The sequence below is a fragment of the Saccharopolyspora sp. NPDC003752 genome (genome assembly GCF_053605825.1).
In genome coordinates this window covers 288,358-346,028 of record NZ_JBSGJZ010000004.1, presented here as the reverse complement: position 1 = coordinate 346,028, position 57,671 = coordinate 288,358, and the positions used below count along the sequence as shown (strand labels likewise).

The following is a 57,671-nucleotide window of genomic DNA, read 5'->3' as shown; positions in this document are numbered from 1 at the left end:
CGGGCACGGGAGGATCCTCCTGCGCACGCTGCTGCCGAACTGCCTGGGCCCGCTGATCGTCCAGGCCACCCTCAGCCTCGCCGCGGCGATCCTGGACATCGCCGCGCTGTCCTTCCTCGGCCTCGGCGCGCAGGCGCCGACACCGGAATGGGGTGCCATGCTCTCCGACGCCTTCCGCGCCGGCTTCCACGTGTTCCTCACCAGCCAGTTCGCGATCGTCTTCCCCGGGTTGATGATCGCCGTCGCGGTGCTGTGCGTGAACTTCATCGGCGACGGCTTCCGCGACGTCTTCGACCCGAAGGCGGTGCGGTGATCATGCCCCTGCTGGAAGTCGAGGACCTGCAAGCGCACTTCCGCACAGCCGACGGCGTGGTGCGCGCGGTGGACGGCGTCTCCTTCACCGTCGACGAGGGCGAAACGCTCGGCATCGTCGGCGAGTCCGGTTCCGGGAAGAGCGTGACCGCGATGTCCATCATGCGGCTCAACCCGTCGCCGCCCTGCCACTACGCCGGCGGCCGGATCCGGTTCCGGGGCCGCGACCTGCTCGGCGCCTCCGAGCGCGAGCTGCGGTCGATCCGCGGCAACGAGATCTCGATGATCTTCCAGGACCCGACCACGTGCCTGAACCCGGTGCTCACCATCGGCGACCAGATCGCCGAGGCGATCCGCACCCACGAGCGGGTCTCCCGCAGGGAGGCGAGGCGCCGGGCGGTGCGGACGCTGGACGAGGTCGGCATGCCCAGCGCCGAGCGCCGCGCCCGGGACTACCCGCACCAGCTCTCCGGCGGCATGCGGCAGCGGGCCATGATCGCCGTCGCGCTGGCCCGGCGGCCGAAGATCCTCATCGCGGACGAGCCGACCACCGCGCTGGACGTCACCATCCAGGCGCAGATCCTGGAGCTGCTCGGCCAGCTGAAGTCGGCGTACGGCATGTCCATCATCATGATCACGCACGACCTCGGGGTGGTCTCCCAGATCGCCGACCGCGTGCTGGTGATGTACGGCGGGAAGGCGGTGGAGTCCGGCACGCCGAAGCAGCTCTTCCAGGATCCGCTGATGCCCTACACCTGGTCCCTGCTGCGCGCGGTGCCCCGGCTGGACTCCGAGGTCGCACCGGAACCGATCGGCGGCCATCCCCCGTCGCTCGCCGGCGAACCGCGCGGTTGCCGGTTCGCGCCCCGGTGCCGGTTCGCCGACGACCGGTGCACCCGGACCGAACCGGCGCTGGACCGCAAGGCCGAGGGCCGGCTGGCCGCCTGCGTGCACACCGCGGACGCGTTCCGGGAACTGGCCGGCGCGCTGGACGATGCGGAGGCGGGCCGATGAACGACTACCTGGTGGAGACCCGGGATCTCGCCTTGCACTACCCGGTGCGGGGCGGGCTGTTCCGCCGGGCGGGAGGCTTGGTCAAGGCCGTCGACGGGGTGAACCTCGGCGTGCGGGAAGGCGAGACGCTGGGCCTGGTCGGCGAGTCCGGCTGCGGCAAGAGCACCCTCGCCCGGCTGCTGCTGCGGCTGGCCACCCCGACCAGCGGCGAAGTGCGGTTCGCGGGCGAGGACATCTTCGCGCGGCGCGGCGCCGAACTGGCCCGGCTGCGCCGAGACATCCAGATGATCTTCCAGAACCCGTCGTCCTCGGTGAACCCCCGGCTCAGCGTCGGCGAGATCATCGCCGAGCCGCTACGCATCCACCGGCGGCCGGACGTGCGGCGGCGCGTGCTCGAACTGATGGAGATGGTCGGGCTGCACCCGGACCACTACGACCGGTACCCGCACGAGTTCTCCGGCGGGCAGCGGCAGCGGATGGGCATCGCCCGGGCCATCGCGCTGCGCCCCAGGGTGGTGGTCTGCGACGAGCCGGTGTCCGCGCTGGACGTGTCGATCCAGGCGCAGATCCTCAAGCTGCTCAAGGAACTCCAGCGGGAGCTCGGCCTCACCTACGTGTTCATCACGCACGACCTGTCGGTGGTCAAGCACCTGTGCGACCGGGTGGCGGTGATGTACCTGGGCAAGGTGGTGGAGGTCGCCGACCGGGCGGAGTTCTTCGCGAGCGCGGCCCACCCGTACACCGCTTCCCTGCTGTCGGCCATCCCGCTGCCCGATCCGGACGCCGAAGCGCGGCGGCAGCGGGTGGTGCTCGCCGGGGACGTGCCGTCGGCGCTGAACCCGCCGACCGGCTGCGCCTTCCACCCGCGCTGTCCCCAGGCCCAGGCTCGGTGCGCGCGGGAGGCACCCGCCCTGATCGCCGACGAGTCCGGTCGCCGGACGGTTTCCTGCTTCTTCCCGGTTCGCCCCGGCGAGGAACTCCAACGGCCCGCAGAGGACGGTGCGAACGCATGACCGACATTGCCGGACTGCTGACCGGGATGATCCCGCCGCTGATGCGGCGCTGGGCGGTGCCCGGCGTCGGCGTCGGCGTGCTCACCCCGGACGGCAGCCACCGCCTCGGCTTCGGCGTGACCAATGTGGACCATCCGCTGCCGGTCGACGAGCACACCCTGTTCCAGATCGGCTCGGTGTCCAAGACGTTCGTCGGCACGATGCTGGCCGCGCAGGCCGAAGCCGGGCGGCTGGGCCTGGACGACCTGGTGGCCGACCACCTGCCGGGCGCGGGGCTGGACCGCCGGATCACCATCCGGCACCTGCTCACCCACTCCTCCGGCCTCTTCGGCGATCACCTGATCCTCAACGGGCCGCGGCTGCTCGCCGGCGGCGCGGACGACTCGATCGCCACCGGCGTCGCGCACATCTCCGGGCTGCCGCTGGTGTTCGCCCCCGGCACGAACTACTCCTACAGCAACGCCGGGCTGATCGTCGCCGCACGACTGCTGGAGGTGGTCACCGCCCGGCGGTACGCGGAGCTGGTCCGCACCGAAGTGCTGGAACCGGCCGGGATGCGGCACACCTGCACCACCGCGGACGAGGCGATCACCCACCGGGTGGCCGCCCCGCACCGCAGCGACGCCGGGCCCGAGGTGGCCCGGACCGCGGGCTGGCAGCGCGGCTGGCAGCTGCCGGGCTGGGACGTGCCCGGCGGTGGGCTGGTGTCGTGCGTGAGCGACATGCTCGACTACGCCCGCTACCACCTCGCCGGGAAGACCCCGGCGGAGCCGTTCGTCCCGCAACGCGAGCGCAGCGGCGCGACCGAGCGGATCGGGCTGATCTGGCGGCTGGACGACGTCGACGGCGTTCGGCTGGCCTACCACGGCGGGCTGACCATCGGGTACTGCACCCAGCTGTGCCTGGTCCCGGATCGGGGAATCGGCTTCGTGCTGCTGACCAACGGCACGTCGGGCGAGCAGGTGAACCAGGAGGTGCGTGCCGCGCTGCTGCGGGAACTGGTCGGCATCGCCGCCGAGACGCCGCCCACCGAACCCGGCGACGCCCCTGCCGACGCCGCCGGATTGGCGGGCAGTTTCGACGCGTCCTTCTACCGCCTCGAACTCAGCCCGCGCCCCGACGGGCGGGCCGCGGTGCGCATCCACCGCCCGACGCCCCGGCCGGGCAGCTACTACCTGGAGCCGCCGTCGATCGAGCAGGTCGCCTGGTGCGGGCGGGACCGGCTGGTGATCACCGAGCCGGCGAGCGAACGCGGCACCACCATCGACGTCTGCCGGGACGACTCCGGCGCGATCAGCGGACTGCGCCTGCGCGACCGGCTGGCGCCCCGGGTCGACGGCTGACTCGGCGAAGAACGGGGCGGAACGCTCTTCGAGCGCCCAGTTCACAGTTTCAATTGAGCGTTTTTCATCCTGGTCGGCCCGCAGCCGCGGCCCGCGAAGCCGTACGTCGATGAGGTGTCGCATGCGCCGCAGGCGCATAGCCCACCTACGCAGCTCGCACCGCCGCGGGTTCTCAGAGGCTTCCTGGCGAGGACGGCCCTGACGCCGTGTATTGGACATACATAAGTCAGGGCACCCACAGACCAGGGAGCCTCTGAGGTTCCGCCACCCGCACCGCCACGCAGAACGAGGTTGGAAAAACCTCATTGAAACTGCGGGGTCTTTCCGCAACGACTCACCGGTCGATCTCAGGTGCAGGTCACCAGATGATCCGGGTCAGATCCGCGCAGGACAGTTCGAGCGTCTCGAACGGCGCGCCGGGCCCGCGACCGGTCCACTGCACGGGCATGACTCCCGCCAGCGACCAGCAGGCCAGCGGCGCGCGTTCCGGACCGAGCATCGTGATCTCGCCGATCGACCTCTCCGGGCGGCTGCGCAGCCAGTCCGACATCGCCGCGGCGCGGCCGGCCTGCGGGCGGCTGAGGACGACGACGCCGGTTCCGGCCTCCAGGCCCGCGCAGCTGGTGAACACGCCGAGGTCGCGATCACCGATGCGCACCTCGAAGAGGCCGTCGAGCCCGTCCGATCCCGTCATTCCGCGACCTGCGTCCGGTACGCCCAGCGGAACACCGGGAGGTTCGAGTCGCCGACCGCGCGGTAGTTCTCGGTCCGCTCGAAGTGGTCGTACCCGTTCAACCGCCGGATCTTGATCCGCTCGGCCAGATCCACCTCCGCGGCCGTCACCTGGGTCGGGATCCCGACCGGGCCGCCTTCCAGGATGACTTCCCCATCACCAGACACGTCGGTCTCCTCCTGCCGAACCGAGCAGATAACCGGTGCAAACTGACTCAGATATGTTGTCCCACAACGAAGTCTGTCCACCGTGACGCATTTTCTCAATTATTGAGCGGAATTTTCACACCTGCGTGCGCGATCCGGCCGGGGCCGGTGCAAGGGGTTCACACGGAATCGGGCACCTTCAGCCGCTCGTCGAGCACCGCGAGCACCCCCGCCTGGTGCTCGACGAGGTAGAAGTGCCCACCGGGGAAGACCCGCAGGTCCACTTCGGCGTCGGTGTGCTCCCGCCAGGCTTCGGCTTCCGCCAGGGTGACCTTCGGGTCGTCGTCGCCGAGCAGCACCGTGATCGGGCAGGCCACCTTCGCCCCGGGCTCGCCCCGGTAGGTCTCGGCCGCGCGGTAGTCGCTGCGAACCGCGGGCAGGATCATGCGCAGCAGCTCCTCGTCGCCGAGCACGTCCGCAGCGGTCCCGCTCAGCTTCCGCAGGTCCGTGACGAGCCCGTCGTCGTCGTGCAGGTGCACCCACTCGTCGCGGTGCGTCGACGGTGCGCGGCGGCCGGACGCGATCAGCCGGATCGGCGCGACCTCCAGGCGGCGCGCCACCTCGAAGCCCACCGCCGCGCCCATGCTGTGGCCGAAGAGCGCCAGCGGACGGTCCGCCCACGGCCGCAGCTCGGCGGCGAGCCGGTCCGCGAGCTCACCGATGTCGTCGATGCAGCGCTCCGCCAACCGGTCCTGGCGCCCGGGATACTGCACCGACAGCACCTCGACCCGCGGCGCGAGCGCGCGGGACAGCGGGAAGTAGAAGCTGGCCGAGCCGCCCGCGTGCGGCAGCGCGACCAGGCGGACCCCGGCGTCGGGTGCAGGGTGGAAGCGGCGGATCCACAACTGGCCGCCGCGTGCTGGAACAGTCACCGTTCTTCCTCCGGTCAAAGCGGGATGTTGCCGTGGTGGCCGCGGCCGGCGGCGGCCTCGGCGAGCGCCGCGGCGACCCGGCGCCGGGTGTCCGCGGGATCGATCACCTCGTCCACCACGCCGATGTCAAGCGCGCGGCCGACGCCGCCGGCGAGGCGCTCGTGCTCGTCGACGAGCTCGGCCCGCAGCGCCATCCGCAGGTCTTCATCGTCCACTGCGGACAATTTCTTGCGGTGCAGGATCCCCACCGCCGCCTCGGTCCCCATCACCGCCACTTCGGCCTCCGGCCAGGCGAACACCGCGCTCGCGCCCAGCGCGCGGGAATTCATCGCGATGTAGGCGCCGCCATATGCCTTCCGGGTCACCAGCGTCACCCGCGGCACCACTGATTCGGCGAAGGCGTAGAGCAACTTGGCGCCGCGGCGCACCACGCCGGCCCATTCCTGGTCCACGCCGGGCAGATAGCCGGGCACGTCGACGATGACCAGCAGCTGCACGCCGAACGAGTCGCACATCCGCACGAACCTCGCCGCCTTCTCCGCCGACGACGAATCAAGGCAGCCGCCCTTGCGCAACGGGTTGTTCGCGACGACGCCCACGGTGCGCCCGCCGAGCCGGCCCAGGCCGGTGACCACGTTGGGCGCCCACTTCTGCTGCAACTCGTCGAAGCCGCTGGCGGCATCGAGGATCTCGCGCACCAGCGGGTGCACGTCGTAGGCGCGGTTGGCGGCAGCCGGCAGCAACGACCGCAGATCCTTGCGCTCCGCCACGGCACGCAGGTCGAAAGCGCCCTGCTGGGCGAGGAGGCCGGTGATCCGGCGAGCTCTGGTGCAGGCGTCCACCTCCGAGTCGGCCAGCACGTGCGCGACGCCCGACTTCTGCCCGTGCGCCGCGGGACCGCCGAGCCCGGCCATGTCGACCTGCTCACCGGTGACGCTGCGCACCACGTCCGGCCCGGTGACGAACAGCCGCCCGTCGGCCGCCATGATCACCACATCGGTCAGCGCCGGCCCGTACGCCGCGGCACCGGCCGCCGGCCCGAGCACGACCGAGATCTGCGGCACCCGGCCGGAAGCGCGGATCATCGCGGCGAACATCTGGCCTACGCCGTCCATCGATTCCACACCCTCGGCGAGCTTCGCACCGCCGGAATGCCACAGCCCGATCACCGGACACCGGTCCCGGACGGCGCGGTCGATGGCATCGACGATGCGCCGCGCCCCGTCCGCACCCAGCGCGCCGCCCATCCTGGTGGCGTCCGTGCAGTACGCGATCACCCGGGCACCGTCGATCCGCCCCGTCACCGCGGCCACCCCGCTGTCGTCCGGCGGGTGCAGCGGGGTGGCGGAATCGCGGTCGAGCAGCAGCGCCAGCCGCGCGACCGGTAGGCGGGGATCCGGGGCTCGTTCGGCGATCAGCCGCGGTGCGGCGGTGGCAGTCAACTTCAACCTCCCGGCTTCGGCGAATCGTTGACCCGATCGGTCCTGCCGCCGGGGATTCCGGCGAGGCACGAGCAGAACCCGCGGTTTCAACCGGAACCGCACCGGACTTCGCGGGGTGATCGGCGCCCGCCCCATCTTCGGGCATCGGGCACCGCCTCGCCGTGCGAATGCGGGCAAGCCCGCGAGCGGCGGTGAAAGGAAAAACCTCTTCACCGCAACAGGAAATCCCGTCGCGAGATCGTCTGCGGCGGCTCACGTCCGGAATCCCGGCTACCGCGAGACGCCGGAACTCGTTCGCGCCACCGGGAAATCGGTCCACCACCACCGATGGGGTCGGCACCCGCACGATGGTGGGCAGCGGTGTCACGGTTCCAGCACGAGCTTGCCGCGCGTCCGCCGACCGAGCATGTCCTCGTGCGCGCGCCGCGCCTCGCCGAGCGGGTACACGCCGCCGATCGCCGGACGCAGCCGGCCGGCGGCGGTGAGGGCGAACAGCTCCGCCAGCGGCTCCCGGAACCTCCCAGGCAACGAGATCACCTGCGGCAGCCAGAACCCACCGACCGCAACGGTGCGCTCGATGACCTGCGCCGTCGCGATCGGGGCGGGCAGCACGTGGGACGCCACGCCGTAGGTGACGATCCGCCCGAGCGGGGCGAGCGCGTCCAGCGCCGCGTCGAAGACCGCCCCGCCGGTGGCGTCGAAGATGATGTCCACCGGCCGCCCGGCGTTGGCCTCGACGACCCGGTCGCGATAGCCCTCGGCCGCGCCGTCCACGGCGACGTCGGCGCCGACGGCCATCGCGAAAGCCCGCTTGTCGGGGCTCGACGCCGCGGCCACCACGCGGCCCGCCCCGAACAGCTTCGCCAGCTGGACCAGCAGCGATCCCACCCCGCCCGCGGCCGCGTTCACCACCACCGACTCGCCGGGGACGATCCGCGCGCAGGTGCGCAGCAGGTGCCAGGCCGACAGGCCCTGGACGCCGAGCGCGACGGCCTGGTGGTCGTCGACGCCGTCCGGGACCTCGGCGACGAACGGGGAGGACGTGACGACCAGCTCGGCGTACCCGCCGCCGTCCATCATGGCGAGGACGCGCCGCCCGTCGGCGGTGCGGCCGACCACCTCACCGCCCGGGACGTAGGGCAGCTCGACCGGCTTGAGGTAGGAATTCGCCGTGCACATGGTGTCCATGTAGTTGACGCCGGCGGCGCTGACCCGGATGGCCACCGCACCGCTGCCGGATGCCGGATCCGGCACTTGTTCCTCTACGAGCACTTCCGGCCCGCCGTACCGGGAAATCTGGATGGCGCGCACCGCATCTCCAAGCGCTGTGCTGCGATCACGGACCACCCAGGACTACCACACGGCCCCCCGCTGGGCGCACCAGAACGGATCACCTCATCGAAAGGCTGAAAACCATTGCACCGCAACAATATATGAAGCGATCTCGGCATCATCATTGCGAACCGTAACCGCCCTTCCGGGCAGGACAACGAAGACGAGTGAGCTGCCTTCTCGATCGGGCATGATCGGTCGAGAAACCTTCTTGGGTGGCTTAGAAATGGGGCGGATCTCCCGCATTCACCCCGGAAGGAGCCCCTCCCATGAAGGCCCAGACCCCCAGCAACGCGCCCCGGCCGAACGAGAAAGCCGCGCCGCTGATCGGCCGTCGGGGCAAGTGGGTGTTGGCGAGCCTCTCCGCCGGTCTGCTGGCCGCCGGAACGCTGGTGGTCTCGAGCGGGCCGACCGCGCTGTCCGCGGCGAACGCCGACGAACCGGTGCACGGCGAATCGTGCAGCGGAACCGCGACGCTGAAGATCACGCCGGGCCTCAAGCGGACCGAGCAGGAGATCACCTTCAGCTACGTCGAGGGCGGGCACAGCGGGCGGTGCGTCTCCACCCTGCCGATCACCGGCACGAAGGCCCACGAGGTCGAGGTCAAGGGCAAGGGCGACTGCGAGTCCGCGATCGTGTGGGTGAAGGACCGCGTGCGCTGGACCACCCAGGACCAGTCCGAGCGCACCAGCGTGATGGAGTTCGTGAGCACGTTCCAGATCGCCGGGGACGTCATCATCGAGCGGTCGGTGGGCCGGGTCACCGAAGGCGAGCTCAAGGGCCACATCATCGAGAACAACACCATCGGCCGGATCGACCCGGCGAAGTGCGACTCCCCGGAAGGCCTCACCGAGATCACCCTGACGGGTCTGTACAACACCAGCCTCGGCTGAGCACCTGCGCCCGGCCCCGGAACCCGCGTGTTGAACGAGCCGACAGGGAGTTCACTTGGTACCCGGATCTGACCGCGCAGGAATAGGAGATCGTTCGGCCGCCGATGACGGGATCGCCGTCATCGGCGCCGCATGTCGGCTCCCGAAGGCAGCGGACATGCGCGCGTTGTGGCGGCTGCTGCGGGACGGCGGCAGCGCGATCGCCGACGCCCCCGCCGACCGCTGCGGCCCCGATGCGTCCGGGGCCACCCGCCGGGGCGGGTTCCTCGATCGCGTCGACGGCTTCGACGCCGACTTCTTCGGCATCTCGCCGCGCGAGGCCCGTGCGATGGATCCCCAGCAGCGGCTGGCCCTGGAGCTGGCCTGGGAGGCGCTCGAAGACGCCGGGTTCGTCGCGGACCGGATCCGGGGCAGCCGGGCCGGCGTGTTCCTCGGGTGCTCGGCCGACGACTACGCGACCCTGCTGCACCGCCGCGCGCCGCGGGCGATCGACCGGCACACCTCGACCGGCCTGCAGCGCGGCATCATCGCGAATCGCGTGTCGTACGCCCTGGGGCTGCGCGGCCCGAGCATGGTCGTCGACAGCGCGCAGTCGTCGTCGCTGGTGGCCGTGCACCTCGCCTGCGAGAACCTGCGGTCCGGGGAGACCGATCTGGCGCTGGCGGGCGGCGTGAACCTCATCCTCGCTCCGGAGAGCTCGGAGTGCGTGGAGGAGTTCGGCGGCCTGTCGCCGGACGGCCGCTGCTACACCTTCGACGCCCGCGCCAACGGATACGTGCGCGGCGAAGGCGGCGGCGTGGTCGTCCTCAAGCCGCTGGCGCGGGCGGTGGCCGACGGCGATCCGATCTACTGCGTGATCCGCGGCGGAGCGGTCAACAACGACGGCGCGAGCGACGGCCTGACGGTGCCCGATTCGTTGGCACAGCGGGAAGTCATCCGCGCGGCGTACGCGGCGTCCGGTGTGGACCCGGCAGAGGTGCAGTACGTCGAGCTGCACGGCACGGGCACGAAGGTGGGCGATCCGGTGGAGGCCTCGGCGCTCGGCGCGGCGCTGGGCTCCGTCCGGCCGCCCGGCTCTCCCCTGCCGGTCGGCTCCGCCAAGACGAACGTCGGGCACCTGGAGGGCGCTGCGGGCATCGTCGGCCTGCTCAAGGTGGCGCTGGCCATCCGGCACCGCATGCTGCCGCCGAGCCTCAACTTCGAGACGCCGAATCCCGCTATTCCGCTGGATTCCCTGAACCTGGCGGTCCAGCGGGAACTCGGGCCGTGGCCCCGGCCGGACCGGCCGCTGACGGCGGGCGCGAGTTCCTTCGGCATGGGCGGCACGAACTGCCACCTCGTCGTGACGGAGCCGCCCGCCACCAAGACCGGCGAGCCCGGCGACATCACCGGCACCGCGCCCTGGCTGGTTTCGGGGAAGACCCCGGAAGCGCTGCGCGCGCAGGCGGCCCGGCTGCACGCACACCTCCGCGAGCACCGGGAGTGGTCTCCGTCCGACGTGGCATGGTCGCTGGCGACCACGCGGAGCCAGCACGCGCAGCGCGCCGCGATCCTCGGCCGCGACGAAGAAGAACTGCTCGCCCGGCTGGAAGAACTCGCGCGGGGCTGCGAAGGTCCGGGGCTCGTGCGCGGCGTGGCGGCGAGCGGCATCGGCGTCGCGATGCTGTTCTCCGGCCAGGGCAGCCAACGAGCCGGCATGGGACGCGAACTCCACCGCGCCTTTCCCGAATTCGCCGAAGCGTGGGACGAGGTGTGCGAGCACGTCGATCCGCTGCTCGGCCTGGACCGCCCGCTCACCGAGGTCGTCTTCGCGGGCAGCCAGGACGCCCTGAACGAGACGCTCATCGCGCAGCCCGCCCTGTTCGCGCTCCAGGTCGCGCTGTTCCGGCTGTTCGAAGCGCACGGCATCGGCGCCGACTTCCTCATCGGCCACTCCGTGGGCGAGCTGAGCGCGGCACACGTCTCCGGCATCCTCACCTTGCCCGACGCGGCGACGCTGGTCGCCGCCCGCGCGCGCCTCATGCAGTCGCTGCCCGCCTCCGGCGTCATGGCCGCCGTGCAGGCGACCGAAGCCGAACTCACCCGGTCCCACCCCGAACTCGCCGACCCGGCGAGCACCGTAGCCATCGCGGCGCTCAACGCGCCGGACAGCACGGTGATCTCCGGTGAGCTCGAGCCGGTGGACGCGATCCTGCGGCATTGGCGCCAGGCGGGCCGCCACGTCCGGTGGCTGCGCACCAGCCGTGCCTTCCACTCACCGCACTGCGACGCGATCCTCGACGAGTTCGAGTCGACCGCGTCACAGCTCACCTACCACCGGCCGGGCATCCCGATCATCTCGACCCTGACCGGCGATCGCAGCGATGCGATCACGACGCCGGGCTACTGGGTGCGCCAGCTGCGCGATCCCGTCCGGTTCCACCCGGCGCTGGCCTGGCTCCACCGCAACCACGAAGCGACCCACCACCTGGAACTCGGCCCGGGTACGACCCTCACGACGCTCGCGCGCGAGGTGCACGGCGAGCTCCCGGCCATCCCGGTGCTGCACCCGGATCTTCCGGAACCCGAGAGCGTGCTGACCTGCCTCGCCCGCGCGCACACGACCGGCGTTCCCGTCGACTGGACGGCTGTGCTGCCCGCAGGCCGGCGGGTCGACCTGCCGACCTACGCCTTCCAGCGGCGGCGGTACTGGCTGGACGAGGAGGCGACCGACGACGAGGCGGTCGCGGCACCCGGGACCAAGAGCGAGCTGGACCCGCTGGAGCTCGTGCGCTCCCAGGCCGCCGTCATCCTGGGGCATTCCTCGCCCGAGGACGTCGAGCCGCGACGCACGCTCCGCGAGCTCGGCTTCGACTCGCTCGGGACGGTGGAGCTGCGCGACCGCCTCTCCGCCGCCACCGGGCTCCGGCTGACGACCGCGGCGCTCTACAGCTACCCGACGCCCGTCGAACTGGCCGATCACCTGCGCGCGGAGCTCGCCGGGGCCGGTGGTGGGGAGCCGACCGCGGTCGGCACGTCGGCCGGCGATGAGCCGATCGCGATCGTCGGCATGGCCTGCCGCCTGCCCGGTGGCGCGCGGTCGCCGGAGGACCTGTGGCGACTCGTCACCTCCGGTGCGGACGCGATCTCCGGGTTCCCCACCGATCGCGGCTGGGACCTGGACGCCCTCTTCGACCCGGATCCGGACGCGGCCGGCAAGTCCTACGCCCGGCAGGGCGGATTCCTGCACGACGCGGCGGCCTTCGATCCGGCCTTCTTCGGCATCAGTCCGCGCGAAGCGCTGGCGATGGACCCCCAGCAGCGGCTGCTGCTGGAAACGTCGTGGGAGGCGCTGGAGCGCGCCGGGATCGATCCGGCGGCGCTGCGCGGCACGTCGACCGGGACGTTCGTCGGCGCGACCGCGCAGGACTACGGGCCTCGCCTGGACCAGTCCGGCGAGGGGCATGCGCTGACGGGCACCACGCCGAGCATCCTGTCCGGGCGGATCGCCTACTCCCTGGGCTTGCACGGGCCGGCGGTCACAGTGGACACCGCGTGCTCGTCGTCGCTGGTGGCGATGCACCTGGCCTGCGAATCGCTGCGGTCGGGCGAGTCGGGCCTGGCGCTGGCCGGCGGGGTGACCGTGATGGCCACGCCCGGCATGTTCATCGAGTTCAGCCGCCAGCGCGGGCTCGCGCAGAACGGGCGCTGCAAGGCGTTCTCCGCCGACGCCGACGGAACCAGCTGGGCCGAGGGCGTCGGCGTGGTGGTGTTGGAGCGCCTGTCGGAGGCCGTGCGCAACGGCCACCGGGTCCTGGCGGTGATCCGGGGAAGCGCGATCAACCAGGACGGCGCCAGCAACGGCCTGACCGCGCCGAGCGGGCTTGCCCAGGAGCGGGTGATCCTGCGGGCCTTGGCCAATGCCGGGCTCACGCCCGCCGACGTCGATGCCGTGGAGGCCCACGGCACGGGCACGGCGTTGGGCGATCCGATCGAAGCCCAAGCACTGCTCGCCACCTACGGCAAGCACCACAGCCCCGAACAGCCGGTGTGGCTGGGATCGCTGAAGTCCAACATCGGCCACACCCAAGCGGCTGCCGGTGTCGCCGGCGTCATCAAGATGGTGCAGGCGCTCCACCACGAAGAGCTGCCCGCCACGCTGCACGCCGGCGAGCCGTCACCCCACGTCGACTGGAGCAGCGGCGCCGTCGCACTGCTCGATCAACCTCGGCCGTGGCGCGAGGGCGAACGGCCGCGTCGCGCCGCCGTCTCGTCGTTCGGCATCTCCGGCACCAACGCACATCTCATCCTCGAACAGCCGCCGACTGCGGAATCCACAGCGGACACTCCGATCTCGACCGCGGATTCGGGCGCCGTGCCGTGGTTGATCTCCGCGAAAACGCCGGAAGCTCTTGCCTCGCAAGCAAAAGGCTTGCTTTCCCACCTCGGCGACCGGGACGACTGGACGCCGGCCGAGGTGGCTCGATCGCTGGTCACCACCCGCACCGCCTTCGCGCACCGGGCTGCGATCGTCGGCACCGGCCGCGAGGAATTGTTGGCGGGACTGGAAACCCTCGCTCGTTCCGGGGACGCTTCGGACATCGTTCAAGGCATCGCCGCAGATCAGCCGAGCCTCGCCATGCTGCTGTCCGGCCAGGGAAGCCAGTGTCCCGGCATGGGCCGTGGGCTGCACGAGGCGTTCCCGGTGTTCGCCCGCGCCTGGGACGAAGCGTGCGCGCACCTGGACCCGCTGCTGGGCCTGGACCGCCCGCTCACCGACATCGTGTTCCACGGCGATGACGCCGAGGTGGAACAAACGCTGGTCGCTCAGCCTGCGCTGTTCGCGCTGCAGGTCGCGTTGTTCCGGCTGTTCGAACACCACGGCATCGTGCCGGACCACCTCATCGGCCATTCCGTCGGCGAGCTCACCGCCGCGCACCTCTCCGGGGTGTTCTCCCTGCCCGACGCCGCCGCCCTGCTCGCGGGGCGGGCCCGGTTGATGCAGGCCCTCCCCGCGCACGGGGTCATGGCCGGGATCCAGGCAGCGGAGCAGGAACTACTCGACGCGCACCCCGAACTCCTCGACCCGCGCAGCGGCGTCTCGATCGCCGCGGTCAACGCCCCGCAGTCGACCGTCGTCTCCGGTGATCCCGACGCCGTCCACGCCATCGGCGAGCACTGGCGCGGTCAGGGCCGCACCGTCCGGGACCTGCACACCAGCCGCGCTTTCCACTCGCCGCACTGCGAGCCGCTGCTCGACGAGCTCGAACGCATCGCCCGCGAGCTGACCTTCCACCCGCCGAAGATCCCGATCATCTCCACCGTCACCGGGACCGTCACCGACGAGCTCACCACCCCGGCCTACTGGGCACGCCAGGTACGTCGGCCGGTCCGCTTCGCGCCCGCCCTCGCCTGGCTCCACGAGCACCACAACGTCACCCATCATCTGGAGCTCGGGCCCGACGCGACCCTCACCACCCTCGCGCGCACCACGTACGACACACCGGGCCACCCCGCCTTGCGCCCCGGTACCGACGACGCGACCGCCTACGTCACCGCCCTCGCCGGTGCCCACGCCACGGGCCTCCCGGTCCGCTGGCCCGCGCTCCTCCCGCCGAGCCGGACCATCGACCTCCCCACCTACGCCTTCCAGCACCAGCGGTACTGGCTGAACGCGGAACGGTCGGCCGGACGCCCCGAGGTGCTGGGGCTGGCGAGCACCGGGCACCCGCTGCTCGCCGCACGCGTCGACATGCCGCAGACCGGCGAGACGGTCTTCACCGGGCGGATCTCACTCGAAACGCAGCCTTGGCTGGCCGACCACGTCGTCCAGGACACCGTGCTGCTCCCAGGCACCGCGCTACTCGACATGACGTTGCACGCGGCCGCGCAAGTCGGCTGCGCCGTCGCAGAACTCACCCTCCACACACCGCTCGCGCTGCCCGCCCACGGGCACCTCGCGCTGCGCCTGGCGATCGCGCCGGAGAGCGAGTCCGGAAATCGCGATGTCACCATCCACTCCCGCGAGTCGGCCGACGACGAAGCCCAGGACTGGGTCCAGCACGCTGCGGGTGTTCTGAGCGTCGACGCGCAACGTCCTCGCGGTGACTTCCCGGAGACCACACCGCCGGAGCACGCCACGCCGGTGGATCTGTCCGATGCGTACGACATCTTCGGCGACCACGGCCTCGACTACGGGCCCGCGTTCCAGGGGCTCCGAGCCCTGTGGGAGGACGGCGACGACCTGTACGCCGAGGTCACCTTGCCCGAAGAGGCCGGCGCAGGCGGCTGGGCGATCCACCCCGCACTGCTCGATCCGGCGGTCCAGGCGGCCCTGCTGCCGAGGCTCGGCGACTCCCACGACGCGCTCCTTCCCTTCTCCTGGAGCGGAATCCGGCTCCACCAGCGGGGCGCGCAGCGTCTCCGGGTCGGCATCCGGCCGGTCGGTTCCGGCACGATCCGCATCGCCGCCGCGGACGAGACCGGCGATCCCGTGGCCGAGGTCGAGGCCCTGACCCTGCGGCCGGCCACGACCACCGGCGGCCGGGACGCCGAGCTGCTCCGTCTGAAGTGGACGCAGCTGAACGCGGATCTGCACGCGGAGAGCGGCGATCCGCGCCCCGATGTGGTGCTGGCCGACTTCCGCGCGATCGAGCCGTCCGAGGACGTCCCGGCGTCCGTTGCGCGAGTCACCCGGGAAGCGCTGGACCAGGTGCAGAGCTGGTTGTCGGACGGGGCGGAGACGCGTCTGGCGCTGGTGACGCGGGGCGCGGTGGCGGTGCAGCCGGGAGAGGTTCCGGACCTGGTCACCGGCCCGCTGTGGGGCCTGCTGCGGGTGGCGCAGAACGAGCACCCCGACCGGATCCTGCTCGTCGATGCCGACGCGCACACCGATCACGACGGGCTGCGGCAAGTCGTCGGCGCTGCCCTGCGCCAGGGCGAATCGCAGATCGCGGTGCGCGGCGATTCGGTGTTCGCGCCCCGGCTGACGCGCACCCAGGAGGTCCTCACCCCGCCCGAGGGCCGCGCGTGGCGGTTGGACGTGACCGACCGCGGCAGCATCGACAACCTCCAACTGGCGGCATTCGAGGAAGCCGAGGAGCCGCTTTCGGCTGGTCAGGTCAGGGTTGCGGTGCGGGCCGTCGGGCTGAACTTCCGCGACGTCCTCAACGCCCTCGGCATGTACCCCGGCACCCCGCCGCTGGGCATCGAGGTCGCCGGTGTCGTCACCGAGGCCGCCCCCGATGTCGATCGCCTGTCGGTCGGCGACCGGGTCGCGGGCATGCTGCCCGGCGCGATGGGCCCGCTCGCGGTCGGCGATCACCGGGTGTTCGCCCGCGTACCGCGGGACTGGACGTTCGCCCAGGCCGCGGCCATGCCCGCGGTGTTCCTCACCGCGTACCACGCGCTCCACCACCTCGCACGGGTCCAGCTCGGGCAGCGCGTGCTCGTGCACGCCGCAGCAGGCGGCGTCGGCATGGCCGCCATCCAGCTCCTCCAGCACTACGGCGCCGACATCTACGCCACCGCACACCCCACCAAATGGGCAACCCTACGAGAACTCGGCATCCCCGCAGATCACATCGCATCCTCCCGCACACCGGACTTCGCCACACAATTCCCCTCAGTCGACGTCGTGCTGAACTCACTCACCGGAGAACTCCTCGACGCCTCACTCGACCTGCTCAACGAGGGCGGGCACTTCATCGAACTCGGCAAAACCGACCCCCGCAACCCCGCCGAACACCCCGGGCTCCACTACCACGCCTTCGACCTCACCGAGGTCGACCCCGACCACCTCCAGGCCATGCTCGGCGACCTCATCCGCCTATTCGCCAGCGGTGCCCTAGCTCCGTTGCCGGTGACCGCGTGGGACATCCGGCAAGCCCCAGACGCCTTCCGGCACCTCAGCAACGCCCGCCACACCGGCAAACTCGCGCTCACCATCCCCACCCCACCCGAACCCCACGGCACCATCCTCATCACCGGCGGCACCGGCTCCCTCGGCAGCGTCCTCGCCCGGCACCTCGCCGCACAACACCCAGCGCACCTCCTCCTGGCCAGCCGCCAAGGCCCAGCCGCACCGGGGGCGGCACAGCTCCGCGACGAGCTGCGAGCCCTCGGGGCGGACGTCAGCATCAAGTCCTGCGACTTCGCCGATTCCGTTGCCGTGCAACGACTTCTCGACACCATCCCGGACGACCGGCCGCTCACCGGGGTCGTCCACGCCGCCGGCGCCCTCCACGACGCCCCGGTACACGCGCTCACCGCCGAGCAGCTCGCCGCGGTGCTGAACTCCAAAGTGGACTCTTCCTGGAACCTGCACCACGCCACGCAGCAGCACGATCTCGCGTTCTTCGCCCTCTACTCCTCCGCCGCCGCACTGCTCGGCAACCCCGGCCAGGCCAACTACGCCGCCGCCAACACCTTCCTCGACGCCCTCGCCCAACACCGCCACGCCCAAGGGCTTCCCGCGCACTCGCTCGCCTGGGGCCCTTGGAGCACCGACCGCGGCATGACGCAGCACCTCACCCGCGGCGAGCGGGAGCGCATGGCGGACATCGGGATGCACTTCCTCGATCCGGACGAGGCCCTCCGCCTGTTCGACCAAGCCGGCGGCAGCCCGGACCCGTACCTGGTGCCGCTCCGCCTCGACAGCAAGAGCCGGCCGGTCGCGTTGCTGAGCGACCTGACTCCCGGCCGGACCCGAACGCGGCGGGCGGCGGCACCGTCGTCGTTGGCCGGTCGTTTGGCGGCCGTTCCCGAGGCGCAGCGCCACCGCGTGGTGCTGGAGCTCGTCCAAGCCCACGCCGCTGCGGTTCTGGGTCACTCCGATCCGGCGAGCATCGACTCGCGGTCGAGCTTCAAGAGCCTGGGATTCGACTCGTTGACCTCGGTGGAGCTGCGGAACCGGCTCGCCGCCGCCACCCGGCTTTCCCTGCCGCCCGGACTGATCTTCGACCACCCCACGCCCTGGGCGCTGTCCGACCGGCTGGGCACCCTCCTGCTGGCCGATCGCCCGAAGACCCGGCCCGGTCCGAGGACGACGCGGCGCGCCGACGACGAGCCGATCGCCATCGTCGGCATGGCCTGCCGGCTTCCCGGCAGCGTGCATTCGCCGGACGAACTGTGGCAGCTGGTCGCGTCCGGTGCCGACGCCATCTCCGGCTTCCCCACCAACCGCGGCTGGAACCTGGACGACCTCTTCGACCCGGACCCCGACGCGTCGGGGAAGTCGTACGCGCGCCATGGCGGATTCCTGCACGACGCCGACCAGTTCGACCCGGCGTTCTTCGGCATCAGCCCGCGCGAAGCGCTCGCCATGGACCCCCAGCAGCGGCTCCTGCTGGAAACCACTTGGGAAGTCCTGGAAAACGCGGGAATCGACCCCGACGAACTGCGCGGCAGCCCGACCGGCGTCTTCGTCGGAGCGATCCCGCAGGACTACGGGGCACGACTGCACAACGCGGCGGAGGACGTGGAAGGGCACGTCCTGACCGGCACGACCTCCAGCGCGATCTCGGGGCGCGTGGCGTACCTGCTGGGCTTGGAAGGCCCGGCGGTCACAGTGGACACCGCGTGCTCGTCGTCGCTGGTGGCGATGCACCTGGCCTGCCAGTCGCTGCGGTCGGGCGAGTCGGGCCTGGCGCTGGCCGGCGGGGTGACCGTGATGGCCACGCCCGGCATGTTCATCGAGTTCAGCCGCCAGCGCGGGCTCGCGCAGGACGGCCGCTGCAAGGCGTTCTCCGCCGACGCAGACGGAACCAGCTGGGCCGAAGGCGCCGGGGTCGTAGCGCTGGAACGCCTCTCCGACGCGCAGCGCAATGGTCACCGCGTTCTCGCCGTGATCCGCGGTAGCGCGGTGAACCAGGACGGCGCCAGCAACGGCCTCACCGCGCCCAACGGGCCATCGCAGGAACGCGTCATCCAGCAAGCACTCGCCAACGCCGGACTCACCCCCGCCGACATCGACGCCGTCGAAGCCCACGGAACCGGGACATCGCTGGGCGACCCCATCGAAGCCCAAGCACTACTGGCCACCTACGGCCAGCACCACACCGCCGAACGACCGGTGTGGCTCGGGTCGCTGAAGTCCAACATCGGCCACACCCAGGCCGCCGCGGGCGTTGCTGGTGTCATCAAAATGGTGCAGGCACTCCACCACGACGAACTGCCCGCAACGCTGCACGCCGACGAACCCTCACCGCACATCGACTGGAGCAGCGGCACACTCGCGCTACTCACCGAGCCACAGCCGTGGCCGGAAGCCGACCGGCCACGCCGCGCCGCCGTCTCCTCCTTCGGCGTCTCCGGCACCAATGCACACCTCATCCTCGAACAGGCACCAGCAGAAGAGTCCACACAGGACAGCGAACGTGCGGAGGTCGTCGGTACTGGTGATCTGGTTCCGTGGGTGGTCTCCGCCAGGACGCCCGAGGCCCTCGCGGCGCAAGCAGCACGGCTGCACGACCACTTGGCGCGGGACTCCGGTTGGACGCCTTCGAACGTGGCATGGTCGCTGGCCACCACCCGTGCCGCGCTCGAACACCGAGCAGTGGTCCTCGGGCGCGACCGGGACGAGCTGCTGAACGAGCTGCACGCCTTTGCCCGCGGCGAGGTCTCCCCCCGGATCATGCAGCGCACCGGCCCCATGACGCCGGATCCGGACCGCGTGGTGCTGGTCTTCCCCGGCCAGGGCGGCCAATGGCCCGGCATGGGCCGCGAACTGCTCGACACCAGCCCGGTGTTCGCCGCCGCCATGACCGAATGCGACCAAGCGTTGTCGAGATATCAGGACTGGTCGGTGACCGACCTGCTCCGCAACGGCGACGCCTTGGCTCGGGTCGATGTCATCCAACCCGCGCTGTTCGCCGTCATGGTCTCCCTGACCCGGGTCTGGCAATCCCATGGGGTCCGACCAGCCGCCGTCGTCGGCCACTCCCAAGGAGAAATCGCCGCCGCGCACATCGCAGGCGCACTCGACCTCGACCAAGCCACACGCGTCGTCGCCCTGCGATCCCAGCTCATCCACACCCACCTCGCCGGACACGGCAGCATGCTCTCCACCGCACTCTGCGTCGACGACCTCCAGCCCCACCTCGACGAACGGGTCTCCATCGCCGCGATCAACAGCCCCACCGCCACCGTCCTCTCCGGCGACACCGACGCCATCCACAGCCTCCACGCCACGCTCACCGACCGAGGTGTGCGATCCCGCGTGCTACCGGTGGACTACGCCTCCCACAGCCACCACGTCGAAACCCTCCGACAACCACTGCTGGAACGACTCGCCGGACTCACTCCGAAAGCCGCCGAAATCCCGTTCCACTCCACCGTCACCGGCGAGGCGCACGACACCACCGGACTCGACGCCGAGTACTGGTACACCAACCTCGCCACCACCGTCGAATTCCACCGCACCATCACGCGGCTGAACGCCTCCGGGCACCACACCTACCTCGAACCCAGCCCGCACCCCACGCTGACGCACCACATCAACACCATCGCCGCCGACGCGACCAGCGCGACCACGCTGCACCGCGACCACCCCAGCACGGACACGCTCCTCGCCAACGCCGCGCACCTCTGGGCCAACGGCACACCCATCGCATGGCAGGCCGTCCTGCCCGCACGCGAGCGCATCGCCCTCCCCACGTACCCGTTCCAGCGCGAACGGTTCTGGCTCGCACCGACCACCACCCGCATGGCGGAGAGCGAGGACATCCGCCGCCCCAAGGGCGATACGACATCGACCGCCAAGCTTCGCCAGGAGCTCGCCCAGCTTCCCGCGCACCAACGGCACACCCACCTCATCGACCACGTCATCCGGCACGCCGCCGCCGTCCTCGACTACGCCGATCCCGACTCGATCCCCGCCCACCACACGTTCCAGCAGATCGGCTACGACTCCGTCACCGCGATCCAGCTCCGCAACCAACTCGCCGCCACCACCCGGCTCTCCCTCCCCGCCACCCTCGTCTACGACCACCCCACGCCCACCCAGCTCGCGGACCACCTGCTGGAACTGCTGCTGGGCGAGCCGAGCGCACGGTCCACACCGGACTCCGCGCAGGTCGACGAGCGCGAGCCGATCGCGGTCGTCGGCATGGCGTGCCGGCTGCCGGGCGGTGTCGCATCGCCGGACCAGCTCTGGGACCTGGTCGCCTCCGCCACGGACGCGATCTCGGACTTCCCGGCGAACCGCGGCTGGGACCTCCAGCGCCTCTTCCACCCCGATCCCGACAACCCGGGGACGACGTACTGCCGGCAGGGCGGATTCCTGCTGGACGCGGCGGAGTTCGATCCGGCGTTCTTCGGCATCAGCCCGCGCGAGGCGCTCGCCATGGATCCCCAGCAGCGCCTGCTCCTCGAAACCACGTGGGAAGCGATCGAGCACGCCGGAATCGATCCAGCAACGCTCCGCGGCACCGCCACTGGCACTTTCGTCGGTGCGACCGCGCAGGACTACGGTCCGCCGCTGCACCAGGTGGCGCCGGATTCCTCCGGGCACGCGCTCACGGGCACGACGCCGAGCGTCATGTCGGGGCGGGTCGCCTACACCCTCGGGCTGGAAGGCCCGGCGGTCACAGTGGACACCGCCTGCTCGTCGTCGCTGGTGGCGATGCACCTCGCGTGCCAGTCGCTGCGCTCCGGCGAGGCGAGACTGGCGCTGGCCGGCGGGGTGACGATCATGGCGGCTCCGGGCATCTTCCTGGAGTTCAGCCGGCAACGGGGCCTGGCGCGGGATGGGCGCTGCAAGGCGTTCTCCGCCGCAGCGGACGGCACCACCTGGTCGGAAGGCGTCGGGGTCGTGATGCTGGAGCGACTCTCGGACGCCCAGCGCAACGGTCACCGCGTGCTGGCCGTGATCCGCGGCAGCGCGATCAACCAGGACGGCGCCAGCAACGGTCTCACCGCGCCCAACGGTCCGTCGCAGGAACGCGTCATCCAGCAAGCACTCGCCAACTCCGGACTTACCCCCGCCGACATCGACGCCGTCGAAGCCCACGGAACCGGGACATCGCTGGGCGACCCCATCGAAGCCCAAGCGCTCCTGGCCACCTACGGCCAGCACCACACCGCCGAACACCCCTTGTGGCTGGGATCGCTGAAATCCAACATTGGCCACACCCAAGCAGCCGCAGGCGTCGCAGGCGTCATCAAGATGATCCAGTCCCTCCGGCACGACCAGCTGCCCGCCACGCTCCACGCCGACGAACCGTCGACCCACGTCGACTGGAGCAGCGGCGCGCTCGCGCTGCTCACGGAGTCCCGGTCCTGGCCGGAAGGCGACCGGCCGCGCCGTGCCGCGGTCTCGTCCTTCGGCGTTTCCGGCACCAACGCACACCTCATCCTCGAACAAGCACCACCGAAGGAGTCCACACAGGACGTCACGGACTCGGTTCAGGTCCCGTGGATGATCTCCGCGAAGACACCGGACGCCCTGACAGCACAAGCACAACGGCTGCACGACCAGCTCCACGAACGGGACGACTGGACGCCCGCCGAGGTCGCCTGGTCACTGGCCACCACCCGGGCCGCCTTCGAGCGCCGCGCCGCGATCGTGGGCTCCGACCGCGAGGAATTGCTGGCAGGGCTGGATGATCTGGCCCGTGGCCGGGACGCGGACGGGATCATCCGCGGCTTGGCCACGACCCGCCGCAACCACGTGGCGATGCTGCTGTCCGGGCAAGGCAGCCAACGCCCCGGCATGGGACGCGGCCTGCACGAGGCGTTCCCCGTGTTCGCCGAAGCCTGGGACGAAGCATGCGCACACCTCGACCCGCTGCTCGGACTGGACCGGCCACTCACCGACATCGTCTTCCACGGCAACCCCGACGAAGTCGAAGACACACTGATCGCACAGCCGGCGCTGTTCGCACTGCAGATCGCCTTGTTCCGACTGCTCGAACACCACGGCATCACCCCCGACTACCTCATCGGCCACTCCATCGGCGAACTCACCGCCGCCCACCTCGCAGGCGTACTCACCCTCCCCGACGCAGCGCGCCTGCTGGCCGCGCGGGCTCAGCTGATGCGCACCCTGCCCAGCACCGGGGTCATGGCGAGCATCCAGGCCGGCGAAGACGAGCTCACCGCTGCCCACCCGGAACTCCTCGACCCGGACAGCGGCGTGTCCATCGCCGCGATCAACAGCCCGCAGTCCACCGTGATCTCCGGCGACCCCGGACCGGTGCGGGCCATCACCGAACGCTGGCGGGATCAAGGCCGCACCACCCGGGAACTGCACACCAGCCGCGCTTTCCACTCGCCCCACTGCGAGCCGCTGGTCGACGCGCTCGAACAGACCGCCCAGGCGCTGACCTTCCACCCGCCGACGATCCCGATCATCTCCACCGTCACCGGGACGACCACCGACGACATCGCGACACCGGCCTACTGGGCCCGCCAGATCCGGCGGGCCGTCCGGTTCCACCCCGCGCTCACCTGGCTGCACCAGAACCACACCGTCACGCACCACATCGAGCTCGGGCCCGACACCACGCTCTCCACCCTCGCGCGGACCACCCACGACACGCCCGGCCACGCCACCCTCGAGCCCGGCACGGACGACACCACCGCGTACCTCACGGCCCTGACCTGCGCGCACACCACCGGACTCAGCCCGCGCTGGGCCACCCTCCTGCCCCCGGCCCGGACCTTCGACCTGCCCACCTACGCCTTCCAGCGCCAGCGGTACTGGCTCAGCCCGACGGCTTCCGCCGGAAGGCCCGAGATGCTCGGGCTGGACAGCAGCGGGCACCCGCTGCTGTCCGCGCGCACCGATGTCCCCGACACCGGCGAGGTGATCTTCACCGGGCGCGTCTCGCTCGACGACCACCCCTGGCTCGCCGACCACGCCGTCCAGGGCGCCGTCCTGCTGCCCGGCACCGCGTTCCTCGACATGGCGCTCCACGTCGCCACCGAGCTCGGGCATCAACTGGACGACCTCACCGTCCTCACGCCCCTCGAACTCCGGGAGCACGGCCACATCGCGCTCCACGTGACCGCCACGGCCGTTGACGACGACGGCCGGCGGAGCCTGTCGATCCATTCACGCGGCGAGGGCGAGTCGTGGACCCGCCACGCGACCGCCACCGCCAGCAGCGCCGAGGGCGACGACGCCCCGGACCTGACGGTCTGGCCTCCGGAGGGTGCGGTCGCCGTCGACGTCGGCGATCTGTACGACGTGCTCGCCGGGCAGGGCTTCGACTACGGCCCGGCGTTCCGCGGCCTGCACTCCGCGTGGCGGCTCGGCGACGACGTCTACGCCGAGGTCGCATTGCCCGACGAGAACAGCGCGCAGGGCTGGACGGTCCACCCCGCGCTCCTCGACGCCACGCAGCACGCCGCCGTCATCGGCGACGACCGGGGCGACGGCCGAACCCGACTGGTCTTCTCCTGGGCGGATGTCCGCCTCCACCTCGCCGGTTCCTCGCGGCTTCGCGTCCGGCTGCGCCACACCGGCGAGGACACCATGGCGCTCGCCATGGCCGACCACACCGGGCGTCCGGTGGCGACCATCGGGTCGTTGACCCTTCGGCGGTCGACCGGCGGGCGCAGCGGCGAGCTGTTCCACGTCGACTGGGTGCCGCACTCCGCCGAACCCGGCGACGCGGCCCCCGAGGCGCTGGTGCTCGACTACCGGTCGCCTGCGGGCAGCGGGTCCGTTCCGGCCCGGGTGGAGAGCCTGGCGCAGGAGGTCCTGGGGCGGGTGCAGGAGTGGCTGTCGGGTCCGGAGCAGTCGGCGACCCACCTGGTGGTGGTGACCCGAGGCGCGGTGGCGGTGCACCCGGGTGAGACGCCGGACCTGGTCACGGGGCCGTTGTGGGGCCTGCTGCGGGTGGCCCAGAACGAGCACCCCGACCGCATCCTGCTCGTCGACACCGACGATCTTTCCCAGCAGGACGTGCCGGATCTGCTGCGGAGGGCCATCGCCTCGGGCTCGTGGCAGCTCGCGCTGCGGGGAGGTGCGATGTTCGCACCCCGCTTGAGCCGCGCCGATTCCCGGCAGGAGCTGACACCGCCCAAGAGCGGTGCTTGGCGGCTGGACGTGACCGAGCGCGGCAGCATCGACAACCTCCACCTCGCGGAGTTCGCGGAGGCCGAGGCGGCGCTCGCGGCCGGTCAGGTCCGGGTCGCGGTGCGGGCGGTCGGCGTGAACTTCCGCGACGTCCTCAACACCCTCGGCATGTACCCCGGCACTCCGCCGCTGGGCATCGAGGGCGCCGGGGTGATCACCGAGATCGCCGGGGATGTCGGCGACCTGTCGGTCGGCGACCGGGTGTGGGGCCTTCTGCCCGGAGCGATGGGGCCGCTCGCGATCACCGACCACCGGCTCCTGGCGCCGGTGCCCGACGGGTGGAGCTTCGCCCAGGCCGCCACCGCTCCTGCGGTCTTCCTCACCACCTACCACGCCCTCCACCACCTGGTGGGAGTCCAACCAGGACAGAAGGTCCTCGTGCACGCCGCAGCAGGCGGTGTCGGCATGGCCGCCATCCAACTGCTCCAGCACTACGGCGCCGACATCTACGCCACCGCACACCCCACCAAATGGGCAACCCTACGAGAACTCGGCATCCCCGCAGATCACATCGCATCCTCCCGCACACCGGACTTCGCCACACAGTTCCCCTCGGTCGACGTCGTCCTGAACTCGCTCACCGGAGAACTCCTCGACGCCTCACTGGAGCTACTCACACCCGGTGGGCACTTCATCGAACTCGGCAAGACCGACCCCCGAGATCCGGCCGAACACCCCGGGCTGCACTACCACACCTTCAACCTCACCGAGGTCGACCCGGCCCACCTGCAGGCCATGCTCACCGATCTCACCGATCTGTTCGATCAACGCCGCCTGACCCCGCTACCGCTGACCACGTGGGACATCCGCCGAGCGCCAGAGGCGTTCCGGCACCTCAGCAATGCCCGCCACACCGGCAAACTCGCGCTCACCATGCCCACCGCACCCGATCCGCGCGGCACCATCCTCATCACCGGCGGCACCGGCTCACTCGGCAGCGTCGTGGCCCGGCACCTGGCCACCCGCTACCCCGGCTGCCACCTCCTGCTCGCCGGCCGCCGGGGCCCGGCCGCGTCCAACGCCGAGAGCCTCCGCGGCGAGCTGACCGCACTCGGAGCCGCCGTCACCATCGCGGCCTGCGATGTCACCGATGCCCGCCAACTCACCGAGCTGGTCGACGGCATCCCCGCCGAACACCCGCTGACCGGCGTCGTCCACACCGCAGGCGTCCTCCGCGACGCACCGGTGCACGCGCTCACCGCCGATCAGCTCAGCTCGGTCTTGCAATCCAAAGTGGACTCGACCTGGAACCTGCATCACGCCACCCGGCGGCAGGACCTCGCGTTCTTCGCCCTCTACTCCTCCGCCGCCGGATTCCTCGGCAACCCCGGCCAGGCCAACTACGCCGCCGCCAACACCTTCCTCGACGTCTTCGCCCGATACCGCCGTGCCCAAGGGCTTCCCGCGCACTCGCTCGCGTGGGGCCCCTGGAACACCGGCGACGGCATGACCCAGCACCTCACGCATGCCGACCAGCAACGCATGGCGAACACGGGCGCCCTGCCGTTCGAGCCAGAGGACGGGATCCGCCTGTTCGAGGAGGCGCTCGGCAGTTCCGAGCCGATGCTGCTGCCCATCAAGCTCGACCCGAAGGCGCTCCGGCGCCAGCAGGCCCCCGCGTCGCTCGCCGACCGAATCCCCGAGCAGCGCAGGGAGGCGCAGCCGCGGAACGCCGAGCCGCTCACCGCCCTGCTGCAGGGGATGCCCGAGCAGCACCAGCACCGCACCGTGCTGGAAGTCGTCCGGATGCACGCCGCCGCCGTTCTCGGGCACACCGGCTTCGACGACATCCCCGCCGATCGCCCGTTCCTGGAGCTCGGTTTCGACTCGCTCACCTCGGTGGAGCTGCGCAACCGGCTCGCCACCGCGACCGACCTGCGGCTGCCCACCACCCTCGTCTTCGAGCACCCGACGCCGCACAAGATGGCCGCGCACCTGCGCGCCGAGCTGATCGGCGGGGACGGCGACGCCACGTCCGTGCTGTCCGCGCTCAGCCATCTCGAAGACGTCCTGGCGACGCTCCCCTTGCACGCCGATTCGCGGAACGAGGTCGTGGCGAGGCTGACCGCACTGCTCGGGACGCACCACGGCGAACGCGGCACCGCCGACGACTCGATCGACTCGGCGTCCGACGAGGAGATCTTCGAACTCATCGACCGCGACCTCGAACAGTCCTGACCCGAGCGCCCCGAAGGAGGAGGACATCGCGATGTCGAACGAGGAGAAGCTCCGCAGCTACCTCAAGCGCGTCACTGCCGAGCTGCGGCAGGCGCGGCAGCGGTTGAGCGCGCTCCCCGAGCCGATCGCCATCGTCGGGATGGGGTGCCGGTTCCCGGGCGGTGTCGCCTCGCCCGCGCAGTTGTGGGAGCTCGTGGCGGCCGGCCGGGACGCGATCTCCGGCTTCCCCGCCGACCGGGGCTGGAACCTCGACGCGCTGTACCACCCGGACCCGGAGCACCGCGGGACGAGCTACGTCCGGGAGGGTGGATTCCTGCACGACGCAGCGGAATTCGACGCCGCGTTCTTCGGCATCAGCCCGCGCGAAGCCCCGGCCATCGACCCGCAGCAGCGGTTGCTGCTGGAAACCTCCTGGGAGGCGCTCGAACACGCGGGCATCGATCCCCTGTCGCTGGACGGCAGCCCGACCGGCGTGTTCACCGGCGTCATGTACCAGGACTACGGGTCGCGGCTGGTGCCGCTCATCCCGGCCGAGTTCGAGGGGTACGTGGGCCACGGGAGCGCGGGCAGCGTGGCGTCCGGCCGCGTGTCCTACACGCTCGGGCTGGAAGGCCCGGCGGTCACGGTGGACACCGCGTGTTCGTCGTCGTTGGTGGCGATCCACCTCGCCTGCCAGTCGCTGCGGGCCGGGGAGTCGACGCTCGCGTTGGCCGGCGGGGCCACCCTCATGGCCACGCCCACCATGTTCGTGGAGTTCAGCAGGCAGCGCGCCCTGTCCCCGGATGGCCGGTGCAAGCCGTTCGCCGCGGCGGCGGACGGCACCAGCTGGGCCGAGGGCGTCGGAGTCGTGGTGCTGGAACGGCTCTCGGACGCCGAGCGCAACGGCCATCCCGTGCTGGCGGTGATCCGGGGCAGCGCGGTCAACCAGGACGGTGCGAGCAACGGGTTGACCGCGCCCAACGGGTCTTCGCAGCAGCGGGTGATCTTGAAGGCGCTGGCGGCCGCGGGTTTGGGGCCCGCCGATGTCGATGCCGTCGAAGCACACGGCACCGGCACTTCGCTGGGGGATCCGATCGAGGCGCAAGCGCTGCTGGCGACTTATGGGAAGCACCGCACCGCCGAACGCCCGTTGTGGTTGGGGTCGCTGAAGTCCAACGTCGGCCACACCCAGGCCGCGGCCGGGGTCGGCGGCGTCATCAAGATGGTCCAGGCCCTCCGGCACGGCGAGTTGCCCGCATCGCTGCACGTCGAGGCACTGTCGCCGCACGTCGACTGGAGCAGCGGTGCGCTCGCGCTGCTCACCGAATCCCGGCCGTGGCCTGATGTCGACCGGCCGCGCCGGGCCGCCGTGTCGTCCTTCGGTGTCTCCGGCACAAACTCGCACCTCGTCCTCGAACTGCCGACTCGTGATACGGAGTCCACACAGGACAGTCCACGTGCGGTGGTTGTGGATCGTGCTTCTGGTGCTGGGGATGATCCGGTGCCGTGGGTGGTCTCCGGGAAGACGCCGGAGGCGCTTGAGGCATTCGCGGCGCGGCTGCACGAGCATCTGTCCGCGAGCGAGGACTGGGCGCCTGTAGATGTCGGAGCGGCGCTGAGCAAGCGCAGCGGCTTCGCGCACCGCGCCGTCCTCCTCGGCAAGGATCGGCACGACCTGCTGCAACATCTGCGCGATCTCGCCGGCGGCACCGAGGCACCGGGCATCATCCGGCGCACGCAGCCACCGGCCCACGACACCGATCGCATCGTCATGGTCTTCCCCGGTCAGGGCGGCCAATGGCCCGGCATGGGCCGCCAGCTGCTCGACACCAACCCCGTTTTCGCCGCAGCCATGGCCGAATGCGATCAGGCGCTATCGGCGTACCAGAGCTGGTCGGTCACCGATCTGCTGCGCAAGGGATCCCCGCTGGACCGCGTCGACATCATCCAGCCGGCGCTGTTCGCCGTCATGGTGTCCCTGACCCGGGTCTGGCAGTCCTATGGGGTCCGGCCCGCCGCCGTCATCGGGCACTCCCAAGGAGAAATCGCCGCCGCACACATCGCAGGCGCACTCAACCTCGACCAAGCCGCACGCATCGTCGCCCTGCGATCCCAGCTGATCCGCACCCACCTCGCCGGACACGGCAGCATGCTGTCGGTCCCGCTCTCCGTCGATGATCTCCGCCCCCATCTCGACCCGGAACGCGTTTCGATCGCCGCGATCAACAGCCCCACCGCCACCGTCCTCTCCGGCGACACCGACGCCATCCGCACACTGCACAACACTCTGACCGACCAAGGAGTGCGCTCGCGGATCTTGCCCGTCGACTACGCCTCCCACAGCCACCACGTCCACACCCTCCGGCAACCACTGCTGGAACAACTCGCCGGACTCACCCCGCAGACCGCCGAAATCCCGTTCCACTCCACCGTGACCGGCGAGTCCTTGGACACCACCGGACTCGACGCCGACTACTGGTACACCAACCTCGCCACCACCGTGAACTTCCACGACACCATCACCCAGCTCCACACCACCGGACATCGGGTCTACCTGGAACCCAGCCCGCACCCCACGCTCACCCACCACATCACCGCCTTGCCGGACGTGGTCACCGCCAGCACGCTGCACCGCGACCACCCCAGCACCGACACGCTCCTCACCAACGCCGCACACCTGTGGGTCCACGGCGCGCCGATCACCTGGCAGGCCGTCCTGCCCGCCCGCGAGCATGTCGAACTCCCGACCTATCCCTTCCAGCGCGAGCGCTACTGGCTCGACGGGCCGCAGCACGACGGCCTGAACGAGGTTCGGCATCGCGTCGCTTGGCATCCCGTTCCCACGCCGCCCCGGCGACCCGGTGGGACCTGGCTGGTCGTTTCGCCGCCCGATGTCGCGCGCCGATGGCGGGACGTCGTGTCCGACGCGTTGACCGCTGGTGGCGCGACCGTGCGGCACCTGACGATCGATGGAGCCGCCATTCCGGAAGTGCTTGCCACGCAGGGACCTTTCGACGGTGTCGTGTCCCTGCTCGCCCTGACCGAGCGACCGCAGCCCGCACGCCACGTGGTCGCTGCCGATGCTCTGGTGCAGGCCGGTTTCCACACGCCGTTGTGGTTCCTGACGAGCGGGGCTGCCTCGACGTGCCCGTCCGAACCTGCGGCCGATCTCGACCGGGCGCTCCTGCTCGGGCTGACGCGGGAGGCCGTCGGCGAGCGCCCAGGCATCGGCCTGTTGGACCTCCCCGCAGATCCGGACGAGCTCTCGCCCGCCGATCTGGTCGGCTGCCTGTCGCAGCCCGGTGGCGAGTTCGCCCTTCGCGAGGCCGGTCTCCTCGCCCGGCGACTGGTCCACGCGCCGGTCGACAGCGCTCGGCCCGTTCGCGACTGGTGCCCGCGCGATACCGCGCTCGTCACCGACTGCACGTCCGAGAGCGGGCTGCACCTCGCGGAATGGCTGGCCCGGCGCGGAGCGGAGCACCTGGTGCTGCTCGTCAACCCCGAGCAGCCCGACCCGATCGAGCTCGAAGCCGCGCTGACCGAGCGGGGCGCCAAGGTGACCGTCGCCCGCTGCGCCCCGACCGATCGCGCCGGGCTCGATGAAGTGCTGTCCTCGATCCCGCAGCAATATCCGCTGCGGACGGTCCTGCACATCGCGGGGTCGCCGCTCTCAGAACCTCGCGGTGCGCTGAACCTGGACGAGCTGACTCGCGGCCACGATCTCGATGCCTTCGTGCTCCTCTCGACCACCGGCAGCGCCGTCGGCGAGGTGTTGGACTCGGTCGCCCGGCGGCGACGGGAGCACGGGCTAACGGCGGTCTCGATGACCTGGAGTCCCGGCGCTGCTCCCGTTTCGGGCGCCCTGAAGCAGGCGCTCGATCACGACGAGACCTCGATCGTGCTATTCCGGCGCGAACCGTCCGCGGAGCCGGTGAGCGGTGCGGAAGGCCGGCCGAGCGACCTCGCCGCACGGCTGGCCGCCGCGCCGGGCGGCGAGAAGCGGAAGATCCTCTTGGAAGCCGTGCAATCCCTAGCCGCCATCGTGCTTCGGCACTCGGAGCCGCAGCGGATCGCGCCCGGTCAGCCGTTCAAGGAACTCGGCTTCGACTCGATCACCGCGGTGGAGTTCCGCAACCGGCTCAACTCGATCACCGGCCTTCAGCTGCCGGTCACCGTCCTGTTCGACCATCCCACGGCGGAAGCGCTGGTCGATCGGCTGCACGCCGACCTCGTCCCGGCACCCTCGATCTCGGCGGCGCTCGACGGCCTGGAATCCGCGCTTTCCGGGCAAATAATGTCCGACGTGGACAGTCGGCGGCTGGCGGCGATCGCCGAATCCTGGCTGCCCGGTGCTCCGCGACCGGACGGGGTCGCCGCGCGGCTCGAATCCGCGTCGAACGAGGAAATCGTCGAATTCATCAACCGCGAGCTCGGCATCAGCTGACCGGCAGAAAGAGGTTGCTGCGCATGACCACCGACGATCAGATGCGACACCTGCTCGCTCGGGTCACCGCTGAGCTGCACGACACGCGCAACCGGCTGCGCGCGACGGAGGACGACGCGGCCGAGCCGATCGCGATCGTGGGCATGGCATGCCGCTTCCCCGGCAGCGTCACCTCTCCGGACGAGCTCTGGGAGCTGGTTCGCACCGGCACCGACGCGATCTCGGAGTTCCCCGCCGATCGCGGCTGGGACGCGGACGAGCTGTACGACGCGGATGCGGACGCCGCCGGGAAGTCGTACGTGCGGCACGGCGGATTCCTCCGGGACGCATCGGCTTTCGATGCCGCGTTCTTCGGGATCAGCCCGCGCGAGGCGACGGCGATGGATCCGCAGCAGCGGCTCCTGCTGGAGACCTCGTGGGAGGCCGTCGAGAACGCCGGCATCGCCCCCGGTGGCCTTCGCGGCAGCCGCACCGGGGTGTTCGCGGGAACGGTGCTGCCGGAGTACGGCCCGCCGCTGCGCGAACCGCTGGAGGGTTTCGAGGGCTACTTCCTCACCGGAAAGGCGCTGAGCGTGGTGTCCGGCCGGGTCGCCTACTCGCTCGGGTTGGAGGGCCCGGCGGTCACCGTGGACACCGCCTGCTCGTCCTCGCTGGTGGCCATGCACCTCGCCTGCCAATCGCTGCGATCCGGGGAATCGACGCTCGCCCTGGCGGGCGGGGTGACCGTGATGGCATCGCCGGGGATCTTCGTCGAGTTCAGTCGCCAACGGGGGCTTTCTCGCGATGGGCGTTGCAAGGCGTTCTCCGCCAACGCCGACGGCACCGGCTGGGCCGAAGGCGCCGGCGTCGTGGTGCTGGAACGCCTCTCCGACGCGCAGCGCAACGGACACCGCGTACTCGCCGTGATCCGCGGTAGCGCGGTGAACCAGGACGGTGCCAGCAACGGCCTCACAGCACCGAATGGACCGTCGCAAGTGCGCGTCATCCAAGAGGCGCTCACCAACGCCGGACTGACGCCCGCCGACGTCGATGCCGTCGAAGCCCATGGGACCGGGACCTCGCTCGGCGACCCGATCGAAGCGCAAGCGCTCCTGGCGACCTACGGCAGGCACCACAGCGCCGAACGTCCCTTGTGGCTGGGTTCGCTGAAGTCCAACATCGGCCACACCCAGGCCGCCGCAGGCGTCGCAGGCGTCATCAAAGTGGTGCAGGCGCTCAACAACGAAGAGCTGCCCGCCACGCTCCACGCCGACGAACCCTCACCTCATATCGACTGGAGCAGCGGCAGCCTTGCGCTGCTCACCGAATCCCGGCCCTGGCCCGAAGGCGACCGCCCGCGCCGTGCCGCCGTCTCGTCCTTCGGCGTCTCCGGCACCAACGCACACCTCATCCTCGAACAGGCACCCCGAGGTGCCGTCGAACAGGGCGAACGAGAGGCTGACGCGGGCGCTGGAGTGGTGCCGTGGGTGATCTCGGCGAAAACGCCAGAGGCCCTTGAAGCGCAGGCCGAACGCTTGCACACCCACCTCCGCGGCCGGGACGGGTGGACGCCTGCCGAGGTCTCCCGGTCGCTGGCCACGACCCGCACCCACTTCCCGCACCGCGCCTTGATCACCGGCACTGATCGGCAGGATTTGCTGTCAGGTCTGGGAGCCATCGCACGGGCTGAGGCAAGCGATGCGGTGACGCTCGGCGCTTCGGTGGACAACCCGGGCATCGCCATGCTGTTGTCCGGTCAGGGCAGCCAGCGGCCCGGCATGGGACGCGGACTGCACGAGGCGTTCCCGGTCTTCGCCCAAACCTGGGACGAAGCATGCGCACACCTCGACCCACTGCTCGGACTGGACCGGCCGCTCACCGACATCGTCTTCCACGGCCAAAACACCGAGATTGAGCAAACGCTCGTCGCACAACCCGCACTGTTCGTGCTGCAGGTGGCACTGTTCCGGCTGCTCGAACACCACGGCATCACCCCCGACTACCTCATCGGCCACTCCATCGGCGAACTCACCGCCGCCCACGTCGCCGGTGTGCTCACCCTGGAAGACACGGCCGTCTTGCTGGCTGCACGGGCCAAGCTGATGCAGAACCTCCCCGCACACGGCGTCATGGCCGGGATCAACGCCAGCGAGCAAGAACTCACCGACGCACATCCCGAACTCCTCGACCCGAACAGCGGAGTTTCCATCGCCGCCATCAACGGACCACAGTCCACAGTGATCTCCGGCGACCCAGATCCGGTTCGGGCCATCGCCGGTCACTGGCAGAACCAAGGCCGCACCGTCCGGAAACTGCACACCAGCAGGGCATTCCACTCACCCCACTGCGAGCCGCTGCTCGACGAGCTCGAACGAACCGCCCGGGGTCTGACCTTCCACCCGCCGAAGATCCCGATCATCTCGACCGTCACCGGAAGCCCCACCGACGACATCACGACCCCGGCCTACTGGGCCCGCCAGGCGCGTCAGGCCGTCCGCTTCGCGCCCGCCCTCGCCTGGCTGCACCAGCACCGCGGCGTCACCCACCACCTCGAACTGGGGCCCGACGCCGCCCTCACCGCCCTCGCGCGCGCCACTCACGACACGCCCAGCCACGCCACGCTGAACCCCGGCACCGACGAGGCCACCAGCTACGTCACCGCGCTCGCCCACGCGCACACCACCGGACTCAGCCTCGACTGGGCCGCGCTCCTCCCGCAAAGCCGGGTTCTCGACCTGCCGACCTACGCGTTCCAGCACGAGAGGTACTGGCTCAACCCGCCGGCGGCGGGACGCCCGGAACAGCTCGGCATGGCCACCACCGGCCATCCCCTGCTCACCGCACGAATCACCACGCCCCACACCGGCGAAACCACCCTCACCGGCCGCGTCTCGCTCGACTCGCACCCCTGGCTCGCCGACCACGCCGTCCAAGGCAACGTCCTGCTCCCCGGCACCGCGTTCCTCGACATGACGCTCCACGCGGCCGCACAACTCGGCTGCGCCGTCGATGAACTCACCCTCCACACGCCGCTCGAACTTCCCGACCACGGGCACGTCGTGCTCCACATGGCCATCACCGCCGAGGACGACGGTCGGCGAACCGTCGCGCTCTACTCCCGTGCTCCGGGGGCGGAAGAGGTCTGGACGCGCCACGCCACCGGCACGCTCGTCACCGCTCCCGAGAACTCGTCCACTGTGGATCTCGCTGCTTGGCCACCGGCGGGTGCGACACCGGTCGACGTCGGCGACCTCTACGACCGCCTCGCCGACCACGGTTTCGGTTACGGGCCGGCCTTCCAAGGGCTCCACACCGCCTGGCGGCACGGCGACGACGTCTACGCCGAAGTCGCGCTCCCCGACGATCACAGCCCCAGCGGTTGGGCGGTCCACCCCGCTCTCCTCGACGCCGCGCAGCACGCCGGGCTGATCGGTGGCGATTCGCAGGACCGCCGAACCCGCCTGGTCTTCTCGTGGTCGGGCGTGCGCATCCACGGCTCCGCGACGACCGGTCTCCGGGTCCGCCTCCGGCACTCCGGGGCCGACACGTTCCAGCTCGACCTGGTCGACCACGATGGACTTCCGGTCGCCACCATCGAATCGCTCGCACTTCGGCGAGTGTCGAACGCGGTCCCGGAGGACAACGGCCTGCTGCGCCTGGACTGGGTGCCGCAGGCGTTCGACGACACCGACGCTCCTCAGTCGCGCTGGGCGCTGATCGACTCGGGCGTGGCAGCGCTGAGCGATGCCGTCGCATCCGGCGAGCCGGCTCCGGACATCGCGGTGCTCGACCAGCGCGGCCTCGCCGCCGACGACGACGTCGCGCGGCTCGTCGGTGAGGTATCGCAGCGGGTGGTAGCGGAACTGCAGGCCTGGCTGGCGGCACCGCACCTCGCCGGAACGCGCCTCGTGCTGGTGACCCGCGGTGCGGTGGCCGTGCAGCCGGGCGAAGTCCCGGACCTGGTCACGGGGCCGCTGTGGGGCCTGCTGCGGGTGGCGCAGAACGAGCACCCCGGCCGCTTCGCGCTCGTCGACACCGACTCCAGCGGCGATGACGAGGAGCTGCGGCGCACCGTCGAAGCAGCTCTGCGGCACGGTGAGGCGCAGATCGCGGTGCGCGGCGATGCCGTGTTCGTGCCCCGGCTGGTCCGCGCCGACGCGCGGAACGAGCTGGCGGCCCCGGACTCGATGTCGTGGCGATTGGACGTGTCCGAGCGCGGCAGCATCGACAACCTGCACCTCGCGGAATTCCCGGAGGCGCAGGCACCGCTCGCGGCCGGTCAGGTCCGGGTCGCCGTGCGGGCAGTCGGCGTGAACTTCCGCGACGTCCTCAACACCCTCGGCATGTACCCCGGCACCCCGCCGCTCGGCGTCGAGGGCGCCGGAGTGATCACCGAGATCGCCGGCGACGTGCCCGGCCTGCGGGTCGGCGACCGGGTGTGGGGCGTCCTGCCCGGCGCGATGGGCCCGCTGGCTGTCACCGACCACCGGCTGTTGGCGCCGGTGCCCGACGGGTGGAGCTTCGCCCAGGCCGCCGCAACTCCTGCGGTGTTCTTGACCGCCTACTACGCCCTGCGCCACCTCACGACCGTCCATCCCGGACAGAAGGTCCTGGTGCACGCCGCAGCAGGCGGTGTCGGGATGGCCGCCGTCCAACTCCTCCAGGACTGCGGCGCCGACATCTACGCCACCGCACACCCCACCAAGTGGGCCCTCCTGCGCGAGCTCGGCATTCCCGCAGATCACATCGCCTCGTCCCGCACGCCGGACTTCGCGACGCAGTTCCCCTCGGTCGACGTCGTGCTGAACTCGCTCACCGGGGAACTCCTCGACGCCTCGCTCGACCTGCTCAACGAGGGCGGGCACTTCATCGAGCTCGGCAAGACCGACCTCCGCGACCCCGGCGACCATCCCGGGTTGCACTTCCACGCCTTCGACCTCTCCGAGATCGATCCCGCTCACCAGCAGGGCATGCTGGCCGATCTCACCGGCCTCTTCGAACGCGGCCGGCTCACCGCGCTGCCGGTCACGGCGTGGGACATCCGGCAGGCCCCGGAGGCGTTCCGCTACCTCGCCAACGCGCGTCACACCGGCAAGCTCGTGCTCACCGTGCCCGCAGCACCCGATCCACGCGGCACCATCCTGATCACCGGCGGCACCGGCGCGCTGGGCAGCGTTCTCGCCCGGCACCTCGCCGCGCAGCACCCCGATTGCCACCTCCTCCTGACCAGCCGCCAAGGCCCGGCCGCACCCAACGCCGAAGCTCTACTCGATGAGCTCGGCTCCCGGGTCACCATCGCCACCTGCGACGTCACCGACCAGCGCCAGCTCTCCGCACTGATCGGCGACATTCCCGCCGAACGCCCGCTGACCGGCGTCGTCCACGCCGCCGGCGTGCTCCGCGACGCGCCGCTGCACGCCCTCACCGCGGAGCAGCTGTCCACCGTTGCCGAATCCAAAGTGGACTCGGCCTGGCACCTCCACCTCGCCACGCGGCACCACGACCTGGCGTTCTTCGTCCTCTACTCGTCAGCGGCAGGAATCTTCGGCAACCCCGGCCAAGCCAACTACGCCGCCGCCAACGCCTTCCTCGACGCGCTCGCCCAGCACCGCCACACCCACGGACTCCCTGCGCACTCCCTGGCCTGGGGACCCTGGAACACCAGCGGAGGCATGACCCAGCACCTCGCGCATGCCGACCACCAGCGCATGGCGGGCATCGGCGCCCTGCCCTTCGATCCGGACGGCGGCGCGGCTGCTTTCGACGCGGCCTGCAGGCGGCCGGCTCCATGGCTCGTCCCGCTGCGCCTCGACACGTCGCGGCTTCGGAACGCCCCGGCGATCCTCGGCGATCTCAAACCCCGGCAGGCCAGCAAACGGCGTCCGAACCGGACCTTGGAACAGCTCCTCGACGGCCTCGACGAGAACCAGCGCGAGCAGGCCCTCCTGCAAGTGGTCCGGCGCGAAGCCGCCGCCGTTCTCGGGCATTCCGGGGCCGAGTCGATTCCGGCCGGCCGCGTGTTCCTGGACCTCGGGTTCGATTCGCTCACCTCGGTCGAACTGCGCAACCGGCTCGCCACGGCGACCGGCCTGCGGCTGCCCACCACGCTGGCCTTCGACCACCCCACGCCCGAAGCGCTCGCCGCCCACCTCCGCCAGCGGCTCCTCCCTCGAGCGCAGCAAGTCGCCACCCCGGCTCGTGCCTCGGTGTCCGACGAGCCCATCGCCATCGTCGGCATGGCGTGCCGCCTGCCCGGCGGTGTCCACTCGCCGGACGAGCTGTGGCAGCTCCTCGCCGACAACGCGGACGCCATCACCGGCTTCCCCACCAACCGAGGCTGGAACCTCGCCACGCTCTTCAACGCCGACCCCGACAACCCGGGCACCAGCTACGTCCGGCGCGGCGGATTCCTGCACGAGGCCGACGAGTTCGACGCCGCGTTCTTCGGCATCAGCCCCCGGGAAGCCGCGACGATCGACCCGCAGCAACGGCTGCTGCTCGAAACGTCGTGGGAAGCGCTCGAACACGCGCGCATCAACCCGGGCTCGCTGCCGGGTAGCCGGACCGGGGTGTTCACCGGGGTGATCTACCAGGACTACGCGGGGCGGCTCGCCGGCCGGGTGCTCCCGGAGTTCGAGGGCTACCTCGGCAACGGCAGCGCGGGCAGCATCGCCTCGGGCCGGGTGTCCTACACCTTCGGCCTCGAAGGCCCGGCGGTCACGGTGGACACCGCGTGCTCGTCGTCGCTGGTAGCGATGCACCTCGCGTGCCAATCGCTGCGGTCCGGGGAGTCGAGCTTGGCGCTGGCCGGAGGCGCCAGCGTCATGGCGACGCCGACCCCGTTCATCGAGTTCAGCCGCCAGCGCGGGCTGGCGAAGGACGGGCGCTGCAAGGCGTTCTCCGCCGACGCCGACGGCACCGGCTGGGCCGAAGGCGCCGGGGTCGTGGTGCTGGAGCGGCTGTCGGACGCCCAGCGCAATGGTCATCGCATCCTGGCCGTGATCCGGGGAAGCGCCGTCAACCAGGACGGCGCCAGCAACGGCCTGACCGCACCCAACGGGCCTTCGCAGGAACGCGTCATCCTGGAAGCGCTCAACAACGCCGGACTCACGCCCGCGGATGTCGACGCCGTCGAAGCCCACGGAACCGGGACATCGCTGGGCGACCCCATCGAGGCGCAGGCGCTGCTGGCCACCTACGGCCAGCACCACACCGCCGAACGCCCCTTGTGGCTGGGATCGCTGAAATCCAACATCGGCCACACCCAAGCAGCCGCAGGCGTCGCAGGCGTCATCAAGATGATCCAGGCCCTCCACCACAACCAGCTGCCCGCCACACTCCACGCCGACGAACCATCGACACACATCGACTGGAGCAGCGGAACACTCGCACTGCTCACCGAACCCCAGCCCTGGCCCGAGGCCGACCAGCCGCGCCGGGCCGCCGTCTCCTCCTTCGGCGTCTCCGGCACCAACGCACACCTCATCCTCGAACAAGCACCACCAGATGGGTCCACACAGGACGATCCTGTCTCATCGACCGTTCCGTGGGTGTTCTCCGCGAAGACACCGGAAGCGCTGACAGCGCAAGCACAACGGCTGCACGACCAGCTCCGCGACCGGGACGACTGGACACCCGCCGAGGTCGCCTGGTCACTGGCCACCACCCGAGCGGTCTTCGAGCACCGCGCCGCCGTTCTCGCAGATGACCGCGAGGAGCTTCTGGCCGGACTGGAAACCCTTGCCCGCGATGGGGAAAGCGCGTTCGTGGCAAGAGGCGTCGCAGCAGGCGATCCAGGTGTGGCGATGCTGCTGTCCGGGCAGGGCAGCCAGCGCCCCGGCATGGGCCGCGGCCTGCACGAGGCGTTCCCCGTGTTCGCCGAAGCCTGGGACGAAGCATGCGCACACCTCGACCCGCTGCTCGGACTGGACCGGCCACTCACCGACATCGTCTTCCACGGGCAACCCGATGAGGTTGAGCAGACGCTCATAGCACAACCCGCGCTGTTCGCACTGCAGGTCGCGCTTTTCCGGCTACTCGACCACCACGGGATCCGGCCCGATTACCTCATCGGCCACTCCATCGGCGAGCTCACCGCCGCCCACCTCGCCGGAATACTCACGCTCCCCGACGCAGCGCGCCTGCTGGCCACCCGCGCCCGCCTGATGCAAAGCCTCCCCGCACACGGCGTCATGGCCAGCATCAACGCCAGCGAGCAGGAACTCACCGAGACGCATCCCGAACTCCTCGATGCGCGAAGCGGCGTTTCGATCGCGACGATCAACGGCCCGCTATCCACCGTCATCTCCGGCGACCCCGATCCCGTGCGCGCCATCGCCGAGCACTGGCGGAACCAGGGCCGCACCGCCAAGGAACTGCACACCAGCCGGGCCTTCCACTCACCCCACTGCGAGCCCATCCTCGACGAGCTGGAGCACACCGCCGACCAGCTGACCTACCACCCACCGAAGATCCCGATCATCTCCACCGTCACCGGGACCCGCACCGACGACATCACCACCCCGGTCTACTGGGCCCGACAGGTACGCCAGCCCGTGCGCTTCGCACCCGCCCTCGCCTGGCTCCACCAGAACCACAGCGTCACCCACCACCTGGAACTAGGGCCCGACGCCACGCTCACCACCCATGCCCTGACCAGCCACGACGAGACGCCGAGCCTCCCCACGCAGCAACCCGGCGTCGACGGCGCCGCCGGCTACCTCGGCGCCCTCACCCACGCCCACACCACCGGACTTTCGCCGCACTGGCCCGCGGTCCTCACCCCGACGCGGACCGTCGACCTGCCCACCTACGCCTTCCAGCGCCAGTCCTTCTGGCTCGACCCGCCGGCCGACCGCGGCGCCGAGACCGGCTCCGATGCGAGCTTCTGGACCGCCGTGGAGGACAACGACCCGGGCGCGGTCGCGAAGGCCCTCGACATCGCCCCCGAAACCCCGCTGCACGACGTCGTGCCCGCCCTGTCGGCGTGGCGACGGCGCCAGCGCGCCGAGATCACGTTGAACTCGTGGCGCTACGAGACCCAATGGCATCCGGCACCCACACCGGAAAATCCTCTTGCCCCACGCGGAAATTGGCTCATCATCAGCGCACCCGACACCGAGCGGGACGTGCTCGACACCGTCGCGCAGGCCATGGCCGGGGCCGAGGCGCACCCGATCCGGATCGACGACCAGCCTTCCCGGAGCGAGTTGGCCGATCTCCTCCGGGACGAAGCCCCGACTGGCATCGTCTCGCTGCTCGGCACGGTCACCGCCACGATCACGCTCGTCCAGGCGCTCGGCGACGCAGGTGTCGCGGCCCCGTTGTGGTGCCTGACGCGCGGCGCGGTCGCGGTCGACGAGCACGACGCGCCGCCCAACTCCGAGCTCGCGGCGCTGTGGGGTCTGGGCCGGGTGATCGCGCTCGAACACCCGGACCGCTGGGGCGGGCTGGTCGACCTGCCGCTGCGCGCCGACCGCCGGGCCGCCGCGTCCCTCGCCGCGATCCTCGCCGAGCGCGCGGAGGACCAGGTCGCGATCCGGCCGGCGGGCACCCGCGTCGCGCGGCTGGCCCGGGTGCCCGGAGCGACCGATTCCCCCTGGCAGCCCGACGAAGCCGTCCTGGTGACCGGGGCTTCGCCCGGCGTGGATCGCCTGACCGAGCTGCTGGGCGAGCACGGCATCGCCACGACCCCGGACCCCGCGCGCACTGTGTTCCACATCGTTCCCGGCGAAACGGCCACCGGGCTCCTGGCCGCCACGGACGCGGCGGGCGTCGAAGCGGCGATGCGGCAGGCGATCACCGAGCTCGCCCAACTCGATGAACTGCTCGTCAACGGTCGGATCGAAACGCTGGTCGTCCTCTCCGCCGTGACCGACGCCTGGGGCGCCGAGGGCTACGCGGCCGGGGCGGCAACCAGCGCCTGGATCGACGCGCTGGTGCGTCGGCGCAGGGCCGCCGGGCTGCGCGCGGTCTCGGTCGAGTGGGGCCCGTGGGACGACTCGGACGACGCCGAGCCCGCCCGGCGGCGGGGTCTGCTCGGGATGTCCCCGGAGCTGGCCATCGCCTCGTTGCGGCAGGCGATTGGCAACGACGACCACGTCGTCGCCGTCGCGGACGTCGACTGGAACCGGTTCGTCGCGTCGAACGCGTCCCGCTGCTTCGCCGGCCTCGCCGGAACCGGCCACGACGCGGCCGCAAGCTCCGACGAGCCGCACGCCGCGCTGCGCGAGCGGATCAACGGCCTTCCCGGGAAGGAACGACGCCGGGCCGTGGTGGAGCTGGTGCGCGGTGAGGTCGCCGCCGTGCTGGGGCATGCCGATCCGGCGGCGGTCCCGGCGAGCAGGCCGCTGCAGGAGCTCGGCTTCGAGTCGCTCACCGCCGTCCAGTTGCGCAACCGCCTCGCCAAGAGCACCGGGTTGCGGTTGTCGGCGACGCTGGCCTTCGACCACCCGACGCTCGCGGCACTCGCCGACCACGTCCTCGGCCGGCTCACGCCCGAGGCGCCGGCCGCCGCGCCCGTTGCCGCGCAGGCGGCCGCTGGCGAGGCCATCGCGATCGTGGGAATGGCGTGCCGGTTGCCCGGCGGCGTGGATTCGCCGGAGGGGTTGTGGGAGCTGGTCGGCTCCCGGACCGACGCGATCACGCCGTTCCCGGCGAACCGCGGCTGGGACCTCGCCGGGATCTTCGACCCCGACCCGGACGCCGTCGGCAGGACCTACGTCCGCAGCGGCGGATTCCTGCACGACGCGGCGGCGTTCGACCCGGAGTTCTTCAGCATCAGCCCGCGCGAAGCGCTGGCGATGGACCCGCAGCAGCGGCTGCTGCTGGAGACCTCCTGGGAGGCGTTGGAGCGCGCGGGAATCGACCCGGCGACGCTGCGGCGCACGCCGACCGGCGTCTTCGCGGGAACGAACGGCCAGGACTACGCGGCGGTGCTGCGGCGCAAGCCGACGCCGGGCGAGCTGGAGCCGTTCGTCGGCACCGGCACCACGGCCAGCGTCCTGTCGGGCCGCGTGGCGTACATCTTGGGGCTGGAAGGCCCGGCGGTGACCGTGGACACCGCGTGCTCGTCGTCGCTGGTGGCGATCCACCTGGCGTGCCAGTCGCTGCGCTCCGGCGAGTCGAGCCTGGCTCTCGCCGGAGGTGCCAGCATCATGGCCACGCCGGACGTGTTCATCGAGTTCAGCCGCCAGCGCGGGCTCGCGCAGGACGGCCGTTGCAAGGCGTTTTCGGCCTCGGCGGACGGCACGAGCTGGTCCGAGGGCGTCGGGGTGGTTGTACTGGAACGGCTCTCCGACGCGGAGCGCAACGGTCACCGCGTTCTCGCCGTGATCCGGGGTAGCGCAGTGAACCAGGACGGCGCGAGCAACGGCCTCACCGCGCCCAACGGACCGTCGCAGGAACGCGTCATCCAGCAAGCGCTCGCCAACGCGGGGCTCACCCCGGCCGATGTCGACGCGGTGGAGGCCCACGGCACCGGGACGTCGTTGGGCGATCCCATCGAAGCCCAAGCACTGCTGGCCACCTACGGCCAGCACCACACCGCCGAGAAGCCCCTGCTGCTGGGGTCGTTGAAGTCCAACATCGGCCACGCCCAAGCCGCCGCAGGCGTCGCAGGTGTCATCAAAACGGTGCAGGCGCTCAACCACGACGAACTGCCTGCAACGCTGCACGTCGACCGACCCTCACCGCACATCGACTGGACCAGCGGCACACTCGCGCTGCTCACCGAACCCCAGCCCTGGCCGGAAACCGACCGGCCACGCCGCGCCGCCATCTCCGCCTTCGGCGTCTCCGGCACCAACGCACACCTCATCCTCGAACAGCCGCCCCAGGCCGCGGAACGCACGGTGGTCGTGGACCCTGGCGGCGCGCTCGTGCCGTGGGTCATCTCCGCGAAGACTCCGGAAGCTCTTGAAGCACAAGCAGAACAGCTGCACTCCCGGCTGATGGAGAACGCGGACTGGTCGCCCGCCGACGTGGCGTGGTCGCTGGCCACCACCCGGACCGCCTTCGAGCACCGCGCCGCGATCTTCGGCAGCGACCACGAGGAACTGATGACAAGGCTGAGGAGCCTGGCTCATTCAGGAGAACACCCCGGCGTTGCACGGGGTATCGCGGTTGACGAGACCGCTGTGGCCATGTTGTTGTCCGGTCAGGGCAGCCAGCGGCCCGGCATGGGACGCGGACTGCACGAGGCGTTCCCGGTCTTCGCTCAAGCCTGGGACGAAGCATGCGCGCACCTCGACCCGCTGCTGGGACTGGACCGGCCGCTCACCGACATCGTCTTCCACGGCCAAAACACCGAGATTGAGCAGACGCTCGTCGCACAACCCGCACTATTCGTGCTGCAGGTGGCACTGTTCCGGCTGCTCGAACACCACGGCATCACCCCCGACTACCTCATCGGCCACTCCATCGGCGAACTCACCGCCGCCCACCTCGCAGGCGTACTCACGTTGCCCGACGCGGCAACACTGCTGGCCACACGCGCCCGGCTGATGCAGAACCTCCCCGCACACGGCGTCATGGCCGGGATCAACGCCAGCGAGCAAGAACTCACCGACGCACATCCCGAACTCCTCGATACACGAAGCGGAGTTTCCATCGCTGCCATCAACAGCCCACAGTCCACAGTGATCTCCGGCGACCCAGACGCGGTGCAGGCCATCGCCGGTCACTGGCAGAACCAAGGCCGCACCGCCCGGAAACTCCATACCAGCAGGGCATTCCACTCACCCCACTGCGAGCCCATCCTCGACGAACTCGAACGAACCGCCCGGGGTCTGACCTTCCACCCGCCGAAGATCCCGATCATCTCCACCGTCACCGGGACCGCCACCGACGAACTCACCACCCCCGCCTACTGGGCACGCCAAGTACGCCAAGCCGTCCGCTTCTCGCCCGCCCTCGCCTGGCTGCACCGACACCACACCATCACCCACCACCTCGAACTCGGGCCCGACACCACCCTCACCACCCTCACCCGAACCACCCACGACACGCCCAGCCACGCCACCCTCGAACCCGGCACCGACGACACCACCGCGTACCTCACCGCCATCACCCACGCCCACACCACCGGACTCAGCCCCGACTGGACCGCGGTCCTCACCCCGGCCCGAACCCTCGACCTGCCCACCTATCCCTTCCAGCGGCGGGACTTCTGGGCGACGCCGGAGCCGTCGAGCCGCGCCGAGGACCTGGGCTTCGAGAGCACCGGCCATCCGCTGCTCAGCGCGCGCATCGACGTGCCGCAGACCGGCCAGACCATCTTCACGGGCCAGATCACGCCAGAAGCGCCGCTGACGGGCACCGCCGTCCTCGACATGGCGCTGCACGCAGCCAACCGGCTCGGGCACGTGCTCGACGAGTTGACCATCCACAATGGATACCCGCAGGACCGCACCGTGCTACAACTGGCCACCACGCCAGGCGACGACGACAACCTCGCGCTGACCCTCCACTCGCGCTGCGGTGACGGCGATTGGACCCTGCACGCATCCGGTCGCCTCCGCAGCGCCACTCCCACCGCAGCGGACATCGCTCCGGTCGATCTCCAGGACTTCTACCACGAGATCGCCGACGGCGAAGCCCACCAGGCCGGAACTGCGGGCTTGCGAGCCGCGTGGCGCTACGACGGCCCCACCGAGGCGCAGCTCGACGTCGTGGACGAGTCCGGCCTTCCGGTGGCGGCCGTGCGGCTCGACCTGAAGGCCCTCACCGCGGGCCCGACCGCCCCCGACCGCCTGTTCCGGCTCGTCTGGCGGCCCCTCGCCCAGGTGGACGAGGCCGTGGACCTGGGCTGGATCGCATCCGGGCAGGACCCGGTGCCCGACAACGACGTCGTCGTGATCGACCAGCGCGATCACCCGGATGCGGCCGACATCCCGGCGCTCGTGGGCCGGCGGACCCAGCGGCTCCTCGACCTCGTGCAAGCCTGGCTGGGCCGGGAATCCGGGTCGCGGCTCGTGCTGCTCACCCGCAACGCGGTCACCGTCCACCCCGGCGAAGCACCGGACCTCGGCACCGCCTCGCTGTGGGGGCTGCTGCGCCCCGCGCAGACCGAGCATCCCGACCGGATCGTGCTGATGGACGTCGACGATCCGGATGCGGCACCGGAAACCATCGGCCGGGCCGTCGCAACCGCGCTGCACCACGGGGAACAGCAGGTCGCGCTCCGGGACGGCGAGCTGTTCGCCCAGCGCCTGGCGCCCACCGAGCCGACCGGCGACGGCTCCGCTCGCGGACTCGACCCGCACGGCACCGTGCTCATCACCGGCGGCACCGGCGCGCTGGGCAGCCTCGTCGCCCGTCACCTCGCGGCGGCGCACCGGGGGCCGCTGCTGCTGGTCAGCCGCCAGGGACCGGCCGCCTCCGGCGCCGAGCAACTCCTCGCCGACCTGGCCGCGCTCGGCGCCGAGGCGGAGATCGCCGCCTGCGACCTCACCGATCCGGCGGCCCTGGCCGGGTTGCTCGAAGGCATCCCCGATGAGCACCCGCTGACCGGTGTCATCCACACCGCCGGCGTCCTGCGGGACGCCCCGGTGCACGCCCTCCGGCCCGACGACCTCGCGGCAGTGCTGGCCCCCAAGGTCACGGCGGCGTGGAACCTGCACGAGGCCACGCGGCGGTACGAGCCGGACGTGTTCGTCCTGTTCTCCTCCGCCGTGGCGATCTTCGGCAACCCGGGGCAGGCGAACTACGCCGCGGCGAACGCGTTCCTCGACGCCCTCGCCCAGCACCGGGGCGACCTCGGTTTGCCCGCGCACGCCCTGGCCTGGGGCCCGTGGCAGGTCTCCAGCGGCATGTCCACCGACCTGAGCGAGGTCAACCTGGCGAGGATGACGCAGGCCGGCATCGTTCCGCTGCAACCCGACGACGGCCTCCGGCTGTTCGACGAGGCCTGCCGGACTCCCAGCACGCACCTGCTCCCCCTGCACCTCGATGCGACGACCCTGCGCGCCTACGCCCGAGCGAACCCCGTGCCGCCGCTGCTGACCGAGTTCCTCCCGCAGCAACGGGCACAACGCTCCGCTGCCGAGCCGCTGCACCGGCGGCTGGCCGGGATGTCGGCGACGCAGCAGTTGGAGGCACTGCTGGACCTGGTGCGGGATCAGGTGGCGGGCGTGCTCGGCCACGCCGGCCGGGACGAAGTGCCCGAGGAACGGCCGTTCCTGGACCTCGGCTTCGACTCGCTGACCGCCGTCGAACTCCGCAACCGGATCACCGCCGCCACGGACCTGCCGCTGGCCACGACCCTCGTCTTCGACCACCCGACGCCCGCCAAGGTCGCCGCCCTCCTGCACCGGAAGTTCTTCGGCGAGCCGGCCGACATCCCGCCGCAGGGCGGCCGACCCGGCGCGGAGCCCGCGGCGGACATCGACGCCATGGACGTGGAAAGCCTGGTGCAGAAGGCATTCGAGAGTAGCGGGCGCTAGCCCCCGGGAACCAAGGGACCGAAATGGAAACCTCACGGGACAAGCTCGTCGAAGCGCTGCGGCTGTCGCTCAAGGAAAATGAGTCGCTGCGCCAACGGCACCAGCAGGTCACAGCGGCCGCCAAGGAACCGGTGGCGATCGTCGGCATGGCGTGCCGGCTGCCGGGCGGCGTCCGCTCACCGGAGCAGCTCTGGCGGCTGGTGAGCTCCGGCGCGGACGCGATCTCCGGCTTCCCGGTCAACCGCGGCTGGGACCTGGACGCGCTGTTCGACCCCGATCCCGATGCCGCCGGGAAGTCCTACGCCCGCCACGGCGGCTTCCTGCACGAGGCCGACGAGTTCGACGCCGCGTTCTTCGGCATCAGCCCCCGCGAAGCGGTGGCGATCGACCCGCAGCAGCGGCTGCTGCTGGAGACGTCGTGGGAGGCCCTGGAGCACGCCGGAATCACGCCTGCGGCGCTGCAGGGCAGCCGGACCGGGGTGTTCGCAGGCGTGAACTACCAGGATTACGGCGGTCGCCTCGCGCTGTGCATCCCGGAGGAGTTCGAGGGGTACCTCGGCCACGGCAGCGCGGGCAGCATCGCGTCCGGCCGCGTGTCCTACACCCTCGGGCTGGAAGGCCCGGCGGTCACAGTGGACACCGCCTGCTCGTCGTCGCTGGTGGCGATGCACCTGGCGTGCCAATCGCTGCGGTCGGGCGAATCGACCCTCGCGCTGGCGGGTGGCGTCACGATCATGGCGACGCCGACCCCGTTCATCGAGTTCAGCCGCCAACGCGGGCTGGCGCGGGACGGGCGCTGCAAGGCGTTCTCCGCCGACGCCGACGGAACGAGCTGGGCCGAAGGCGTCGGTATCGTCGTGCTGGAGCGGCTGTCGGAGGCCGTGCGCAACGGCCACCGCGTGCTGGCCGTGATCCGCGGCAGCGCGGTCAACCAGGACGGCGCCAGCAACGGCCTGACCGCCCCCAACGGACCGTCGCAGGAACGCGTGATCCTGCAAGCGCTGGCCAACGCCGGACTCACCCCGGCCGATGTCGACGCGGTGGAGGCCCACGGCACCGGGACGTCGTTGGGCGATCCCATCGAAGCGCAAGCACTGCTCGCGACCTACGGCCGGCACCACAGTTCCGAGCGGCCGGTGTGGCTGGCTTCGCTGAAGTCCAACATCGGCCACACCCAGGCCGCGTCCGGGGTGGCGGGCGTCATCAAGATGGTGCAGGCCCTTCAGCACGGCCGGCTGCCTTCCACCCTGCACGCCGAGGTGCCCTCTCCTCACGTCGACTGGAGCAGCGGCAGCCTCGCTCTGCTCACCGAGCCGCAGGCGTGGCCCGAGGCCGAGCGTCCGCGCCGCGCCGCCGTCTCCTCCTTCGGCGTTTCGGGCACCAACGCCCACCTCATCCTCGAACAGGCAGCAGGAGATGAGTCCACACAGGACACCGAGGTGGCCGGGGGAACCTCCGACGGCCCGGTGCCGTGGGTGATCTCCGCGAAGACACCGGAAGCTCTCGCATCGCAAGCAGAACGCCTGCTTTCCGGCCTCGGCGAACGGGATGACTGGACTCCTGTCGAGGTGGCCCGGTCGCTGGCCACCGCCCGCACCCACTTCCCGCACCGGGCTGCGATCGTCGGTGATCGCCGGGAACTGCTGTCCGGTCTCGACGATCTGGCCCGAGGGCGGGACGGGATCACCCGCGGCCTGGCAGGCAGCCGCCGCAGCCGCGTGGCCATGCTTCTTTCCGGGCAGGGCAGCCAGCGCCCCGGCATGGGACACGGCCTGCACGAGGCGTACCCGGTCTTCGCGCAAGCCTGGGACGAAGCATGCTCGCACCTGGACCCGCTGCTGGGACTGGATCGGCCGCTCACCGACATCGTGTTCCACGGCCAGGACGACGAGGTTCAGCAGACGCTCGCCGCGCAACCTGCGCTGTTCGCACTGCAAGTCGCCCTGTTCCGGCTGCTCGAACACCACGGGATCCGGCCCGACTACCTCATCGGCCACTCCATCGGCGAACTCACCGCCGCCCACCTCGCAGGCGTACTCACCCTGGCAGACGCGGCCGTCTTGCTGGCCACCCGAGCCCGCCTGATGCAAAGCCTCCCCGCACACGGCGTCATGGCCAGCATCAACGCCGGCGAACACGAGCTCACCGACGCTCATCCCGAGCTCCTGGACCCGCAGAGCGGCGTGTCCATCGCCGCGATCAACAGCCCGCAGTCCACAGTGGTCTCTGGCGACGCCGACCCGGTGCGAGCCATCGCCGAGCACTGGCGGAACCAGGGCCGCACCACCCGAGAGCTGCACACCAGCCGCGCCTTCCACTCCCCCCACTGCGAGCAGATCCTCGATGAGCTGGAACGGGCCGCCGACCAGCTGGCCTACCACCCACCGAAGATCCCGATCATCTCCACCGTCACCGGGACCGCCACCGACGAGATCGCGACGCCCGCCTACTGGGCCCGGCAGGTGCGCGAGGCCGTGCGCTTCGCGCCCGCCCTCGCCTGGCTCCACCAGAACCACGGCGTCACCCACCACCTGGAGCTCGGGCCCGACACCACCCTCACCACCCTGGCGGGCACCACCCACGACACACCGGGCTACGCCACGCTGAACCCCGGCACCGACGACACCACCGCGTATCTCACCGCGCTCGTCGGCGCGCACACCACCGGGCTCAGCCCCGACTGGGCCGCGCTCCTGCCACCGGCCCGGACGCTCGACCTGCCGACCTACGCGTTCCAGCGCCAGCGCTTCTGGCTCAACCCGCCGACCACCGAACGGCCCGAACAACTCGGCATGGCCACCACCGGCCATCCCTTCCTCACCGCACGGATCACCACGCCCCACACCGGCGAAACGATCCTCACCGGGCGGATCTCGCTCGACGCCCACCCCTGGCTCGCCGACCACACAGTGCAGGACAACGTCCTGCTCCCCGGGACCGCGTTCCTCGACATGTCCCTCCACGCCGCCGCGCAGGTCGGGTGCCGGCTCGCCGACCTGAGCATCCACGCGCCGCTCGCGCTGCCCGACCACGGGCACGTCGCGCTGCACATGGCCATCACCGCCGACGGCGACTCCGGCCGGCGGACGTTCACCCTCTACTGCCGGTCGCAGGACGTCTCGGCCGACGAGGTCCATCCCGAGGAGTTCTGGACGCGCCACGCCACCGGCATCCTCGTGCCCGACGACGTCCCGCACGCGGACGACGCGTTCGCGTCGTGGCCGCCGGAAGGCGCGATTCCCGTTGACACCGCCGACCTCTACGACCGGCTGACCGACCTCGGATTCGACTACGGCCCGGCCTTCCGGGGGCTGCACGCCGCTTGGGAACGCGATGGCGAGGTCTTCGCCGAGATCGAACTCCCCGAGCAGCACGACACCCGGGAGTGGGCGGTGCACCCGGCCCTGTTCGACGGGGTCCTGCACACCACGTTCCTGCTGGACTGGAGCGGCGACGACGACCGGATCCGGCTGCCGTTCTCGTGGGCGGACGTCCGGCTGCACGGCCGGTGCCCGTCGCGACTGCGGGTGCGGACGTCCCGCACCGGCGCCGACGCGGTGCGGATCACCGCCGCGGACGACTCCGGGCATCCGGTGGTGGAGGTCGAGTCGCTGACGCTGCGGCCGCTGGCCGGGGCGCCGCGGCGCGCCGAATCGGGCCGCCTGTTCGAGCTCGACTGGCTGCCTATCGCCGACGACCGGACAGCCGATCTCGACGCCGATGTCGTGCTGCTCGACTACCGGAGCGCCGGGGCCGACGCGGACGAAGACATCCCGGCGCTGGCCGGGCGGCTGGCCGACGAGCTGTTGGTCCGCGTCCAGAACTGGCTGCGCGAGGGCGAAACGGCCGGTGAGCTGCTGGTGGTGCTCACCGATCGTGCGGTCGCCGTCAGCGCCGACGAGGCCCCGGATCTGGCGACCGCACCGCTGTGGGGGCTGCTGCGGTCCGCCCAGTCCGAGCACCCGGGCCGGATCCTGCTGATCGACGTCGATTCCGGCGCCGACGCCGGCACCGTCGAGCGGTTGATCGCCACGGCCGTGGGCCACGACGAGCCGCAGCTCGCCGCGCGAGGCGACGCGGTGTTCGTGCCACGGTTGACAGCCTCGGCACCGGCGACCGGAGCGGTGGAGCTCTCCGGCGGGACCGTGCTCATCACCGGCGGCACTGGTGCCCTCGGCGGCGCACTGGCCCGGCACCTCGCCGCACAGCACCCCGACTGCCACCTCCTCCTGGCCAGCCGCCAAGGCCCGGCCGCGCCCAACGCCCGAGCACTTCAGGACGAACTCGGCGCAGCGGTCACCATCGCCGCCTGCGACGTCACCGACCCGCAGCAGCTCTCCGACCTGATCGACGACGTCCCCGCCGAACGACCGTTGATCGGCGTCGTCCACACCGCCGGAGTTCTCGACGACAGCCCGGTCCACGCGCTCACACCTGGACAGCTCGCCACCGTTCTCAAGTCCAAAGTGGACTCGGCCTGGCACCTCCACCTCGCCACGCAGCACCACGACCTGGCGTTCTTCGTCCTCTACTCGTCCATCGCGGGGATCTTCGGCAACCCCGGCCAGGCCAACTACGCCGCCGCCAACACCTTCCTCGACGCGCTGGCCCAACACCGCCATGCCAACGGCCAACCCGCGCATTCCCTCGCCTGGGGCCCCTGGAACACCAGCGACGGCATGACGAGCGGCCTGGACCGGGGCGACGTGGAACGCCTCACCCGTGCCGGCGTCATGCCGCTGGCGGAGGCCGACGGTCTCGCGCTGTTCGACGGCGCACTTCGTTCCGCGCGGCCGAATCCGGTGCCCATGGACCTGGACCGCGCGGCGCTCGGGCGGTACTCGCGCTCGGCGTCCCTCCCGCCGCTGTTCAGCGAACTGGTGTCCCGGCGCACCGCCGGCCGATCCGGCGCACTCACCCAGCAGCTCGCGGCCATGCCCGACCGGCAGCGGCACAAGGCCCTGCTGGATCTGGTCCGGACGCAGGCGGCGGCGGTGCTGGGCCATGCCGGTGCGGCCGCGATTCCCGCCGACGGCCCGTTCCTGGACCTCGGGTTCGACTCCCTCACCTCGGTCGAACTGCGCAACCGGCTCGCCACCGCGTCCGGCCTGCAACTCCCCACCACCCTCGCCTTCGACCACCCCACCCCGGAAGCGCTCGCCACCTACCTCGACCGCCAGCTCCTCCCCCGAGCTCTGCAGGCCGCCGCGCCCGCCCGCACCGCCGCCACCGACGAGCCCATCGCGATCGTCGGCATGGCGTGCCGCCTGCCCGGCGGCGTGCACTCGCCGGACGAGCTGTGGCAGCTGGTCGCCTCCGGCACCGACGCCATCACCGGCTTCCCCACCAACCGCGGCTGGAACCTCGCCACCCTCTTCGACCCCGACCCGGACAACCCCGGCACCAGCTACACCCGACACGGCGGATTCCTCCACGAGGCCGACCGGTTCGACCCCGCGCCCTTCAACATCAGCCCCCGCGAGGCGGCCGCGATCGACCCGCAGCAGCGGCTGCTGCTCGAAACGTCGTGGGAAGCGCTCGAACACGCGGGCATCGACCCGCGAGCCCTGCGCACCACCAGCACCGGCGTGTTCACCGGGATCATGTACCAGGACTACGGGGCCCGGCTGGTCCACCACATCCCGCCGGAGTTCGAGGGCTACGTGGGCAACGGCAGCGCGGGCAGCATCGCCTCCGGCCGCATCGCCTACACCTTCGGGCTGCAGGGCCCCGCCATCACCGTCGACACCGCGTGCTCGTCGTCGCTCGTCACGATCCACCTGGCCTGCCAATCTCTCCGCACCGGCGAATCGACCCTCGCCCTGGCCGGCGGCGCCACGGTCATGTCCACGCCCACGGTGTTCGTGGAGTTCAGCCGTCAGCGCGGGCTCGCGCAGGACGGCCGCTGCAAGTCCTTCTCCGCAGCTGCGGACGGGACGAGCTGGGCCGAAGGCGCAGGCGTGGTGGTGCTGGAGCGGCTCTCCGACGCCCGGCGAAACGGCCACCGCGTGCTGGCGCTGGTGCGCGGTAGCGCGGTGAACCAGGACGGCGCCAGCAACGGCCTCACCGCACCCAACGGGCCGTCGCAGGAACGCGTGATCCTGCAGGCGCTGGCCAACGCGGGGCTCCGCCCGGCCGACGTCGACGTGGTCGAAGCGCACGGCACCGGGACGTCGTTGGGCGACCCCGTCGAGGCCCAAGCCGTGCTGGCGACCTACGGACAGCACCACACCGCCGAGAAGCCCTTGTGGCTGGGGTCGCTGAAGTCCAACATCGGCCACAGCCAGGCGGCTGCGGGCGTCGCCGGCGTCATCAAGATGATCCAGGCGCTGCACCACGAAGAACTGCCCGCCACGCTGCACGCCGACGAGCCGTCACCACACGTCGACTGGAGCAGTGGCAGCGTCGCGCTGCTCACCGAAGCGCAGCCGTGGCCCGAAGGCGACCAGCCCCGCCGCGCCGCCGTGTCCTCCTTCGGCGTCTCCGGCACCAACGCCCATCTCATCATCGAGCAGGCGCCGCGAGAAGAGTCCACACAGGACGAATCATCGCTTCCTGTTCCGTGGATCGTCTCCGCGCAGAGCCCCGAAGCGCTTCAGGAGCAGGCGGCGCGGCTGGTCGCTCGTCTCCGGGAGGACGCCGACTGGACGCCGCAGGCGGTCGGCTCATCGCTGAGCTCGCGGGCGAGCTTCGACTACCGGGCCGCGGTCCTTGGCGGCGACCGCAAGGAATTGCTGGCCGGGCTGGAGTCCATCGCCCGCGCCGAGGAGGACCCCGGTGTCGTGCGCGGTATCGCGGTGGGCGATCCGAGCGCCGCGATGTTGTTGTCCGGCCAGGGAAGCCAGCGGCCCGGCATGGGCCGCGGGCTGCACCAGGCGTTCCCGGTGTTCGCGCAGGCCTGGGACGAGGCGTGCGCGCACCTGGACCCGCTGCTGGGACTGGACCGGCCGCTGTCGGAGATCGTGTTCCACGGCCGGGACGAAGAGGTCGAGCAGACGCTCGTCGCGCAGCCCGCGCTGTTCGTGCTGCAAGTGGCGCTGTTCCGGTTGCTGGAACACCACGGCATCACCCCGGACCACCTCATCGGCCACTCCGTCGGCGAGCTGACCGCCGCCCACCTGGCCGGGGTGTTCTCCCTGCCGGACGCGGCGGCACTGCTGGCCGGGCGGGCCCGGCTGATGCACACCCTGCCCGGCACCGGTGTGATGGCCGGGATCCAGGCCGGTGAGGACGAGCTCACCGAGGCGCACCCCGAGCTCCTCGACCCGCGCGGCGGCGTCGGCATCGCCGCGATCAACGCGCCCCGGTCCACCGTCATCTCCGGCGACCCCGGCCCGGTGCGGGCCATCGCCGACCACTGGCGCGGCCGGGGCCGCACTGTCCGGGAACTGCACACCAGCCGGGCGTTCCACTCCGCGCACTGCGATCCGCTCGTCGACGAGCTGGCGCGGATCGCCGAGCAGCTGACCTACCACCCGCCGGCGATCCCGATCGTCTCGACCGTCACCGGCACCCCCACCGACGACATCGCCACCCCGGACTACTGGGCCCGACAGATCCGCCTGCCGGTCCGCTTCCACCCGGCGCTCACCTGGCTGCACGAGAACCACGCCGTCACGCACCACCTGGAGCTGGGGCCCGACGCCACCCTCACCACCCTCGCCCGGTCCGCTCGCGACACGCCCGCACACCCCACCCTGCAGGCAGGCACCGACGACGCCACCGCGTACCTCGACGCCCTGGCCCGCGCCCACACCACCGGCCTGTCGCCGCGCTGGGCCGCGCTGCTGCCGCAAGGCCGGGTCCTCGACCTGCCCACCTACGCGTTCCAGCGCCAGCGCTTCTGGCTGGAAGCGCCGCCCGGTGGCGCGGCGGAGCACCTGGGCATGACCGCCGCGGCGCACCCGCTGCTCCCGGCCCGGGTCGAGTCGCCGGACACCGACGAGATCGTCTTCACCGGTCGGGTCTCGCTCGACACCCACCCCTGGCTGGCCGACCACGCCGTGCAGGGCACCGTGCTGCTGCCCGGCACGGCCTTCCTCGACATGGCCGTCCACGCCGCCGCGGAACTGGACCAGGAGCTCGAAGACCTCACCGTCCACACTGCACTCCGGCTTCCCCGGCACGACCACATCACGCTGCGCCTGACCGTCAAACCGGACGGTGACACCGGCCGTTGCGCGCTGAACGTGTTCTCCCGTCGCGACGACGGGCCGTGGACCAGCCACGCCGCCGGAACCCTCGGTGCGATCGATCCGGCGCCGGAACCGGACCTCACCAGCTGGCCACCGGCGGAGGCGGAGCCGATCGACGTCGGCGATCTCTACGACCGCCTCGCCGACCTCGGCTTCGACTACGGGCCCGCCTTCCAGGGGCTCCACGCCGCCTGGCGGCTCGGCGACGACCTCTACTCCGAGGTCGCGCTTCCGGAGGACCAAGGCACGGGCACGTGGGGCATCCACCCGGCGCTGCTGGACGCGGCCCTGCACACCGCGTTCCTCGCCGAGGACGGCGAAGGCGCACTGCCCTTCTCCTGGAGCGGTGTCCGCTTCCACCACGTCGGCGCCTCGCGGCTGCGCGTGCACCTGCGCCGCACCGGTCCCGAAAGCCTGCGCGTCGACCTCGCCGACGAAACCGGGCAGCCCGTCGCCGCGATCGAATCCCTGGCCCTGCGGCAGCTGACGATGCCGGTCGATCCCGATCGGCAGGGCAGCCTGTTCCAGCTGGCCTGGTCCCCGCGCACGTGGAACTCCACCGCCGCGACCCAGCGGTGCGCGTTCCACCGCCCCGGCGATGAGTTGGCCCTGGACGCCGAGGTCGTGGTCCTGGACTTCCGGTCGACGGACGACGATCTTGCTTGCGCCGCAACGAGATCGACGCACGAGGCGCTCGCGCAAGTGCAGTCGTGGCTCGCCCGGGAGTCGTCCGCCCACCTCGTGCTGCTCACCGAGGGCGCGGTGGCGGTGCACCCGGGAGACGTCCCCGATCCGGCCGCGGCGGCGGTGTGGGGCCTCTTGCGCCCGGCGCAGAACGAACACCCCGGCCGCATCCTCCTCCTCGACGTGGATGCCGCGACGGAGAACGAGGCCGTAGAGCAGGCGATCTCCGACGTGCTGCACCACGACGAGCCGCAGATCGCGGTCCGCGACGGTGCGATGTTCGTGCCGCGCTTGCGGCCCGCGCCGGAGCCCGGCGAGGCGGCCGCGCCGGACCCCAACGGCACGATCCTCATCACCGGCGGCACGGGCGCCCTCGGCAGCGCCCTGGCCCGGCACCTGGCCGCCCGGCACACCGGGCGCCTGCTGCTCGTCAGCAGGCAGGGCCCCGCCGCCCCCGGAGCCGAGGCGCTCGGCCGCGAGCTGGGCGCGTCGGCCGACATCGTGGCCTGCGACGTCACCGACCCCAATGCCCTGGACCGGCTCCTGGGCGGCATTCCCGACGATGAGCCGCTGACCGGCGTCATCCACACGGCGGGCGTGCTCGACGACGCACCCGTCCACGCCCTGCGCGAGGAGCAGTTGACCGCAGTGCTGCGGCCCAAGGTGGACGCCGCGTGGAACCTGCACCGAGCCACGCTCGGCCACGACCTCGCTCTCTTCGTGCTGTTCTCCTCCGCGGGCGCTGTGCTCGGGAACCCGGGGCAGGCGAACTACGCCGCCGCGAACTCCTTCCTCGACGCACTCGCCGAGTACCGGTGGGCCCACGGCCTGCCGGCTCAGTCCCTCGCGTGGGGCGCGTGGGCCTCACCGGAGGGCATGGCGGGGCAGCTCGCCCGGACCGCAGCGGAACGCGCGGGCCTGCGGGCGTTCGACCTCGATGAGGGGCTTCGCCTGTTCGACGACGCGTGCCGCACGCCGCTGCCCTACCTCGTGCCGCTCGGGCTGGACATGACGAGCCTTCGCGCCCACGCCCGAACCCGAGGCGTTCCGCCGCTGTTGCAGGAGCTGGTCCCGCAGCGGCGCCGGAAGGCGGACGCGCCCACCCACCGGCTGGCGAACCTGCCGGAGCAGGAGCGGGCGCGCGCGGTGCTGGATCTCGTGCGCGGCCAGGCCGCCGCCGTGCTCAGCCACGGCGGGAGCCAGGACATCCCGGGCGACAAGCAGTTCCTGGAGCTCGGTTTCGACTCGCTCACCGCCGTCGAGCTGCGCAGCCGCCTCATGGCCGCGACCGGGCTGAGCCTGCCGACCACCGCCGTCTTCGACCACCCGACACCCGCCCGGTTGGCCGAGCACATCCAGGGCGTCCTGACGAACGCGGGCACCCGGCGCACCGTCGTCGCGTCCCGGGGCTCCGACGCCGAACCGGTGGCGATCGTCGGCATGGCGTGCCGGCTCCCCGGGAACGTGAGCTCGCCGGACGAGCTGTGGGAGCTGGTGAGCTCCGGCACCGACGCCGTCTCCGGATTCCCCGCCGACCGCGGCTGGA

The 57,671-nt window shown here is 71.3% G+C and carries 13 protein-coding genes and 1 pseudogene (2 of these 14 only partly in view); 9 read left to right on the top strand and 5 right to left on the bottom strand.

All coding sequences use genetic code 11. The features are described from left to right. The 4 genes in view from ACWEV3_RS08075 to ACWEV3_RS08060 are tightly spaced (at most 2 nt apart) and all read left to right on the top strand, a layout consistent with a single transcriptional unit that may run on beyond the window. A protein-coding gene (locus tag ACWEV3_RS08075; RefSeq protein ID WP_452613183.1) for an ABC transporter permease crosses the window boundary here: on the top strand, positions 1-313 show its end. It extends 569 nt beyond the left edge of the window; 313 of the gene's 882 nt are visible here — the last part of the coding sequence; its start codon lies off the left edge, out of view; it ends in the stop codon at positions 311-313. 2 nt (positions 314-315) lie between these two features. Next, positions 316-1,326, top strand: a complete 1,011-nt coding sequence (locus ACWEV3_RS08070) for an ABC transporter ATP-binding protein (protein WP_452613182.1) — start codon at positions 316-318, stop codon at positions 1,324-1,326. Further along, positions 1,323-2,339 carry an ABC transporter ATP-binding protein gene (locus tag ACWEV3_RS08065; RefSeq protein ID WP_452613181.1) on the top strand — a complete coding sequence of 339 codons (1,017 nt, stop codon included), beginning with the start codon at positions 1,323-1,325 and terminating at the stop codon, positions 2,337-2,339. The genes ACWEV3_RS08070 and ACWEV3_RS08065 overlap by 4 nt, the downstream gene beginning before the upstream one ends. Beyond that, on the top strand, positions 2,336-3,682 hold the full coding sequence (locus ACWEV3_RS08060; RefSeq protein WP_452613180.1) for a serine hydrolase domain-containing protein: 1,347 nt from the start codon (positions 2,336-2,338) through the stop codon (positions 3,680-3,682). Before ACWEV3_RS08065 ends, ACWEV3_RS08060 begins: the two co-directional genes overlap by 4 nt. A gap of 358 nt (positions 3,683-4,040) precedes the next feature. On the opposite strand, the gene ACWEV3_RS08055 is transcribed toward ACWEV3_RS08060, so the two are convergent. From ACWEV3_RS08055 to ACWEV3_RS08035, 5 genes are all read right to left on the bottom strand, one after another. After that, positions 4,041-4,376: a hypothetical protein gene (locus ACWEV3_RS08055; RefSeq protein WP_452613179.1), complete on the bottom strand. Its 336-nt coding sequence runs from the start codon at positions 4,374-4,376 to the stop codon at positions 4,041-4,043. Next, positions 4,373-4,582: a DUF5988 family protein gene (locus ACWEV3_RS08050; protein WP_452613178.1), complete on the bottom strand. Its 210-nt coding sequence runs from the start codon at positions 4,580-4,582 to the stop codon at positions 4,373-4,375. Before ACWEV3_RS08050 ends, ACWEV3_RS08055 begins: the two co-directional genes overlap by 4 nt. Before the next feature lie 158 nt (positions 4,583-4,740). Further along, positions 4,741-5,493, bottom strand: a complete 753-nt coding sequence (locus ACWEV3_RS08045) for a thioesterase II family protein (protein WP_452613177.1) — start codon at positions 5,491-5,493, stop codon at positions 4,741-4,743. A 14-nt stretch (positions 5,494-5,507) separates the two neighbouring features. Next, positions 5,508-6,935, bottom strand: a complete 1,428-nt coding sequence (locus ACWEV3_RS08040) for an acyl-CoA carboxylase subunit beta (RefSeq protein WP_452613176.1) — start codon at positions 6,933-6,935, stop codon at positions 5,508-5,510. Positions 6,936-7,298: 363 nt separating this feature from the next. After that, the gene (locus tag ACWEV3_RS08035) at positions 7,299-8,246 is read right to left on the bottom strand and encodes a quinone oxidoreductase family protein (protein ID WP_452613175.1); all 948 of its coding nucleotides are present in this window, start codon (positions 8,244-8,246) and stop codon (positions 7,299-7,301) included. A 290-nt stretch (positions 8,247-8,536) separates the two neighbouring features. On the opposite strand from ACWEV3_RS08035, the gene ACWEV3_RS08030 reads away from it, so the two are divergent. From ACWEV3_RS08030 to ACWEV3_RS08010, 5 genes and pseudogenes are all read left to right on the top strand, one after another. After that, positions 8,537-9,160, top strand: a complete 624-nt coding sequence (locus tag ACWEV3_RS08030) for a hypothetical protein (RefSeq protein WP_452613174.1) — start codon at positions 8,537-8,539, stop codon at positions 9,158-9,160. 55 nt (positions 9,161-9,215) lie between these two features. Further along, positions 9,216-27,401 (top strand): type I polyketide synthase, encoded by an 18,186-nt coding sequence (locus ACWEV3_RS08025; RefSeq protein WP_452613173.1) that lies wholly within the window; start codon positions 9,216-9,218, stop codon positions 27,399-27,401. Between the two features lie 70 nt (positions 27,402-27,471). Continuing rightward, positions 27,472-31,824: pseudogene (locus ACWEV3_RS08020) on the top strand (type I polyketide synthase); the annotation flags it as partial. Between the two features lie 14 nt (positions 31,825-31,838). Continuing rightward, complete coding sequence (locus ACWEV3_RS08015; RefSeq protein ID WP_452613172.1) at positions 31,839-47,246, top strand: SDR family NAD(P)-dependent oxidoreductase; 15,408 nt, start codon at positions 31,839-31,841, stop codon at positions 47,244-47,246. A gap of 23 nt (positions 47,247-47,269) precedes the next feature. Next, positions 47,270-57,671, top strand: the 5' portion of a protein-coding gene (locus ACWEV3_RS08010; RefSeq protein ID WP_452613171.1) for a type I polyketide synthase. Its footprint extends 16,388 nt past the window's final position; the window shows 10,402 of its 26,790 coding nt (coding positions 1-10,402); the start codon lies at positions 47,270-47,272; its stop codon lies beyond the right edge, outside the window.

Coding starts and splice junctions, on each gene's coding strand:
- ACWEV3_RS08070 (WP_452613182.1), top strand. CDS start 316: ATGCCCCTGCTGGAAGTCGAGGACCTGCAAGCGCACTTCCGCACAGCC.
- ACWEV3_RS08060 (WP_452613180.1), top strand. CDS start 2,336: ATGACCGACATTGCCGGACTGCTGACCGGGATGATCCCGCCGCTGATG.
- ACWEV3_RS08055 (WP_452613179.1), bottom strand. CDS start 4,376: ATGACGGGATCGGACGGGCTCGACGGCCTCTTCGAGGTGCGCATCGGT.
- ACWEV3_RS08065 (WP_452613181.1), top strand. CDS start 1,323: ATGAACGACTACCTGGTGGAGACCCGGGATCTCGCCTTGCACTACCCG.
- ACWEV3_RS08030 (WP_452613174.1), top strand. CDS start 8,537: ATGAAGGCCCAGACCCCCAGCAACGCGCCCCGGCCGAACGAGAAAGCC.